54 protein-coding genes (2 of these 54 running past the window's edge) are annotated in these 55519 nt (G+C 61.2%); 22 read left to right on the top strand and 32 right to left on the bottom strand.

The genetic code is table 11. The features are described from left to right. Together puuR and puuD are read right to left on the bottom strand one after the other, a co-directional pair. A protein-coding gene (gene puuR, locus ACOWVD_RS06235) for an HTH-type transcriptional regulator PuuR (protein ID WP_033638246.1) crosses the window boundary here: on the bottom strand, nucleotides 1-247 show its 5' portion. The gene continues 311 nt to the left of window position 1, outside the view; the window shows 247 of its 558 coding nt (coding positions 1-247); it begins with the start codon at nucleotides 245-247; its stop codon lies beyond the left edge, outside the window. Beyond that, entirely contained in the window at nucleotides 244-1005 is a 762-nt protein-coding gene (gene puuD / locus ACOWVD_RS06230) for a gamma-glutamyl-gamma-aminobutyrate hydrolase (RefSeq protein WP_004941285.1), read from the bottom strand. Before puuD ends, puuR begins: the two co-directional genes overlap by 4 nt. A gap of 219 nt (nucleotides 1006-1224) precedes the next feature. Between puuD and ACOWVD_RS06225 the strand changes: the two genes are divergently transcribed. The 5 genes from ACOWVD_RS06225 to ACOWVD_RS06205 all read left to right on the top strand — a co-directional run bounded on the left by ACOWVD_RS06225 (nucleotide 1225) and on the right by ACOWVD_RS06205 (nucleotide 6897). Then, nucleotides 1225-2643, top strand: coding sequence for a glutamine synthetase family protein (locus tag ACOWVD_RS06225; protein WP_342134775.1), 1419 nt, complete (start codon nucleotides 1225-1227; stop codon nucleotides 2641-2643). Nucleotides 2644-2951: 308 nt separating this feature from the next. Then, nucleotides 2952-4322 (top strand): APC family permease, encoded by a 1371-nt coding sequence (locus ACOWVD_RS06220; RefSeq protein WP_004941289.1) that lies wholly within the window; start codon nucleotides 2952-2954, stop codon nucleotides 4320-4322. A 91-nt stretch (nucleotides 4323-4413) separates the two neighbouring features. Then, complete coding sequence (gene yddG / locus ACOWVD_RS06215; RefSeq protein WP_021505526.1) at nucleotides 4414-5307, top strand: aromatic amino acid DMT transporter YddG; 894 nt, start codon at nucleotides 4414-4416, stop codon at nucleotides 5305-5307. A 73-nt stretch (nucleotides 5308-5380) separates the two neighbouring features. Then, complete coding sequence (locus tag ACOWVD_RS06210) at nucleotides 5381-5653, top strand: hypothetical protein (RefSeq protein WP_004941292.1); 273 nt, start codon at nucleotides 5381-5383, stop codon at nucleotides 5651-5653. Between the two features lie 362 nt (nucleotides 5654-6015). Continuing rightward, entirely contained in the window at nucleotides 6016-6897 is an 882-nt protein-coding gene (locus ACOWVD_RS06205) for a nucleoside-specific channel-forming protein Tsx (RefSeq protein ID WP_004941293.1), read from the top strand. A gap of 55 nt (nucleotides 6898-6952) precedes the next feature. Here ACOWVD_RS06205 and ACOWVD_RS06200 read toward each other — a convergent pair whose 3' ends face one another. Further along, a complete protein-coding gene (locus ACOWVD_RS06200) occupies nucleotides 6953-7132 on the bottom strand; it encodes a hypothetical protein (RefSeq protein ID WP_031300509.1) in 180 nt (59 codons plus the stop codon). Between the two features lie 442 nt (nucleotides 7133-7574). Between ACOWVD_RS06200 and ACOWVD_RS06195 the strand changes: the two genes are divergently transcribed. Then, the gene (locus ACOWVD_RS06195) at nucleotides 7575-8087 is read left to right on the top strand and encodes an anti-virulence regulator CigR family protein (protein ID WP_048323073.1); all 513 of its coding nucleotides are present in this window, start codon (nucleotides 7575-7577) and stop codon (nucleotides 8085-8087) included. A 114-nt stretch (nucleotides 8088-8201) separates the two neighbouring features. Further along, complete coding sequence (locus ACOWVD_RS06190; protein ID WP_197763784.1) at nucleotides 8202-8732, top strand: chorismate mutase; 531 nt, start codon at nucleotides 8202-8204, stop codon at nucleotides 8730-8732. A gap of 3 nt (nucleotides 8733-8735) precedes the next feature. Here ACOWVD_RS06190 and ACOWVD_RS06185 read toward each other — a convergent pair whose 3' ends face one another. The 4 genes from ACOWVD_RS06185 to hutC all read right to left on the bottom strand — a co-directional run bounded on the left by ACOWVD_RS06185 (nucleotide 8736) and on the right by hutC (nucleotide 13445). Further along, entirely contained in the window at nucleotides 8736-10271 is a 1536-nt protein-coding gene (locus ACOWVD_RS06185) for a serine hydrolase domain-containing protein (RefSeq protein ID WP_421105503.1), read from the bottom strand. A 237-nt stretch (nucleotides 10272-10508) separates the two neighbouring features. Beyond that, nucleotides 10509-11312 carry an N-formylglutamate deformylase gene (gene hutG / locus ACOWVD_RS06180; protein ID WP_004941302.1) on the bottom strand — a complete coding sequence of 268 codons (804 nt, stop codon included), beginning with the start codon at nucleotides 11310-11312 and terminating at the stop codon, nucleotides 10509-10511. Continuing rightward, nucleotides 11309-12532 carry an imidazolonepropionase gene (gene hutI / locus ACOWVD_RS06175; protein ID WP_048323079.1) on the bottom strand — a complete coding sequence of 408 codons (1224 nt, stop codon included), beginning with the start codon at nucleotides 12530-12532 and terminating at the stop codon, nucleotides 11309-11311. The genes hutG and hutI overlap by 4 nt, the downstream gene beginning before the upstream one ends. A 157-nt stretch (nucleotides 12533-12689) precedes the next feature. Continuing rightward, nucleotides 12690-13445 carry a histidine utilization repressor gene (gene hutC / locus ACOWVD_RS06170; protein WP_015377644.1) on the bottom strand — a complete coding sequence of 252 codons (756 nt, stop codon included), beginning with the start codon at nucleotides 13443-13445 and terminating at the stop codon, nucleotides 12690-12692. A gap of 181 nt (nucleotides 13446-13626) precedes the next feature. Between hutC and ACOWVD_RS06165 the strand changes: the two genes are divergently transcribed. From ACOWVD_RS06165 to ACOWVD_RS06155, 3 genes are all read left to right on the top strand, one after another. Beyond that, on the top strand, nucleotides 13627-14997 hold the full coding sequence (locus ACOWVD_RS06165; protein ID WP_004941307.1) for a formimidoylglutamate deiminase: 1371 nt from the start codon (nucleotides 13627-13629) through the stop codon (nucleotides 14995-14997). Beyond that, nucleotides 14997-15560 carry a HutD family protein gene (locus ACOWVD_RS06160; protein WP_049239799.1) on the top strand — a complete coding sequence of 188 codons (564 nt, stop codon included), beginning with the start codon at nucleotides 14997-14999 and terminating at the stop codon, nucleotides 15558-15560. Before ACOWVD_RS06165 ends, ACOWVD_RS06160 begins: the two co-directional genes overlap by 1 nt. A gap of 69 nt (nucleotides 15561-15629) precedes the next feature. Next, a complete protein-coding gene (locus ACOWVD_RS06155; RefSeq protein WP_049239800.1) occupies nucleotides 15630-16631 on the top strand; it encodes a LacI family DNA-binding transcriptional regulator in 1002 nt (333 codons plus the stop codon). 41 nt (nucleotides 16632-16672) lie between these two features. Here ACOWVD_RS06155 and ACOWVD_RS06150 read toward each other — a convergent pair whose 3' ends face one another. The 3 genes from ACOWVD_RS06150 to ACOWVD_RS06140 all read right to left on the bottom strand — a co-directional run bounded on the left by ACOWVD_RS06150 (nucleotide 16673) and on the right by ACOWVD_RS06140 (nucleotide 20474). Then, nucleotides 16673-18115, bottom strand: coding sequence for a glycoside hydrolase family 32 protein (locus ACOWVD_RS06150; RefSeq protein ID WP_049239801.1), 1443 nt, complete (start codon nucleotides 18113-18115; stop codon nucleotides 16673-16675). Further along, the gene (locus tag ACOWVD_RS06145; protein WP_049239802.1) at nucleotides 18112-19371 is read right to left on the bottom strand and encodes an MFS transporter; all 1260 of its coding nucleotides are present in this window, start codon (nucleotides 19369-19371) and stop codon (nucleotides 18112-18114) included. The genes ACOWVD_RS06150 and ACOWVD_RS06145 overlap by 4 nt, the downstream gene beginning before the upstream one ends. 161 nt (nucleotides 19372-19532) lie before the next feature. Continuing rightward, nucleotides 19533-20474 carry a LysR family transcriptional regulator gene (locus tag ACOWVD_RS06140; protein ID WP_033645932.1) on the bottom strand — a complete coding sequence of 314 codons (942 nt, stop codon included), beginning with the start codon at nucleotides 20472-20474 and terminating at the stop codon, nucleotides 19533-19535. A gap of 107 nt (nucleotides 20475-20581) precedes the next feature. Here ACOWVD_RS06140 and ACOWVD_RS06135 point away from each other — a divergent pair, with 107 nt between their 5' ends. After that, a complete protein-coding gene (locus ACOWVD_RS06135; protein WP_421105502.1) occupies nucleotides 20582-21793 on the top strand; it encodes an MFS transporter in 1212 nt (403 codons plus the stop codon). Between the two features lie 28 nt (nucleotides 21794-21821). Here ACOWVD_RS06135 and ACOWVD_RS06130 read toward each other — a convergent pair whose 3' ends face one another. The 3 genes from ACOWVD_RS06130 to ACOWVD_RS06120 form a co-directional block, all read right to left on the bottom strand. Further along, nucleotides 21822-23126, bottom strand: a complete 1305-nt coding sequence (locus ACOWVD_RS06130) for an MFS transporter (RefSeq protein WP_049186031.1) — start codon at nucleotides 23124-23126, stop codon at nucleotides 21822-21824. 90 nt (nucleotides 23127-23216) lie between these two features. Next, a complete protein-coding gene (locus tag ACOWVD_RS06125; protein ID WP_049239804.1) occupies nucleotides 23217-23603 on the bottom strand; it encodes a GFA family protein in 387 nt (128 codons plus the stop codon). Between the two features lie 83 nt (nucleotides 23604-23686). Next, nucleotides 23687-24385, bottom strand: coding sequence for a DAPG hydrolase family protein (locus ACOWVD_RS06120; RefSeq protein WP_049239805.1), 699 nt, complete (start codon nucleotides 24383-24385; stop codon nucleotides 23687-23689). Nucleotides 24386-24478: 93 nt separating this feature from the next. Between ACOWVD_RS06120 and ACOWVD_RS06115 the strand changes: the two genes are divergently transcribed. The 3 genes from ACOWVD_RS06115 to ACOWVD_RS06105 all read left to right on the top strand — a co-directional run bounded on the left by ACOWVD_RS06115 (nucleotide 24479) and on the right by ACOWVD_RS06105 (nucleotide 27306). Next, nucleotides 24479-25144 carry a TetR/AcrR family transcriptional regulator gene (locus ACOWVD_RS06115; RefSeq protein WP_004941327.1) on the top strand — a complete coding sequence of 222 codons (666 nt, stop codon included), beginning with the start codon at nucleotides 24479-24481 and terminating at the stop codon, nucleotides 25142-25144. A 60-nt stretch (nucleotides 25145-25204) separates the two neighbouring features. Then, nucleotides 25205-26116: a LysR family transcriptional regulator gene (locus ACOWVD_RS06110; protein ID WP_004941330.1), complete on the top strand. Its 912-nt coding sequence runs from the start codon at nucleotides 25205-25207 to the stop codon at nucleotides 26114-26116. Nucleotides 26117-26283: 167 nt separating this feature from the next. Then, nucleotides 26284-27306: an alcohol dehydrogenase catalytic domain-containing protein gene (locus ACOWVD_RS06105; protein WP_152903389.1), complete on the top strand. Its 1023-nt coding sequence runs from the start codon at nucleotides 26284-26286 to the stop codon at nucleotides 27304-27306. 55 nt (nucleotides 27307-27361) lie between these two features. Here the strand turns inward: ACOWVD_RS06105 and pckA are convergent, their stop codons facing one another. Continuing rightward, on the bottom strand, nucleotides 27362-28981 hold the full coding sequence (gene pckA / locus ACOWVD_RS06100; RefSeq protein ID WP_421105501.1) for a phosphoenolpyruvate carboxykinase (ATP): 1620 nt from the start codon (nucleotides 28979-28981) through the stop codon (nucleotides 27362-27364). Between the two features lie 432 nt (nucleotides 28982-29413). Between pckA and ACOWVD_RS06095 the strand changes: the two genes are divergently transcribed. Both ACOWVD_RS06095 and ACOWVD_RS06090 read left to right on the top strand, forming a co-directional pair. Beyond that, nucleotides 29414-30757, top strand: coding sequence for a 2-hydroxycarboxylate transporter family protein (locus ACOWVD_RS06095; protein WP_015377657.1), 1344 nt, complete (start codon nucleotides 29414-29416; stop codon nucleotides 30755-30757). 333 nt (nucleotides 30758-31090) lie between these two features. After that, entirely contained in the window at nucleotides 31091-32509 is a 1419-nt protein-coding gene (locus ACOWVD_RS06090) for a serralysin family metalloprotease (RefSeq protein WP_049240010.1), read from the top strand. Between the two features lie 147 nt (nucleotides 32510-32656). On the opposite strand, the gene ACOWVD_RS06085 is transcribed toward ACOWVD_RS06090, so the two are convergent. Then, nucleotides 32657-32866 carry a hypothetical protein gene (locus tag ACOWVD_RS06085; protein ID WP_004931526.1) on the bottom strand — a complete coding sequence of 70 codons (210 nt, stop codon included), beginning with the start codon at nucleotides 32864-32866 and terminating at the stop codon, nucleotides 32657-32659. Between the two features lie 157 nt (nucleotides 32867-33023). Here ACOWVD_RS06085 and ACOWVD_RS06080 point away from each other — a divergent pair, with 157 nt between their 5' ends. Beyond that, complete coding sequence (locus tag ACOWVD_RS06080; protein WP_004931524.1) at nucleotides 33024-33176, top strand: hypothetical protein; 153 nt, start codon at nucleotides 33024-33026, stop codon at nucleotides 33174-33176. 36 nt (nucleotides 33177-33212) lie between these two features. On the opposite strand, the gene yniD is transcribed toward ACOWVD_RS06080, so the two are convergent. After that, entirely contained in the window at nucleotides 33213-33305 is a 93-nt protein-coding gene (yniD, locus tag ACOWVD_RS06075; protein ID WP_021505513.1) for a small membrane protein YniD, read from the bottom strand. Between the two features lie 339 nt (nucleotides 33306-33644). On the opposite strand from yniD, the gene ACOWVD_RS06070 reads away from it, so the two are divergent. Both ACOWVD_RS06070 and ACOWVD_RS06065 read left to right on the top strand, forming a co-directional pair. After that, nucleotides 33645-34037 (top strand): ASCH domain-containing protein, encoded by a 393-nt coding sequence (locus ACOWVD_RS06070; protein ID WP_044031382.1) that lies wholly within the window; start codon nucleotides 33645-33647, stop codon nucleotides 34035-34037. Between the two features lie 4 nt (nucleotides 34038-34041). Next, nucleotides 34042-34641 (top strand): C39 family peptidase, encoded by a 600-nt coding sequence (locus tag ACOWVD_RS06065; protein ID WP_421105500.1) that lies wholly within the window; start codon nucleotides 34042-34044, stop codon nucleotides 34639-34641. A 55-nt stretch (nucleotides 34642-34696) separates the two neighbouring features. Here the strand turns inward: ACOWVD_RS06065 and ACOWVD_RS06060 are convergent, their stop codons facing one another. The 10 genes from ACOWVD_RS06060 to yebS all read right to left on the bottom strand — a co-directional run bounded on the left by ACOWVD_RS06060 (nucleotide 34697) and on the right by yebS (nucleotide 46560). After that, the gene (locus tag ACOWVD_RS06060) at nucleotides 34697-34936 is read right to left on the bottom strand and encodes a DUF1480 family protein (RefSeq protein ID WP_004931517.1); all 240 of its coding nucleotides are present in this window, start codon (nucleotides 34934-34936) and stop codon (nucleotides 34697-34699) included. A gap of 135 nt (nucleotides 34937-35071) precedes the next feature. Beyond that, entirely contained in the window at nucleotides 35072-36004 is a 933-nt protein-coding gene (locus ACOWVD_RS06055; protein ID WP_049240009.1) for a Csu type fimbrial protein, read from the bottom strand. A gap of 19 nt (nucleotides 36005-36023) precedes the next feature. Then, nucleotides 36024-38444 (bottom strand): fimbria/pilus outer membrane usher protein, encoded by a 2421-nt coding sequence (locus ACOWVD_RS06050; protein ID WP_421105582.1) that lies wholly within the window; start codon nucleotides 38442-38444, stop codon nucleotides 36024-36026. A 67-nt stretch (nucleotides 38445-38511) separates the two neighbouring features. After that, nucleotides 38512-39276, bottom strand: a complete 765-nt coding sequence (locus ACOWVD_RS06045; protein WP_421105499.1) for a molecular chaperone — start codon at nucleotides 39274-39276, stop codon at nucleotides 38512-38514. A gap of 24 nt (nucleotides 39277-39300) precedes the next feature. Then, a complete protein-coding gene (locus tag ACOWVD_RS06040; RefSeq protein WP_049240008.1) occupies nucleotides 39301-39855 on the bottom strand; it encodes a Csu type fimbrial protein in 555 nt (184 codons plus the stop codon). Continuing rightward, nucleotides 39855-40358, bottom strand: a complete 504-nt coding sequence (locus ACOWVD_RS06035) for a Csu type fimbrial protein (protein WP_033633239.1) — start codon at nucleotides 40356-40358, stop codon at nucleotides 39855-39857. Before ACOWVD_RS06035 ends, ACOWVD_RS06040 begins: the two co-directional genes overlap by 1 nt. Nucleotides 40359-40360: 2 nt before the next feature. Then, nucleotides 40361-40900 carry a Csu type fimbrial protein gene (locus ACOWVD_RS06030; protein WP_015377665.1) on the bottom strand — a complete coding sequence of 180 codons (540 nt, stop codon included), beginning with the start codon at nucleotides 40898-40900 and terminating at the stop codon, nucleotides 40361-40363. A 274-nt stretch (nucleotides 40901-41174) separates the two neighbouring features. Then, nucleotides 41175-42611 carry a 16S rRNA (cytosine(1407)-C(5))-methyltransferase RsmF gene (gene rsmF / locus ACOWVD_RS06025; protein WP_197798817.1) on the bottom strand — a complete coding sequence of 479 codons (1437 nt, stop codon included), beginning with the start codon at nucleotides 42609-42611 and terminating at the stop codon, nucleotides 41175-41177. A gap of 102 nt (nucleotides 42612-42713) precedes the next feature. Next, nucleotides 42714-45344 (bottom strand): PqiB family protein, encoded by a 2631-nt coding sequence (locus ACOWVD_RS06020; RefSeq protein ID WP_015377667.1) that lies wholly within the window; start codon nucleotides 45342-45344, stop codon nucleotides 42714-42716. After that, nucleotides 45313-46560 (bottom strand): membrane integrity lipid transport subunit YebS, encoded by a 1248-nt coding sequence (gene yebS / locus ACOWVD_RS06015; RefSeq protein WP_031300492.1) that lies wholly within the window; start codon nucleotides 46558-46560, stop codon nucleotides 45313-45315. The genes ACOWVD_RS06020 and yebS overlap by 32 nt, the downstream gene beginning before the upstream one ends. A gap of 255 nt (nucleotides 46561-46815) precedes the next feature. Here yebS and ACOWVD_RS06010 point away from each other — a divergent pair, with 255 nt between their 5' ends. The 3 genes from ACOWVD_RS06010 to prc all read left to right on the top strand — a co-directional run bounded on the left by ACOWVD_RS06010 (nucleotide 46816) and on the right by prc (nucleotide 50188). Next, the gene (locus tag ACOWVD_RS06010; protein ID WP_049240006.1) at nucleotides 46816-47313 is read left to right on the top strand and encodes a GAF domain-containing protein; all 498 of its coding nucleotides are present in this window, start codon (nucleotides 46816-46818) and stop codon (nucleotides 47311-47313) included. Between the two features lie 96 nt (nucleotides 47314-47409). Further along, nucleotides 47410-48120 carry an RNA chaperone ProQ gene (gene proQ, locus ACOWVD_RS06005; RefSeq protein WP_049240005.1) on the top strand — a complete coding sequence of 237 codons (711 nt, stop codon included), beginning with the start codon at nucleotides 47410-47412 and terminating at the stop codon, nucleotides 48118-48120. Between the two features lie 19 nt (nucleotides 48121-48139). Further along, nucleotides 48140-50188 carry a carboxy terminal-processing peptidase gene (gene prc, locus ACOWVD_RS06000; RefSeq protein WP_342134785.1) on the top strand — a complete coding sequence of 683 codons (2049 nt, stop codon included), beginning with the start codon at nucleotides 48140-48142 and terminating at the stop codon, nucleotides 50186-50188. Between the two features lie 67 nt (nucleotides 50189-50255). Here the strand turns inward: prc and ACOWVD_RS05995 are convergent, their stop codons facing one another. The 6 genes in view from ACOWVD_RS05995 to ACOWVD_RS05970 are tightly spaced (at most 2 nt apart) and all read right to left on the bottom strand, a layout consistent with a single transcriptional unit that may run on beyond the window. Further along, nucleotides 50256-51101 (bottom strand): DMT family transporter, encoded by an 846-nt coding sequence (locus tag ACOWVD_RS05995; RefSeq protein WP_049240004.1) that lies wholly within the window; start codon nucleotides 51099-51101, stop codon nucleotides 50256-50258. After that, the gene (locus ACOWVD_RS05990) at nucleotides 51098-52405 is read right to left on the bottom strand and encodes an opine metallophore biosynthesis dehydrogenase (RefSeq protein ID WP_049240003.1); all 1308 of its coding nucleotides are present in this window, start codon (nucleotides 52403-52405) and stop codon (nucleotides 51098-51100) included. The genes ACOWVD_RS05995 and ACOWVD_RS05990 overlap by 4 nt, the downstream gene beginning before the upstream one ends. Continuing rightward, on the bottom strand, nucleotides 52398-53195 hold the full coding sequence (locus ACOWVD_RS05985; RefSeq protein WP_197763775.1) for a nicotianamine synthase family protein: 798 nt from the start codon (nucleotides 53193-53195) through the stop codon (nucleotides 52398-52400). Before ACOWVD_RS05985 ends, ACOWVD_RS05990 begins: the two co-directional genes overlap by 8 nt. After that, nucleotides 53183-53968, bottom strand: coding sequence for an ABC transporter ATP-binding protein (locus tag ACOWVD_RS05980; protein ID WP_049240001.1), 786 nt, complete (start codon nucleotides 53966-53968; stop codon nucleotides 53183-53185). Before ACOWVD_RS05980 ends, ACOWVD_RS05985 begins: the two co-directional genes overlap by 13 nt. After that, on the bottom strand, nucleotides 53965-55005 hold the full coding sequence (locus tag ACOWVD_RS05975; protein WP_053091189.1) for a FecCD family ABC transporter permease: 1041 nt from the start codon (nucleotides 55003-55005) through the stop codon (nucleotides 53965-53967). Before ACOWVD_RS05975 ends, ACOWVD_RS05980 begins: the two co-directional genes overlap by 4 nt. Nucleotides 55006-55007: 2 nt before the next feature. After that, on the bottom strand, nucleotides 55008-55519 hold the final stretch of the coding sequence (locus tag ACOWVD_RS05970; RefSeq protein ID WP_049239999.1) for an ABC transporter substrate-binding protein. It continues 580 nt past the right edge of the window; only the last 512 of its 1092 coding nucleotides appear in the window; its start codon lies beyond the right edge, outside the window; it ends in the stop codon at nucleotides 55008-55010.

Here is a 55519-nt window from a genome sequence, read left to right as displayed (position 1 = left end):
CACTGCCTATCACGATCTGCGGTTCTGCCGGTTTTTCCGGCTCGGCGAAAAACGCCGACAGCGACAGACCGTATACCGTCAGCAGCTTTTGCAGCGTGCTGATGGCCGGGCTGACCTTATCTTGCTCGATAGTACTGATGGCGCTGTGGGTTAACCCAGACAGTTCGGCGACCCGGCGCTGCGACAACCCCAATTGTTGACGGATCTGCGACAGACGTTTTCCCGGTGCCAAGCTGACGTCGCTCATGGGCGTTTTTCCTTTTGATAGTTCCGACAGGCGGTAATGAAACCATCAAACAACAGGCGCGACAGGGCGTACTCGTCGCTGTTCCACTCCGGGTGCCACTGCACGCCGAGCGCGAAGGGCTGATCGCGCACGCTGATCGCCTCCACCAGTCCGTCGGCGGCGTGCGCCTCGATGCGAACGCTCGCGCCCAGGGTTTTGGCGCCCTGGCCGTGCAGCGAGTTCACCCAGAATCTGTTGCAATCCGGTATCAGTTGCGAAAGCAGCCCCCCTTCCTGAACGATGACTTCATGGGCGGGGGCGTATTGCTGTTCCAGCGGCAGGTCGTGATCTTCACGATGCTCCAGCAGCTCGGGCAGTTCGTACAGGCGGCGATGCAGGGTGCCTTGGGTGGCGACCACCATCTCCTGCATGCCGCGGCAAATGGCGAAAAGGGGAATGCGCCTGTCGAACGCCTGGCGGAGCAGCGCCAGGCTCAACGCGTCTCGGCCAGGATCGGCGTCAGGCTCATCGCCGTTTTCACCATAAAGGTGCGGCTGCACATTACTGGGGCTGCCCGGCAGCAAAATGCCGTCGAGGCGCGGCAACAGTTCCGCCAGCATTTCCGGCTCCGCCAGCGCGTGCGGCAGGGCGATCGGCAAGCCGCCGGCGGTGATAACGGCATTCAGGTACTTTTCTTGCAAGGTCTGTGTGAGGTGCCCGTTTAACCTATACCTGCACATGACGACGCCGATGACTGGTCTGTTAAATATATTGTCCATGCTATCCCCTTGGTACGTTCGAAATTATGAACGATAAGCTTCTCCACCGCCGATTTCGTTCAATATTCTATAAATCTAGCAGTCGATCGGGCAATATTCAAACCAAAAGTAACACTTGCAAAACAAATTTGTTTCATCTACGTTTCATTTGTGGGCATTATATTGAACAACACGGTCAATAAACATCGACGACAGCAAAACACAAACGGCGGGTGAACCATGCAGACCAACATCGTAGAAGTGGAAAACTTTGTTCAGCACAGTGAAGAGAGACGAAGTAGCGCGTTCCAGCGCGAAGTGAAGAAGTACCTGGAACGTTATCCGTTAACCCAACATGTCGACGTACTGCTGACCGATCTGAACGGCAGCTTCCGCGGCAAACGCATCCCGGTCGGCGGCCTGAACAAACTGGAGAAGGGCTGTTATTTCCCTGCGTCGGTATTTGCGATGGATATTCTCGGCAACGTCGTAGAAGAGGCCGGGCTGGGGCAGGAGTTGGGCGAGCCGGATCACGTGTGCGTGCCGGTGCCGGGCACGCTGACGCCGTCGGCGGCGGACCCGCAATATATCGCGCAGGTGCTGCTCACCATGCTGGATGAAGATGGCACTCCCTTTGACGTTGAACCGCGCAATGTGCTGAACCGAGTGTGGCAGCGTTTGCGTCAGCGCGGGCTTTCCCCCGTGGTAGCGGTAGAGTTGGAGTTCTATCTCATCGATCGTCAACGTGATGCGGAGGGCTATCTGCAGCCGCCTTGCGCGCCGGGAACCCAGGAGCGCAACACCCAAAGCCAGGTGTACTCCGTCGATAACCTGAACCATTTCGCCGATGTGCTGAGCGAAATCGACGAGCTGGCCCGTTTGCAGGGCATTCCGGCGGACGGCGCGGTGGCGGAGGCGTCGCCGGGGCAGTTCGAAGTCAACCTGCACCATACCGATGATGTGCTGCAGGCCTGCGACCATGCGCTGGCGCTGAAACGGTTGGTGCGCATGGTGGCCGAGAACCACAACATGCAAGCCACCTTTATGGCCAAACCGTATGAAGAGCACGCCGGCAGCGGCATGCACGTGCACATCAGCATGCTGAATGCGCAAGGCGACAATGTGTTCGCCGACGACGACGGCGAAGATTCGGCGCTGCTGAAACAGGCGTTGGCGGGCATGATCGCCCTGATGCCGTCCTCGATGGCGCTGCTGGCGCCGAACGTCAACGCCTATCGCCGTTTCCAGCCCGGCATGTATGTGCCGACCCAGGCTTCCTGGGGGCATAACAACCGCACCGTGGCGCTGCGCATTCCCTGCGGCGATCGCGACAACCACCGCGTGGAGTATCGCGTGGCGGGCGCCGACGCCAACCCTTATCTGGTGATGGCGACCATTCTGGCCGGCATCGTCTACGGCCTGGAAACCGCATTGCCGCTGCCTGGGCCGGTGACCGGCAACGGGCTGGAGCAGGACGGGCTACCGTTCCCAATCCGCCAGAGCGACGCGCTGTACGAGTTTGAACATCAGCCGGTGCTCAATGCATTGCTGGGCGAACGCTTCAGCCATGTCTACCTGGCCTGCAAAACCGACGAGCTGGTGCAGTTCGAGCGTCTGATCACCGAAACCGAAATCGAGTGGATGCTGAAAAACGCCTGATCCCGCTCACCTAACGACTACCGCGCGCGTCCGGCGCATTTCATCGGCTCTCCTGTGGCCGGTGAGGCTGCGCGCTGCGGTAAAGAATTTCTTCTATCACGGCGTACAGGACGCCGACGAGGAAATAACCATGACTCAGTCATCCCCATGCGCAGGCGTTTGCCTGTGCCGCAGTGCCTACGGGCCGGTCGCCGGCCGCCCGACAGTGACCCCAAATCGTTTTTCCCGCCGCCTGAACAGCAGTTTCCCCGCGGCCTCTCTGAATGACGTTGCACGGTTGACAGCAGAGGACCAAAAGGGGAACTGCCATGACGATTAAAGCCATCGACAGCGGCCCGGCGGGCAAACCGCAGCTGCGCAAATCCCTCAAGCTGTGGCAAGTGGTGATGATGGGCCTGGCCTATCTGACCCCGATGACAGTGTTCGACACCTTCGGCATTGTCTCCGGCCTCACCGACGGCCATGTGCCGACCTCCTATTTGCTGGCGCTGGCCGGCGTGTTGTTCACCGCCATCAGCTACGGCAAACTGGTGCGCCAGTTTCCCACCGCCGGTTCCGCCTACACCTATGCGCAGAAGGCGATCAACCCGCACGTCGGTTTTCTGGTGGGGTGGTCGTCGCTGCTGGATTATCTGTTCCTGCCGATGATCAATACGCTGCTGGCGAAGATTTACCTGACCGCGTTGTTCCCGGAAGTGCCGCCCTGGGTGTGGGTGGTGGGCTTCGTCATCCTGATCACCGCCATCAACCTGAAAAGCGTCAATCTGGTGGCCAACTTCAATACCCTGTTCGTGCTGGCGCAGGTGGCGATCATTCTGGTATTTATCTACCTGGTGGTGCGCGGCCTGCACAACGGCGAGGGGATGGGCACGGTGTGGAGCCTGCGGCCGTTCCTCAGCGAGAATGCCCACCTGCTGCCGATCATTACCGGCGCGACTATCCTGTGCTTCTCGTTCCTCGGTTTTGACGCGGTCACCACGCTGTGCGAGGAGACGCCCGACGCCGCCAAGGTTATTCCGCGCGCCATCTTCCTGACTGCGCTGTACGGCGGGGTGATCTTTATTAGCGTTTCGTTCTTTATCCAGCTGTTTTTCCCGACCATTCAACGCTTTCACCAACCCGACGCCGCGTTGCCGGAGATCGCGCTGTACGTCGGCGGCAAGCTGTTCCAGTCGATCTTCCTGTGCGTGACCTTTATCAACACGTTGGCCTCCGGCCTGGCGTCGCACGCCAGCGTGTCGCGCCTGCTGTATGTGATGGGGCGTGACAACGTGTTCCCGGAGAAATTCTTCGGCTATATCCACCCCAAATGGCGCACGCCGGCGCTGAACGTACTGATGGTCGGGCTGGTGGCGTTGTCGGCGCTGTCGTTCGATCTGGTGACCGCTACGGCGCTGATCAACTTTGGCGCGCTGGTGGCCTTTACCTTCGTTAATCTGTCGGTGATCAGCCACTTCTTTATTCGCGAAGGGCGCAACAAAAGCTGGAAGGATCGCTTCAACTTCCTGTTCCTGCCGCTGGTGGGGGCGTTGACGGTGGGGGTGCTGTGGCTGAACCTGGAGAAGAGCTCGCTGACCATGGGGCTTATCTGGGCGACGCTGGGTTTCGGCTATTTGGCCTGGCTGACCAGACGTTTTCGTCAGCCGCCGCCGCAGTTGGAGCGGCAACCGCAGCAATAAATTCACAGGCGGGAGTTTCCCGCCTTTCTTTTTGGCGCGTGCGGCAGTAGAGTGAAAAAACTGATAAAAAATAACCTATTGGACCTGCCTTATGCCCGCTTTGCCCTTGCGTACCCGCGCCACGTTGCTCGGTTTGTTGGCCATCGTGCTGTGGAGCAGCGTCGTCGGCCTGATCCGCAGCGTCAGCGAAGGGCTGGGGCCGATCGGCGGCGCGGCGATGATCTACAGCGTCAGCGCGGTGTTTTTGCTGGTGGCGCTCGGCGTGCCGAAATGGCGCAGCTTTCCGCGGCCTTATCTCATCGTCGGCAGCCTGCTGTTCGTCAGTTACGAGATCTGCCTGTCGCTGTCGCTCGGCTACGCCAACACCCGCCTGCAGGCGATAGAAGTGGGCATGATCAACTACCTGTGGCCCTGTTTCACCGTGCTGATGGCGTTGGTGCTTAACGGCCAAAGAGCGAAATGGTGGCTGCTGCCGGGGCTGCTGCTGTCGCTGTTCGGCATCGGTTGGATCATGAGCGGCGAGGGCGGCTGGTCGCCGGCGCAGATGCTGGCCAACGTGCGCAGCAACCCGCTCAGCTACGCGCTGGCCTTCAGCGGTGCGGTGATCTGGGCGCTGTATTGCAACCTGACCAAGAAGATCGCCCAGGGCAGCAACGGCGTGGTGCTGTTCATCGTGCTGACCGCGCTGGCGCTGTGGCTGAAGTATGCCTTCAGCGCGGAAAGCGGCATGCAGTTCAGCCTCGGCGTGACCGTAACGCTGCTGTGCGCCGGGGTGGCGATGGGGGCGGGGTATGCCGCCTGGAACGTCGGCATCTTGCACGGCAACATGACGCTGCTGGCCACCGTCTCCTATTTTACCCCGGTGCTGTCGGCGGTGTTCGCCGCGTTGGTGTTGCACACCTCGCTGACCGTCAATTTCTGGCAGGGCGTGGCGATGGTCACTCTCGGTTCGCTGATCTGTTGGCGGGCAACTCGCGGAAATTAACGGAAATTATCCGCTGTCGTCGCAATGTTGAACTAGAATTTAACTAGCCATGTTGCCTGAAGGAACGACGACGATGAGAAGCGACATTCAATTTATTCAACAGCCTGAAATCGACGTGCATCACTATGAGCGCGGCGATACCGTTCGCCTGACCACGGCGAATTTGCGACATGAATATCAGCTCGACGTTTATATTTTGCGTCGCGACGACAAGTTGATTTACGGCTCGGTCGTCGCGGCGGCGCCCAAGACCGATATTCCGGTCGCCAGTTGGGAGGTGAAAAACGGCGAAGAGGTGGCGTTCCGCCAGGAAAACATCGCCAAAGCGGTGCCGGCGGTGAACTGATTTCATGCTCCGCACTTTCTCCTGATTCTGATGAAGGCCGACGCTGGCGCGTCGGCTTTTTCTTTTCCAGGGCGTGATCACGCCCTGATGTCATTTGGCTCAAAAACTGCGCTAAAAAACGCGGTGCATGACAAAAATCACAGCGAATGTGAATTTGCATGAAACATAATTTGACAAATGTGAACGCAATCGATTACCTATTCGCGAAATGCGTAACTGGATCACAGATTCTTACAGTCAGTGGTTTCTATAATGCGCGCGTCATCCGAGTTTCTGTGTGAAGACAACGCCAGGTGTCGGCAGACTCATTGTCATCTTTTCTAAACGGGCAGGAAATGGCCCTTTAAGCATGTGGTAATAAAATGAAAAAAATAGCTCTCGCAGCAGGTGTACTGCTCGCAGCGTCTTACAGTGCATCATCAATGGCTGATAGCAAAGACAGTCAATATGTCTCCGACTGGTGGCACCAGAGCGTCAACGTGGTGGGCAGCTACCACACCCGCTTCGGGCCGCAGCTGAATAACGACGTGTATCTCGAATACGAAGCCTTCGCCAAGAAAGACTGGTTCGATTTCTACGGTTACGTTGACGTGCCGAAATTCTTCGGCGTAGGCAATACCCCGGATCGCGGCATCTGGGACAAAGGCTCCCCACTGTTTATGGAGATTGAACCACGTTTCTCCATCGACAAACTGACCGGCACCGATCTGAGCTTCGGTCCGTTCAAAGAGTGGTACTTCGCCAACAACTACATCTATGATCTGGGCCACAACGCCGACGGCCGTCAAAACACCTGGTACATGGGTCTGGGCACCGATATCGACACCGGTCTGCCGATGAGCCTGTCGATGAACATCTATGCCAAATACCAGTGGGAAAACTACCAGGCCGCCAACGAGAACAGCTGGGACGGTTACCGCTTCAAGGTGAAATACTTCGTGCCGCTGACCCAGGTGTGGGGCGGCAACCTGAGCTACATCGGCTTCACCAACTTCGACTTCGGCTCCGATCTGGGCAAGGACAGCCATTGGGTTGACGGCACCGGCAAACAGGTGCGCACCAGCAACTCTATCGCCTCCAGCCATATTTTGGCGCTGAACTACGATCACTGGCACTATTCTTTCGTGGCGCGTTATTTCCATAACGGCGGTCAGTGGCAGGATGGCGCGGATATCGGCACCCCGCAGGGCCCGATCAAGTCTACCGGTTGGGGTTATTACCTCGTGGTCGGCTATAACTTCTGATTTTCCGTGCTATCAGAAACAGAAAACCCCGCCTGGCGGGGTTTTTTTTTCGTCATCACTGGGCTTGTTCAACCGGGAGATGCTTCACCGGCATAAACAGTCTGCCTTTGATCACGTGACATTCATTATTTATCCAACTAATGATTTGTTCACGGCTGACGCCTTCCGACTGCGCGTACTGATGAAGATCGCCGTTAAAGTGCCGAGTGATGTATTCCATGAGGGTCATTTGCACGTCTTTTGCTCCTGAACGCCCACCCGTTGCCAGCCTGGCCACCGCGGGAGGTTGAGGTTTCTCAGACAGCGAATGTAAATTATCGGCAACGAAATCTCAACATAAAGCACCAGATTGGGGCGACAGCGGCGGGAAAAAGAATCCCGCACGGAGAGGCGGGAAATGTTCGCTATTATCATTATGGATGATAAGAATAAGATTTGAGGTGCGACGAAAAAGAGCACGCTAACTCTTTTTTGTTACCTTCCCACGCTAGCGCAAGGCTTATTTTTCTTCAAGAAAAATCTGAGACAAGCATCGGCATTTTCGAGGCATTTTGCGTTAAAACAAGAGAGTGGCGCGAATGCCGTAAAACCGCACTGTCATCTCGGAGTTTTCCTTATACTTTGTCTGGAAAAGGCCAGCTATAGTCAACAGAGTCACCCATGCAGGAATACACAACATGAACAAACGTCGTACGACTCTCACGGTGTTGGCGCTGATTGCATCGCTGGGGTTGTCATCCGCCCCGGCCTTGGCCGACAAAGGCGGCAATGGTAACGGCAACGGAAACGGCCATGGCAACAGCGGCAATCACGGCAATAACGGTAACCATGGCAACAACGGTAACAACGGTAACAACGGCAATCACGGCAACAAAGGCAATAAAGATAAAGGCGGCTATAGGAACGACGATAATCTGGTATCAGTCAGCCTCTCGCGCGACCGCGCCCGTTCGCTGGCGCACAACTATGGCCTGACCGGCTACAGCTCGCTGCCACCGGGCATCGCCAAAAATCTGGCGCGCGGTAAACCGCTGCCGCCGGGCATCGCCAAAAAAGTGGTGCCTTACTCGATGCTGCGTGAGTTGCCGCAGTACCCGGGTTATGAGTGGCGTATCGCCGGCGACGATCTGGTGCTGGTCGCACTCAGCACCGCGATTGTGGCCTCCGTGATCAATGGCGTTTTCGACTAACGTTTGTCGAGCGTTATCGGGCCTCGCTGCGGCGGGGCCTTTTTATTTGCCAGCGCGGGGCGGACGTGGTGAACTTTGGGCCTTACGTTTTCACTGCATCATAAGGGAGGCGCCATGTTCAGGGCGTTATTGATAGCGTGTTGCCTGACCAGTTTTCCGGCGTTGGCGGGCGGCGGCGCCGCCATCGGCGAGCTGGTGAACCAACGGCTGTCGTTGATGAAAGACGTGGCCGGTTACAAGGCGCAGCAGCATTTGCCGATCGAAGATCTGGCGCAGGAGGCGAAGGTGTTGGCCCGCGCGCAGGCGGAGGCGGGGCGTTTGGGGCTGGAGCCGGCGTCGGTACGGCCTTTTATCGCCGCGCAGATGGACGCCGCCAAGGCGATTCAGTACCGCTATCGCGCCGACTGGTTGGCGAACCCGGGATCCGGCTGGGAGCCGCGCCCGTTGGCGCAGGTGCGCCCGCAGATCGCGCAACTGAGCAGCCAGATATTGCAACGGTTGGCGGAGCGGCTGCGTGCCGGCCCGCTCGGCGAGGCGGATCGGGCGGCGTTTATGGCGTCGGTGGATCAGGTGAATCTCAGCGACGCCGACAAACGGCGGCTGGCGGATGCGCTGCTGGCGGTCAAAACCGGCAGCGCACGCTGAGCGTCAGTCGCGGCCGACGGTGCTGCGGCGGAAGGTCAGCATCCGGCTGCGGTTGGCGATGAGATCCACGTTGTAACCGCGGAAATAGAGGCAAAAGCGTTTTAACCACGGGCCGTCCTGGCACTCCACCAGCATGCGGCCCTGGCCGAGCGGGCTGAGCGTGCCGGTCTGCGCCGCCGGGCCGACGCCGATATGCACCCGATTGCCGCGAATTTCAAAGGCGGTGCGATAGTGCGGGTGATACCACAGCCCCTGCACATGCTTCAGGCAGTCGCCGTTGGCCGTGACCGGCAGGAAACGGCGCGCCACATGCCCGACTTCGCCCTCGATCGCTTCACCGGTCCATTTCAATTTGATCGGCATATGGGCGGACAGCGACACCGCGTACCCATCCTCGCCCTGATACAGCGGCTCACCGCTGCCCAGATAGGCCAGATTGCCGTCTTTGACCTCCAGCCAGTGCGGCTCGGCCAGGGTGGCATAGAGGCCATCGGGGATCGCCGCGCTGCGCTGCGGCAACGGTTCGCCCAGCAGCGTCGCCATCACCTGCAGGGCCATGCCGAAGCTGTCGCAGTCTTCGCGGTTGGCCACCAGCGCGACGCCGGCCTGACGGTCGGGCGCCAGCAGGAAATAGGTTTTGTAACCGGCGTGGGAACCGCCGTGGCCGAGCAAGCGGCGGCGGCCCAGCGGGGTTTGCGCCAGACCCAGGCCATAGGCGCTGAGTTGGCCCTGATTAAGGCGGCGCGGTGCGCCGAGTTGCGCCAGCACGCCCTGGCCGGGGCTCTCGTCGGCCAGCAGCGTCTGCAACCAGCGGGTGAGGGCGTTGAGGCTGCCGGTCAGGCTGCCGGAGGCGGAAAGGTGCAGGCCGGCGCTGGCGTGTTGCCAGCCCTGCGGCGCACGCCAGTAACCCGGCACCAACCCCGGCACCACGTCGAACCAGCTTTCCGGCGCCCGCATCTGCACCTGCAGCGGCCGGGCGATGTGCTGTTGCACCAGTTGGTCGAAATCATACCCTTTGCTGCGCAGCGCGGCCTCCAGCAGCCGATAGCCGGTATTGCTGTAGGCGATCTCGCTGCCGGCTTCGTAGTTCAATTTCTCCAGACCCTCGACAAACTGCATCACCGGCTGCGCCTCGCTGACGGCGTGCAGCGAGATGCCCAGCAGGCCGAGCGTCTCGCGCACGTCGGGCAGGCCGCCGGTCATGTCCAGCGCCTGGCCGACGGTAACGTCCGCCAACGCGGGCTGTAGGGCGGGGAGCAGTTCACCCAGGCGTTGCTCCAGCCGAATGGCGCGCTCGGTGGCGTTCAGCGCCAGCGCGGCGAAGATATGCTTGGTCACTGAGGCATAACGCACCACGCTGTCGGCGGTGAAGGGGGTGTTCTGCGCCAGATCGGCCAGGCCGGCGCAGGCGGTGGCGCGGCGTTGTTGGGCGTCAAACAGGGTGATGGCGCCGCCGGGTTCGCCATGCCGTTGCCAGCCGGCCAGCAGTTGTTCGGCCAAAGCGCCGGCAGCGCGCCAGTTTAACGGTGTTACAGACATAGGGCCTCCAGAGAGTATTCGAAATGGGCCTGCTCGGCCACACGCCGCCCGGCGCTGAGCGCGGGCTTTTGGGCTGATTGTGGCGCAGTGCGTTTTTCGTCGGCCGCCGTTTTGTGCGCTGTTTGGACCAGCTAGCGGGGAATCACGCGAAACTTTGATATAGCGCGCAGATTGCTGCTGGCGTTGCGGTTAGAGGCAGGAGAAAAACAGGCGCCCGGCGGCGCCTGTAAAGGGGGATCAATTCAGTCTGGCGGCACCGTCCAACAGGCTTTCAATCATCTGCTTGAGCAGGCGCTGCAGCGAGGCGGCGCGCTGGGGCTCGAACGCAAAAGGATACTGTTCGGACATGTAGTTGACCTGCGCCAGTTCGAGCTGGATCGCATGCTGTTGCTGCTGCGGTTGACCATAGGCGCGGGTGATATAACCGCCCTTGAAGCGGCCATTCAGCACGTGGGTGTACTGCTGTTGCTGCTCGCAGCAGGCGACCAGCCGATCGCTCAGCGCCTGGGCGCAGCTTTCACCGCCGTTGGTGCCGAGATTGAGATCCGGCAGCTGGCCGTCGAACAGCCGCGGGATCACCGAGGCGATCGAGTGCGCGTCGAACAGCAGCGCATAGCCGTGGCGCGCTTTGAGGCGCGCCAGTTCGTTCTGCAGCTGCTGATGATAAGGTTGCCAAATTTGCTGCAGGTAGAGGGCGCGTTCTTCGTCCGTCGGCGCTTTGCCCGGCAGGAAGCTTGGGCGGCCGTCGAACAGCACGTCGGGATACAGGCCGGTGGTGGCGGTGGTGTACAGCGGCTTGTCGTCCGCCGGGCGGTTCAAATCGATGACGAAGCGCGAATAGTTGCCGACCAGTACGCTGGCGCCCATCGCCCGGGCGAAGTCGTACAGCTGCGGAATGTGCCAGTCGGTATCGGGCAGCGGGCGAGCGTCGTCGGTCAGCCCGGCTTCGACCGCCGGCGTCAGTTGTGTGCCGGCGTGCGGGATGCTGATCAGCAGCGGCAGGCTGCCGGTCTGGAAGCTAAAAGGATCGCGAATGGTCATTGACGTACTTCTCCTCGGAAAATCACCGTACAGGGCAGCTGGCCGCCCAACCAATAAGCCAGTTCCGCCGGCCGCGACAGCGGCCAGTGAACGAAGTCCGCCACCTTGCCGGTTTCCAGCGTGCCGTGGCTGTGTTGCAGCCCCAGCGCTTTGGCGGCGTGGGTGGTGACGCCCGCGAGCGCCTCTTCCGGCGTCAGGCGGAACAGCGTGCAGGCCATGTTGATCATCAGGCGCAGCGACAGTGCCGGCGACGTGCCGGGGTTGGCGTCGCTGGCGATCGCCATCGCCACGTGGTGTTTGCGGAACAGCGCTACCGGCGGGCATTGGGTTTCACGCAGCAGGTAGTAAGCGCCCGGCAGCAGCACCGCCACGGTGCCGGCGTCGCCCATGGCGCGGGCGTCTTGCTCGGTAGCGTATTCGAGATGGTCGGCGGAGAGCGCGTGATGGCGCGCCGCCAGCGTGCTGCCGCCGAGGGCGGAGAGCTGTTCGGCGTGCAGTTTGACCGGCAGACCGGCGGCTTCGGCGGCGGCGAAGACGCGCTCCACCTGCGCCGGTGAGAACGCCAGATGCTCGCAGAAGGCGTCGACCGCATCCGCCAGACCGGCGGCCGCCGCCTGCGGGATGATGGTGTCGCAGACCAGATTGATGTAGTCGTCGGCGCGGTTGGCGTATTCCGGCGGCAGCGCATGGGCCGCCAGACAGGTGGTTTTCACCTCGACCGGCAGCAGCTCGCCCAACTTGCGCGCCACCCGCAGCATTTTCAGTTCGCTCTCCGGGCTGAGGCCATAGCCGGATTTGATCTCCACGCAGGTGACGCCTTCCGCCAGCAGCGGCCGCAGGCGGAACAGCGCCTGCTCCAGCAGCAACGCTTCGTCGGCCTCGCGGGTGGCTTTCACGGTGGAGATGATGCCGCCACCTTGCGCGGCGATGTCGGCGTAGCTCACGCCGTTCAGCCGCTGTTCGAACTCGCCGCTGCGGTTGCCGCCGAACACCAGGTGCGTGTGGCAGTCAACAAAGCCGGGGGTGATGATGCCGCCGTCGAACTTCACCGTTTCGTCCGCGATAAGATCGGGCGGCAGCGCCGCATGTTCGCCAATCCAGACAATCTTGCCGTCGCGTACGGCGATCGCGCCGTCGGTCAGGGTGTGATATTTGCCGTCGCGCATGGTGACGATATCGGCGCCGTGCCACAGGCTGTCACAGTGGATCTCAGACGTCATTGCTTTCCTCCGCCGGAGCCGCAGCTCCCACATGGTTGTATATACAATTAAAAACAACCTAACGCATTCACCGGGATGTCACAAGAGGCGGGCGAGATTTTGTTATCAGGATGTGATCGACAGCGGAGATGCGGGCGCAGGGCGCGCCCGCCGGGGTTCAGACTTCGCTGGTGAAGCGGCCGAACAGCTGATAGCGGCTGCCGGGGTACAGCAACCGCGCCGAGGTCACCACGGTTTTGCCGGACCAGGTGCGGCGATGGATCAGCAGGCCGGGTTCGTGATCCTCCAGCTGCAGCAGCTCGCGCTCCCGCCGGGTGGGGATCACCGCTTCGACGATGTGTTCGCCGGCGGTCAGCGGCGCGGCCTGCGTCAGGTAGGTGTAAGGGGTGACGCGGTCGAAATCCTGCTTCAGGTAATCCGGCGCCACCAGCGGGTTGACGCAGCGGTCTTCCACCTGCACCGGCACGTCGTTTTCGTAATGCACGATCTGGGAGTAGAACAGCCGTTGGCCGGGCTGAATGCCCAGCGCCGTCGCTTCTTCCTCGCTGGCCGGGCGGGCCTTCAGCTCGAGGATTTTACTGCTGTGGCGATGACCGCGCGCGGCGATCTCATCGGCGATGTTGTGCACTTCCAGCAGTGCGGTATGCGCCTTGGCTTCGGCGACGAAGGTGCCGACGCCCTGCATGCGGATCAAAAAACCTTCGCTGGTCAGCTCGCGCAGCGCGCGGTTGATGGTCATGCGGCTGACGCCCAGTTCCGCCACCAGTTCACTTTCGGAGGGCACGCGCTGGTGCGGTTGCCAGTGCCCCGCACGGATTTGATTCACGATCGCCTGTTTGACCCGTTGGTAGATCGGGGCGGGGGCATCGCTCATTGCAGCCGCCAGTTGTAACACGGTCTGTTGTTCAGCCACGACGTTAACCTCGTCAAATAAAAAAATAATAACACCAGTTTACTGTTGATGTCGGCGTATGTATATGTATATACAACTAGTGGCCGTCGCGCCAGAAACTTGCCGGCGGCCGCCAAAAAATTCCTGAATGCGCGCCATCGCCGCGCCTCATTCACCGTTACATCAACCGTGGAATACTGCCATGCCTGCTTATTTTGCCCCACGCGCTTTGCTCCCTGAGGGCTGGGCGCATAACGTCCGGCTGGACGTCGATGCGCAAGGTTACCTGACTCAAGTTACCGCCGACGCTGAACCGCAAGGCTGCACCCGGCTGCACGGCGACGCGGTGCCGGGCATGCCGAACCTGCACTCCCACGCTTTCCAGCGCGCGATGGCGGGGCTGGCGGAAGTGGCGGGCAACCCGCAGGACAGTTTCTGGACCTGGCGCGATCTGATGTACCGCCTGGTGCAGCGCCTGACGCCGGAGCAGGTGGAGGTGGTCGCCCGTCAACTGTATATCGAAATGCTCAAGGGCGGATACACCCAGGTGGCCGAATTCCACTACCTGCATCACGACGCCGACGGCAAGCCTTACGCCGATCGCGGTGAGATGACCGGCCGGCTCAGCGAGGCGGCGCATCAGGCCGGCATCGGCATGACGATGCTGCCGGTGCTGTACAGCTACGCCGGTTTCGGCGCGCAGCCGGCCCAGCCGGGGCAGAAACGTTTTATCCAGGACACCGAAAGCTATCTGCATCAGCAGCAGGTGATTGCCCGCCAGCTGGCGGATCGCCCGTTGCAGAATCAGGGGCTGTGCTTCCACTCGCTGCGTGCGGTGGAGCTGGGGCAGATGCAGCAGATTTTGGCCGCGTCGGATCGCACCTTGCCGGTGCATATTCATATCGCCGAGCAGCAAAAAGAGGTGAACGATTGCCTGGCGTGGAGCGGGCAGCGCCCGGTGGCCTGGCTGTATGACCATCTGCCGGTGGATCAGCGCTGGTGTCTGGTGCACGCCACCCATCTGGATCGCGACGAGCTGGAAGCGCTGGCGCGCAGCCGCGCGGTGGCCGGCCTGTGTCTGACCACCGAAGCCAACCTCGGCGACGGTATTTTCCCCGGCGACGCGTACCTGCAGCAGCAGGGGCGCTGGGGCATCGGTTCCGACAGCCACGTTTCGCTCAACGTGGTGGAAGAGCTGCGCTGGTTTGAATACGGCCAGCGGCTGCGCGATCAGCGTCGCAATCGCCTGACGACGCCGGAACAGTCGGCGGTGGGCGATGTGCTGTACTCGCAGGCGCTGCAGGGCGGCGCGCAGGCATGCGGCGCGCCGATCGGTCGGCTGCAGAGCGGCTATCGCGCCGACTGGCTGGTGCTGGACGGCGACGATCCGTATCTGGCGGCGGCGCCGGACGCCTCGATCCTTAACCGCTGGCTGTTCGCCGGCGGCAAAGAGCAAATTCGCGACGTATTCGTCGGTGGCCGGCAGGTGATCGAGCAGGGACGGCACGCGCTGCAGCAGCAGAGCAGCGCCGAGTTCCTGCAGGTGCTGAAAACCTTTCAGCAGGAGGCGTAATGGGCCTGACCCGTTTTAACTTTGCCGCGCTGCCGGTCAGCCCGTGGCGCAACGGCGGTGGGGAAACCCGCGAAATCGTCAGCTGGCCGCCGGGTGCGCAGGATTTTGACTGGCGCGCCAGCATCGCCACCATCGCGCAGAACGGGCCGTTTTCCGCTTTTGCGGGCATCGATCGTTCGATCACCCTGCTGGAAGGCGACGGCGTGCGGCTGTTCAGCGCTGGGCATATCGACCATCAGTTGGCGCGCGTCGGGGAGCCGTTCGCGTTTTCCGGCGACGTGGCGCTGGAAGCGACGCTGCTGGGCGGCGCCAGTCAGGATTTCAACATCATGACGCGCCGCGGCCGGCAGGCGGCCGAGGTGCGGCGCAGCACGGCGCCCGTCATCCTGCTACCCAACCGGGCGGGCGTGCTGTATGTGCTGAGCGGGGTCTGGTCGCTGCCGGGGGGCGGCGAGCTGCGGGCGCGCGAAGGCGTCTGGTGGGCGGCGCAGGCGGTGAGCGGCGAGGTGAAGCCGCTGACGGCCGACGGCGCTATTCTGTGGGCGGACATCACAGCCTGCTAACGCGGAGTAGAGTCCTGCGCCTGGTTATGGGATTATTCACTTTTCCTCATTAATCATAAAGAAGGGCGCATGGCTTCGCTGAAAGACGTCGCAAAACTTGCCGGAGTCTCGTTGATGACGGTGTCCCGCGCCATCAATGAGCCCGGCAAGCTGCGGCCGGAAACCTATCGGCGCGTCAAACAGGCTATCGACCAATTGGACTATGTGCCGGATCTGTCGGCGCGGCGTATTCGTGGTGACGGAAATCGCGTACAGACGCTCGGCGTGCTGGCGCTGGACACCGCCACGACGCCGTTCTCGGTGGACATGATCCTGTCGATTGAAAAAACCGCGCGCGAGCACGGCTGGAACAGCTTCGTCGTCAATCTGTTTGCCGACGACAACGCCGAACAGACCGTCGATCTGCTGCTGGCGCATCGCCCGGACGGCGTGATCTTCACCACCATGGGGCTGCGTCAGGTGGATGTGCCGGCCAAACTGCTGGACAAAAGGCTGGTGCTGGCCAACTGCGTCAGCCCGGCGCATGCGATCGCCAGCTACATTCCTGATGACGAGCAAGGCCAGTATGACGCGATGCGCACGCTGATCGCCAAAGGCTATCGTTCGCCGCTGTGCATACATTTACCGGCGGATACGCTGGCGGCGGGGCTGCGCCGCCGCGGTCTGGAGCGCGCCTGGCGCGATGCAGGGCGCGATGTTGAACAGCTGCGGCAGTATCATCTCGATCTGAGCGGCGGCGATCAAGGCTATCGCGACTGCGTCGCGCTGCTGGCGCGGCATTTCTCTGCCGGCCGGCGCGATTGCGATGTCGTGGTATGCGGGAACGATCGGATAGCCTTTCTGGTTTATCAGGTATTGCTGGCGCAAGGATGGCGGATACCGCAACAGGTGGCGGTGCTGGGCTACGACAACATGGTTGGCATCGGCGAGCTGTTCCTGCCGGCGTTGACGACGGTGCAATTGCCGCACTACGAGCTGGGCCGCCTTGCGGCGCTGCATGTGATCGAGCAGCGGGAACAGCGTGATACGGTGAAAGTGCCTTGCCCGCTGTTGGAGCGTGGTTCGCTGTAACCGCACCGGGTGCGTCGCTGCGCGCCCGGTGCTCATTCCCACTACCCCCAGATGCTAGCCAGCCGCCATCCTGTGATGGGCTCGAACTCTGCCCGTCCGCCCTCGGCAAACAGGCTGAGGCGGCGATCCCCCTCCGTCGGATAAATGCGGCTGGTCAGGCAGGCCAATCCCTGATTAATGAAAATCTCCAGCGATGAACGGTCGATAAAGATCCGCAGCGACAGGATGTCACCCTCCGGCAGCGGCACGCTGCGGCAGGTGTTCAGGGCGGGGTTTTCATGAAAACGTTCCAGTACCAGTCGGTGCGCCTGATTATCGACGAACAGCCGCGCCGCACTCCCAATGGCCAGCCCGTAACGCTCGGCGTCGTTGTCGGCCGGTCGCAATGTCAGAGTGAGTTCCTGCACATCGTTCGCCAGCGGCAAATGCTGATTGGTCAGCGTCTGCGCCAAAAACGAGTGCGATTCTCGGCGCAGCGCCGCCAGTTCACGCGCCGGGTTCATGCGAACGCTGCCGTCGGCGGCCAGCGTCAGCTCACGCGGCAGGGTGAGGGCGCCGGCCCAACGGTGCGCTTTGCTGGGCATCGGTGATTCCCACATATCCATCCAGGCAAACAGCAGCCGACGGCCGTCGGCGGCGGTGAAGGTCTGCGGCGCATAGAAATCGTGGCCGGCATCCAGCTCGCAGAAGGGTTGGGTCACCCTGAAGTCGCTGTCAGGTCGCCAGTGGCCGAGCAGATAGCCGCTCTGGAAGCGATTGCGGTAGCGGTAGCCCTGTGCCGCCAGGCCCTGCGGCGAGAACAGCAGCAGGTGTTGTTCCCCCAGCGGGAAGAAATCCGGGCATTCCCACATATACCCTTGATGCGCCGTTTGCGCGCCGGCCAGCACCCGATCGAAGCGCCAGGCGCGCAGGTCTGCAGAACGGTACAGGCGTACCTGGCCCAGGCCGTTTTCTTTAGCGCCGACCACCAGCCACCATTCGCCGTTCTCGCGCCAGACTTTCGGATCGCGGAAATGCTGAACGCCGTCCGGCGGGGCCAGCACCGGCCCGTGCTTGACGAAGCGTATGCCATCTTCGCTGGTGGCCAGACATTGCACTTCCCGCACCTGGCTGTCGTCGCCGGGCTCGCCCAGCCACACGTGGCCGGTATAAATCAGCGTCAGCACGCCGTTGTTATCCACGGCGCAGCCGGAAAAGCAACCATCTTGGTCATAGGGCGCATCGGGTGCCAGGGCGATGGGCTGGTGCTGCCAGCGGATCAGATCGCGGCTGGTCGCGTGCCCCCAGTGCATGGGCCCCCAGTGTTCGCTGTAGGGGTGATGCTGGAAGAAGGCATGATAGACGCCGTCAATACATATCAGACCGTTGGGATCGTTGATCCAGCCGGCGGGCGGCGCGAGATGGAACTGCGGGTAGTAATCATCTCGGCGCTCTGCGCGCAGGGCCTCGACCGCATGGTCGGCTTGAGCTAAGGCAGTGTTCATTGGACAGACTCACTTGATTTAATGGCGGATGGAAAGGGCGCTGCCGTGGCGGAACGTTCGCCGCGCAGCAGGAAACAGGAAACAAGCGTCGTGGCGGCGACCGCGCAGCCCATCAGCAGATAGGTGTCGGCAAAGCCGATGCGGTCATAACCGTAGCCCGCCAGCGGCGACAGGAAGCTGGCCATCACCTGGGTGGTGAACTGAAACCCCACCAGGTACAGCGTGGAGGAGAGGCGGCTGTCGAAGCGGCTGGCGATGTATTTGAAGATAGCGATCAGCAGGATCGGCAGCTCTACGGCGTGCAGCAGTTTCATGGCGGAGATCATCAAGGCGCCGCTGACCAAGCCGGAGCCGAACATGCGCAGCGCCATCACGCTGCCCGCCAGCAACAGCCCCTGCTTGGCGCCGATGCGGTTCACCAACAGCGGAGCCAGAAACATACCGCCGGCTTCGAGGAAGACCTGCAGCGAGTTGAGAAAACCGTACATCTCGTTGCCCTGTTCGCGTGACGCGAACTGTGAGGCGAAGTAGACCGAAAATTGCTGATCGAAAACGTTGTATACGCTGATGCCGAGCACAAACACCACCAACGCCCAGAATCCCGGCATGCGCAGCAGCGCCAGCGCGTCCTGCAGCCGCAGGTTCTCCGGTTTGCCAAACGCCAGGCCGGCCATGGCGTTCGGCTTCAGCTCGCGCACCTGGCTGAGCAGCACCAGGAATACCACGGCGGCGGCGGAGGCCAGCCAGAAATTGATGTTCGGATCGATATTGAAGATAAAACCGGCCAGAAAGGTGGCGCTGGCCCAGCCGAGCGAGCCCCACATGCGGGCGCGGCCGAATTCGAAACCGCTGATGCGGCTGACGCGCTCGGTATAAGATTCCAGCGCGCCGATGCCGGCGAAGAAGGTGGCGCCGATGAACAACCCGCCGACCAACGCACCCAGAGGCAGGCTGCTCGCCAGCAGCGGGGCGTAAACGTAGATAAAGAACGGGCCGGTCAGCAGCAGCATCACGCCGAGAAACTGCAGCAGGTGCTTGCGCAGCCCAAGTTTGTCCTGAATAAAACCGTACAGCGGCTGTGCGCACAGCGCCACCAGCGAGATAGCGGAGAAGATCAGGCCGGTCTCGGCGCCTTTCAGGCCGATCTTCTGATTCAGCCAGAGTGAGATCAGTGAAAAGCTGGAAGACCAGGTGAAGAAAAAGAAGAACAGCAGGCCGCTGAGCAGCATGTAATATTTTTTCGTTTCGCGGTTCATGGATAAGGTCCCGGTGAGTGAAATCAGCTTTATTGTTAACGTTAACTCGCGAAGGGATGAAGCTGTCCGATATCACACATGCGATGTTAATCACAAAAGTTAACGTTAACATTATTGATTTGTGATGTTTCTCACGCAGAGACGCGGATTAACGAGCGTGGTTACTCATCCTGCGGGGGGACATGAAACGGCGGTGATTGGCTGGCGGCCGCAAAGCGGGCGATCAAGAAATCCAACAGCAGGCGCACGCGCGGCGGCTGATAGGGCGAGCGGCGAAACACGGCGTAGATCCCGGCTTCATGCGGGGTGAAGTCGGGAAGAATGACTTTCAGACGCCCGCTGCGGATATCGTCCGCCGCATCCCAGATGGTTTTACGCGCGATGCCGTGCCCCGCTAAAGCCCACTGGCGCGCCAGTGCGCCGTCATTGGTCTCCCAGGCGCTCTCCAGCGGCACCGTGTGGCTCCAGGCCTGGCCGTCCAGGGAGAAATGGAACGTATTCAGCGGGCCGGCTGCGGTCACCAGTACGATAAAACGATGGCCGGTGAGATCGGCCGGCGTGCGCGGCTCGCCATATTGCGCCAGATACGCCGGAGAGGCGCACAGCACGCGTCGGCTGGCGGCCAGGCGCCGCGCGATGAGCGTTTCTTCGCGCGGCGCGCCGAAACGAATGGCGATATCCAGATCGTCCTGCAGCAGGTTGGATAGGGAGTCCGACAGTGTCAGCGCGATCTGCAGCCGGGGGTGTTCGGCGCAAAATTCTTCAATCCACTGATTGAGAAGGTTGCGCCCGAAATCGGCGGAGGCCGAGAGGCGAAGTTTACCGCACACGCCGCTTTGGCTGGCCTGCAGAGCCGCCTCGCCGTCGGCAATCGCCTGCAACGCGAGGGTGCAGTGTTGCAGATAAATGCGCCCTTCTTCAGTGAGACGCAGGCGGCGAGTGGTGCGATCGAAGAGTTTACTGTGCAGCGCCGCTTCCAGCTTGAACAACCGCGCGCTGGCGGCGGCGGGGGAAAGGCCAAGTTTGCGGCCGGCGGCAGAAAGGCTGCCCGATGCCGCCGCTTCGGCAAATAAACGCATGTCGCCCAGTCTGTCCGTTGCCATTTTTATCAATCTGGATTTGAAAATAATTCAAATGGTAGGCCAATTATCAATCCGTATGCAAGGTGAGACGCTGATGACTCTGCAATTGACCATGGGAGTTGTTGGTAATGAATGTTCACTCTGTTTCCACCGATAGCGATAATGCGCATGGCGCGCTGCCGCCGCTGAAAGCATTGCTGGCGCTGACGATGAGCAGCTTCATCGCGACCGCTAATGAGACTGTGCCGGCCGGCATGCTGCCGCAGATAGCCCGAGGCATGAGCATCAGCGAGGCGTGGGCGGGGCAAATGGTGACGTTGTGCGCGCTGGGCGCCGGGGCGGCGGCGATCCCGCTGACGTTGGCGCTGGGCGGGTGGCCGCGTCGCCGACTGCTGCTGTTGGCGATCGGCATCTTTTTGATCTGCAACGCGGTGACGGCGTTGTCACCCTGTTTTGGCGTGACGCTGGGGGCGCGCTTTTTGGTCGGCATCGCTACCGGGGTGACGTGGAGTCTGCTCGCGGGTTACGCGCGCCGCCTGGCCATCGTCTCACTGCAAGGGCGGGCGATGGCGATCGCCATGCTGGGGATCCCGCTGGCGTTGGCGTTGGGCGTACCGATGAGCGCCTGGCTTGGCGAACTGTTGGATTGGCGCTGGATTTTTGCCGTGCTGGCGAGCTTGAGCGCGTTGCTGCTAGTGTGGATCCGGCTGACGCTGCCCGAATTTTACGGTCGCCGAACGCCAGGCAATGCGCGTTTGCGCGAGGTTTTCTGTCTTCCCGGCGTGCGGCCGATCCTTGCCGTATTGGCGTGTTGGATCCTGGCTCATTACACGCTGTATGCCTATCTTGCGCCCTATCTTGCCGCGCGCGGCCTGGCGGCCAGGGTGGATTTGGCGCTGTTGGCGTTCGGCATCGCCGCCGTTGCGGGCATTGCGCTGACCGGCTTATGGGTGGATCGCTGGCTGCGTGCGCTGGTGCTGTTCAGCCTGGCGGCCTTCGCGTTGGTGGCGCTGGCGTTTGGCGTGAACGGTTTGCCCGCCGGGGCGGTTTACGTTGGCATGGCGGCATGGGGATTGAGTTTCGGCGGTGCGCCAACGCTGTTGCAGACATCACTGGCGGATGCAGCGGGTGAGCATGCCGATCTCGCCCAGTCGCTGCTGGTCACTTTCTTTAATCTGGCTTTTGCCGTCAGCGGCGCGTTGGGCGGAATTCTGCTGGCAAACGTCGGCGCTAACGCCATACCGTGGATGGCTTTTGTCCTGTTGCTGGTGGGGTGGAGCATTGCCTGGAGCAGTGCAAAGCGCGGCTTCAGCGCCGAACGCCGCGCCGCGGCGCGCTGAGGGGGCGGTGTCGCCCCCTGTAGCGAGATTAACGTTCGTTCAGCGAACGCAGGTGATCGTCACGGCGCAGCGTCATCAGCGCAAACAGGCTGACCACCGACGTGGCGACCACGTAGTAGGCGGGAATATCGATATTGCCGGTCTGTTTGATGAGGCCGGTGATAATCAACCCGGCCGAGCCGGAAAACACCGCATTGGAAAGTGAGTAAGCCAGCCCCAAACCGGTATAACGCACCCGGGTCGGGAACATCTCCGCCAGCATCGCCGGGCCGGGACCGGCCAGTAGGCCGACTACGGCGCCGGCGATCAGCACCGCCAGCCCTTTGACCCACAGTGAACTCTGCGCATCCTGCAACAGGTGCAGCAGCGGAAAGGTGAACAGGATCACCGCCGCCACCGCCGTCAGCATCACCGTTTTTCGTCCCAGCCTGTCGCTGATGATGCCCGCCGGCAGAATGGTCAGGGCGAAACCGACGTTGGCCAGCACCGTCGCCACCAGCGCCTGTTGGAAGGTGGCGTGCAGCGAGGTTTGCAAATAGGAAGGCATCACCACCAGGAAGGTATAACCGGCGGCCGACCAACCCATCATGCGGCCGATGCCGATCAGAATGGTTTTCACCACGCCGCCCAGCTTCGCTTCCGGCGGTGGGGCGGCGTGTTCCGCACGTTGCTGCGCCTGGGTGAACGTGGGCGTTTCCTCGAGCTTGAGCCGCAGCCACAGCGCCACGGCGCCCATCGGCAGCGCCAGCAGGAAGGGAATACGCCAGCCCCAGTCATGCAGCTGCTGTGCGCTGAGCAGCGCGGCCAGCAGCGCCACCAGTCCGGCGCCGGCCAACAGGCCGAGCGCGACGGTCAGCGATTGCCAGGCGCCGAACAGCCCGCGCTTGCCCTTGGGAGCAAACTCGGTCATCAGCGATACCGCGCCGCCGAATTCGCCGCCGGCGAACAACCCCTGAAACATGCGCAGCAGCGTCAGCAGCAGTGGGGCGGCGACGCCGATCGAGGCGTAGGTCGGCATGACGCCGATCAGCGCGGTGGCCAGCGTCATCAGCAGCAGAACCGCAATCAGCGTCGGCCGGCGGCCGATGCGATCGCCGATGCGGCCGAAGATCACCGCGCCGATCGGTCGGCAGAAAAACGCCAGCGCAAAGGCGGCGTAGGTGAGGATCAGGCTGGTGATTTCATTTTCACCCTGCAGGGTGAAAAAATTGGCGGCGATAACGGTGGCCAGGAACCCGTATACGCCGAACTCATACCATTCGATAAAGTTGCCGACCGAGCCGGCCAGCAACGCCTGACGCGAGCGGCGCGCGTCGAGAGTCTGTTGATTCATCCCCGTTCCCATACTTTTGAATTATTGTTCATCTGTTCTAAATTTATACGACAAAACAATCAATTGATTTCAGCGGGAACTGTGAGGCGCTCAGCGCATGCCCTCGATGCGCCACCATCCGGGGCACACATCGGCGAAAGCGTGCGATACCGGGCTCAGCTCCGGCAGATCGGCGTGGTCGAAGCTGCCGGTGGCCAGCGCCACCGTCGGTTCGTCGTCTACCGCTCCCAGCGTGCTGCCGCAGCGCGGGCAAAAGGCGCGGCTGGAGTAGAGGGAGGAGCGGTACAGCGCGGGCATGCCGCCAGGGCCGTTCCACTCGACGGCCTGACGCGGGAATTCGACCCAACACAGCGTTGGCGCGCCGGAGTGGCGGCGGCAAAAATCGCAGGAACAGCTGTGCGGGTTGCCTGGCAGGCCGTGTGCCTGAAAGCGAATATGCCCGCACAGGCAGCCGCCGCTATAGCGTGGATTTTGCATGATTTCTCCGTCATCAGCGCGGGGGAAACGATGAAAATCACTATAGCCATATCGCGAAAAAATAACAGGCCTCCACAGGGCGATTACCAGAGCAACGGCGCCGGCTCACGGCCATTTTCGGCGTAGTACAGCGACGGCAGGAACTGCGCCAGATAGCTGAACTCGTTGTAGCAGTGGCGCATCAGGTTAAACCCGATGTCGTCCGCCAGTTCGTCGTGGGCGTTGGCGCAGGCTTTACCCAGCAGGAAGCGGCTGCGCAGCACGCATCCATAGGGCGTATCACGTACCAGATGCAGCATCTCGCCGTCACAGGGATCGCCGTTGTCATCCAACGCCACCTGATCGCCGAAGCCGACGCGCGCGCAAACGGCGGCGGAGATTGCCTGCGCGTCGCGCGCCTGGCGCAGCGGCTGCGGCGCGAAGAAGTCCTCGGCGGCGTGAAACTTGAGGCGCGCCGCAACCGGCGGCAGCTCCGCCAGCCATTCGACCGCTTCGATGCTGGCGCCGACGTAGCTTTCCCCTTTTTTCCAGTGGCGATCCCAGCCGCGATGTTCGACGTGATCGTGCGGGTGCCACCAGTTGATGTGCTGGGTGTTCTCGAAGAAGGTGAACCACCAGTCCAGCATGCGCCCTTTACAACCGTGCAGATCGGTTCGAACCGCTACGGTGAGCAGGCCGTCGGCGCTGCGGCTCAGCCCCATTTCCAGCCGCAGCGGCTCGGGCCTGAGCAACTCGTTGATATCGTTGACGCCCCAGGGCGCCAGCAGGGAAGGATGTGTCATAATGGGTTCCTGTTTTATTTTGGAAACGATATGCGTTTCCAAAATAAAGCTATGCCGTTATGCTGAGTCTGTCAACGCTTGTGAGGAACAATTATGGCGAACCTGAATGAAGAACCGCTGCGCGCTCGCGGCCGGCCTGCCACGCCGGAAACGGCGCTGCGCGCCGCGCTGACGCAGGCGACGCTGGCGCTGCTGCTCGACGGCGGATACGCCGCGGCAACGGTGGATGCGGTGGCGAAACGCGCCGGGGTAGCTAAAAAAACCCTGTATCGCTTTGCCGCCAATCGCGACGAACTGGTGGCGCAGGCGGTGAGCGGCTGGACCGAGGCGTTTCAGCCGGCCTTCGCCCAGGATGCCGGGGGGTGTGAGGCGGTGGCGCCGCTGTTGGAAAAAGGGCTGAAGGCGGTGGCGCAGCAGGTATTGAGTGCCGAAGCGGTGGGGATGTTTCGGCTGCTGCAAAGCGATTTCCCGGGGCGTGAGGCGCTGCTGGACAGCTACCAGCGCAACGGCATTCAGCGCGGGCGAGCGACGGTGGCGGATTGGCTGCGGCGCCAGCAGCAATACGGCTGGTTGCTTGCGCGCGACTGGGCGCAAACCAGCGATCTGCTGCTGGCGATGACCATCGCCGAACCGCTGCGCCAGATGACGTTGGGGCTGCTGCCGCCGGGCAGCGCGATCGACGAACGCATCGCGGCGGCGGTGGCGCTGGTGATGCCGGGGTTGCTGCGCGGCGAAAACGCGGATTGCGCCGCATTGTGAGCCGCATTCATCTGTGGCATGTTAATTGTTCAATTTATGTCACTATTTTGCGATGCCCCCATGAATGCTGCTTACCCGTTCAAACAGGGCGATCTGTTCGCCTTGACCGTTTTTCTGGCCGTCGCCACCCATCGCAGCTTTCACGCGGCGGCGGTGGAGCTGGAGGTGACGCCGTCGGCGGTCAGCCACTCGATAAAAAACCTGGAACAGCGGCTTGGGGTGAGGCTGTTCAACCGCACCACGCGCAGCGTGGCGCCGACCGAAGCGGGTGAGCGTTTGGCGGCGCAGCTGCGCCCGGCGCTGTCGTCTATTTCGCAGGCGCTGCACGAAGTGGATGAATGGCGCGCCACGCCGAGCGGCACCGTGCGCATCAACGCCAGCGAAGGGGCAGTCAGGCTGGTATTGCGTCCGTTGCTGGCTGATTTCCTGCGCGAGTACCCCCATATCCACCTGGATATCGTCTGCGACGGCAAGTTGAGCGATATCGTCGCCGAGGGGTTTGATGCCGGCATTCGGCTGGCGGAAGCCGTACCGCAGGACATGATCGCGATGCGCGTCAGCCCGCCCGTGCGTTTCGCCGCCATCGCCGCGCCCGGCTATTTCGCCGTCCATGGGCGCCCGGCGACGCCGCAGGATTTGCTGCGTCATAACTGCATCCGCTTTCGCTTCGACAGCGGCACGATTTACCGCTGGGAATTCGAACGTGATGGCGTGAGCGAGTCGATCGGCGTTACCGGCTCGCTGACGCTGACCGATCAGCCTCTGATGGTGGACGCCGCCATCGACGGTATCGGCATCGCTTTCGTTCCTGAACATTTGGCGCTGGAAGCGCTGCACGACGGGCGCCTTGAGCGCGCGCTGGACGCGTGGTGTCCGGCTTATCCGGGGCTGTGCCTCTATTACTCCGGCCATCGCCACGTGTCGGGCGCGCTGAAGGCGTTGATCGAGTATCTGCGCGCGGCGCAGTCCTGATGCGTTCGCGTTCTGCTTTTGGCTACGCCAATTAGTGAGCCGCCTTCATCTCCACAGTGAGGTTCGCCTGCATTGTTGCGGCGTGGAGCCTGCCTTACGCTCATGAGGAGACGCCGGGCAACCGCCGGGCGCCACCCTGCTGCGAGGAGTTGATGATGGATAAGAAGATGAAAGCGGTAGTTATGACCGGCGCCAACCGGCCCTGGGAAATCAGACAGGTGCCGATGCCCCGCACAGAGCCGGGCCAGGTTCTGGTCAAAGTGCACGCCTCGGGCATGTGTTATACCGACGTATGGGCGACGCAAGGATATGGCGGCGATATCTACCCGCAAACGCCCGGCCATGAAGTGGTGGGGGAAGTGGTTGAGGTAGGGGCCGGCGTGCATACGCGGCAGATTGGCGATCGCGTCGGCACCACCTGGGTGCAATCGGCCTGCGGCCGCTGCCCGTACTGCCGTGAGAATCGGCCGCTAACCGGGCAAACGGCGATGAACTGCCCGGCGCCGCGCACCACCGGTTTTGCCGCCCAGGGCGGCCACGCCGAGTATATCGCCATCGCCGCTGAAGGCACGGTGTTGCTGCCGGACGGGCTGTCTTACATCGACGCCGCGCCGATGATGTGTGCGGGGTATACCACCTGGAGCGGCCTGCGCGACGCGGCGCCGCTGCCGCATGAGACGGTGGCGGTGTTAGGCATTGGCGGGCTGGGGCACGTCGCGTTGCAACTGTCGAAAGCCTGCGGTTTCGATACCGTTGCCATCACCCACTCGCCGGACAAGCACGCGCTGGCGAAGCAACTGGGCGCCGATCGCATCGTCGCCTCCGGCCAGGCGCTGCGGGAGAACGGCGGCGCGGACATTCTGCTGGTGACCACCAATGACTTCGACTCCGCGCAGGAGGCGATGAGCGGCTTGCGGGTCGATGGCCGCGTGGTGCTGTGCGGGCTGGACTTCAGTAAACCGTTCGCGATCTCTTCCGAAGGTGTGCCGTTCCATATGATGCGTCAGCGGGTGATCGGATCGACCCACGGTGGGCAGCGCTACCTGAGTGAGGTGCTGAACCTGGCGGCGAAAGGCAAAGTGAAACCGATTGTCGAGACTTTCACGCTCGATCAAGCCAGGGAAGCTTATGAGCGGCTTGCCTCCGGCAACATGCGTTTTCGTGGGGTTTTCGTGCCGTCGGCGATGTGAGAAAGGGCCGACGGATCGGCCCTTGAGTGCAGGGGCGCTGCGGCGCCCCGACTTTTTACAGCTTCGGCCCGGCCTTCACCAACTTTTCGCCCGCCGGGGTGACGGTATATTTGGCGAAGTTGTCGATAAAGCGCTGCGCCAGATCCTGCGCCTTCTCCTGCCACAGCGATTCGTCGGCGTAGGTTTTGCGCGGATCGAGGATCGACGGATCGACGCCCGGCAGTGCGGTCGGCACGTTCAGCCCGAAGATCGGCAGCGTGAAGGTCTCGGCCTGCTCAATGTCGCCATTCAAGATGGCGTCGATGATGCCGCGCGTATCTTTGATCGAGATACGCTTGCCGCTGCCGTTCCAGCCGGTGTTCACCAGGTAAGCCTGGGCGCCGGCGGCCTCCATGCGTTTCACCAGCACTTCGGCGTACTGCGTCGGGTGCAGCGTCAGGAACGCGGCGCCGAAGCAGGCGGAGAAGGTCGGCGTCGGCGCGGTGATGCCGCGTTCGGTGCCGGCCAGCTTGGCGGTGAAGCCGGACAGGAAGTGGTATTGGGTCTGCTCCGGCGTCAGGCGCGATACCGGCGGCAGCACGCCGAAGGCGTCGGCGGTCAGGAAGATGATTTTGCGCGCGTGGCCGGCTTTGGACACCGGCTTGACGATGTTCTCGATGTGATAAATCGGGTAAGAGACGCGGGTGTTCTCGGTTTTGCTGGCGTCGTCGAAGTCGATGCTGCCGTCGGCCAGCACGGTGACGTTTTCGAGCAGCGCATCGCGGCGGATCGCCTGATAGATTTCCGGCTCCGCCTGCGGCGACAGCTTGATGGTTTTGGCGTAGCAGCCGCCTTCGAAGTTGAACACGCCGTCGTCATCCCAGCCGTGCTCGTCATCGCCGATCAGCTGACGCTTAGGATCGGTGGAGAGGGTGGTTTTGCCGGTGCCGGATAGGCCGAAGAATACCGCCACGTCACCTTGCTCGCCGACGTTGGCCGAGCAGTGCATCGACGCGATGCTCTGCAGCGGCAGCAGATAGTTCATGATCGAGAACAGGCCTTTCTTCATTTCGCCGCCATACCAGGTGCCGCCGATCAGCTGCATGCGCTCGGTCAGGTTGAAAGCGACGAAGTTTTCTGAGTGCAGCCCTTGCTGCTGCCAGTCCGGATTGGTGCATTTGGCGCCGTTCATCACCACGAAGTCCGGCTCGAAGTCAGCCAGCTCTTCGTCGCTCGGGCGGATAAACATGTTTTTCACGAAGTGCGCCTGCCAGGCCACCTCGGTGATGAAGCGCACTTTCAAACGCGTGTCGGCGTTGGCGCCGCAGAACGCGTCCACCACGAACAGACGCTTGCCGGAGAGCTGATTGCCCACCAGCGTCTTCAGATGCTGCCAGACTTCCGGCGAGAGCGGCTGGTTGTCGTTCTTGCCGGTGCCGTTGTCCGACCACCAGACGGTATCGCGCGTGGTGTCGTCGCGCACGATGTATTTGTCCTTCGGCGAACGGCCGGTAAATTCACCGGTCGCGACGTTGACCGCGCCCAGTTGGGTGAGGGTGCCGCGCTCCAGCGGCGGCAGGTTGGCGCGGGTCTCTTCGGCGAACAGCAATTCATAACTGGGGTTATAGACGATGTCGGCGGCCTGATGGATGCCGTAGCGAGCGAGGGTTTGTGGGGTAACAGCGCGTGAAGACATATTCTACTTCCTTATGAGTCATATTATGCCTCTTTCCCGTGCGGTGCCGCGCGCAGGATTGAGATTCGGATCAAGCTGACCGGATTCAGCTAATGCGTTTCCGGTTCTTTATTAATAAAACAGGGGGCTTTTTCGCCCTCCTATAGCATAGCAGCGAATTTAAGCCTGCTTACTTTAATTACAAAATGCTGACGATAATTAATTAAAACCAACCTTGGCGGAGGGTCACAATATTGAATTTCGCCGGCGTAATTTAGTTTTGCATTTTTATTTTTTATCATATTGTCAGGGCTGTCTACTGTTTTATTTCTTATTAGAAAAAGCGAAATCCACAATGGGATTTTTCGTAATCATTTGTTTTTGCTTGGCTATGGCAGAGTTTTTGCGCCAGGTGAATCTAACCGTACTGTACGCTTGTCAGCAGGGTGAATAATGAAACAGATAAATGCAGAACTGGCCTGTGATAAAAATACGGCATCGTCCGAATCCTCAGGGTTAATTAATCAACTTCGTCAAATGGATATCGGCGCGGTACCGATCGCCTTGTTTATCACGATTTGCGCGATCGTAGCGATTTCCGCCTACGCCAACTTCCTGCCGAAGAATATGATCGGCGGCCTGGCGGTGATAATGACGCTGGGCTTCGCGCTGGCGCAGTTGGGAAAAAGTATTCCCGTGCTGCGCGATATCGGCGGGCCGGCCATTCTGTGTTTGATGGTGCCGTCGGTGCTGGTCTATTTCAATGTCTTCCAGCCTAACGTCATGGGCACCGTCCATCTGCTGATGAAAGACGCCAACCTGCTCTATTTCGTCATCGCCAGTCTGGTGGTCGGCAGCATTCTCGGCATGAACCGGGTGATCCTGATCCAGGGGATGATTCGCATGTTCGTGCCGCTGGTGGTGGGCACGATCACGGCGGTGATCACCGGGCTGCTGGTGGGCAAGCTGTTCGGCTTTACCTTCTATCACACCTTCTTCTTTATCATCGTGCCGATCATCGGCGGCGGCATCGGCGAGGGGATTTTACCGCTGTCGCTGGCCTATTCGGCGATCCTGGGCTCGACGCCGGACGTCTATGTCGCGCAGCTGGCGCCGGCGGCGGTGCTGGGCAACATCTTCGCCATCGTGACCGCCGGGGTGCTGGCGCGCATCGGTATGCAGCGCAAGGCGCTGAGCGGCGACGGCATGCTGATCCGTTCGGCGCAGGAGAACGCGATGTTCGCCATCAAGGAGCAAGGCGGCAACGTCGATTTTCAACTGATGGGCGGCGGGCTGCTGGTGATCTGCGCCTTCTTTATCGTCGGCGGCCTGTTCGAACACATCGTGCATATTCCCGGCCCGGTGCTGATGATCCTGTTCGCGGTGCTGTGCAAGTACTGCCGGGTGATCCCGGCTTCGATGGAAACCGGCGCGCACAGTTTCTACAAGTTCGTCTCCACCGCGCTGGTGTGGCCGCTGATGATCGGTCTGGGCATGCTGTACGTGCCGCTGGAAAGCGTGGTGGCGGTGTTCTCGGTCGGTTATGTGGTGGTCTGCGGCTCGGTAGTGCTGTCGATGGGGCTGGTCAGTTTCCTGATTGCGCCTTACCTGAAGATGTTTCCGGTGGAAGCGGCGATTGTCACCTGTTGTCACAGTGGCCTGGGCGGCACCGGTGACGTGGCGATCCTGTCGGCGTCGAACCGCATGGGGCTGATGCCGTTCGCCCAAATCGCCACGCGCATCGGCGGCGCTTCCACGGTCATCGGCGCGACGCTGCTGCTTGGTTGGTTAGTCTGAGTCCAGAGTATCTTATGGATAACCGGGGTTGGATTGCCCTGGTTTTTTTATGCATTTTTTTTCGCTTATCGTGATAGTGCTGATTATTGCCTTGAAAATCATTCGTGTGGCGCAAATGCATAGCCGTACTTTATCTAAGAAAATTCTGTAATCGGTGAAAATGTGTCTATTCTTTTCTCTTAAGGGATTATCGTTCTCATTCAGAGTGCCGAGGGAAGGCGCCATCGCATTACCGATATCCCCGTATTGATTCAACACCGGGCCGCTGCCGTTCAGGCAATCCGCCAGTTGGGGCATCCCCCCGATTGAATTGACGAATATGGAGATAAGGTTATGTCATCAAGCAATGCTTCCGTTAAGGCCGAAGGCGTATTAGCCCTGCTGGGCGCTTATAAACCCGATGAAGACGACACCATTACCGTGCTTCATCCGTCGAAAACGTTCGAAAACGCCGGCCTGGAGCTGGTGCGCGGCGATCGCAGTTGGCACGACAAGGGCGTGACCGACACGCCGGTCTCTCTGACCTACAGCTTCTGGGAAAAGGCGCCGGGCAACATGTCGAGCATGGGCATCAGCGGCTTCAGCAGCTTTAACGCCGAACAGCGCGAGCAGGCTAAACTGTCGCTGCAGTCATGGTCAGACGTGGCTAACATCACCTTCACCGAAACCAGCAACACCGCCGCCGCCAACATCAAATTCGGCCTGTTCGACTACAGCTCGCGCGGCTCCTATGCCTTCGCGTATAACCCGGACACCTCGCCTTCGGTCGCCGGGCAGACCTGGTATAACGCCAAGAACCACACCTTCGTCAACAACCAGATCCATGAGAACGAGTACGGTCGCCAGACCTTCACCCATGAAATCGGCCATGCGTTGGGGCTGCAGCACCCGGGCGACTATAACGCCGCACCGGGCGTCAGCATCACCTACGCTAAAGACGCGACCTACTTTGAGGACAGCCGCGCGCACAGCCTGATGAGCTATTTCAGCGAAAGCAACACCGGGCAGGACTTTAAAGGCGCGTACTCTTCCGGGCCGTTGCTCAACGACATCACGGCGATCCAGCATTTCTACGGCGCCAACATGACCACCCGCACCGGCGATACGGTTTACGGTTTCAATTCCAACACCGATCGCGACTTCCTCACCGCCACCGGCGCGCAGGACAAAATAATCTTCACCGCCTGGGACGCCGGCGGCAACGACACCTTCGATTTCTCCGGCTTTGGCCAGAATCAGCGCATCAACCTGAATGAAAAGGCGTTCTCGGACGTCGGCGGCCTGAAAGGCAACGTGTCTATCGCTGCCGGCGTAACGATTGAAAACGCCATCGGCGGGGCGGGTAACGATGTGCTGGTGGGCAACGCCGCCGATAACGTGCTCAAGGGCGGCGCGGGCGATGACGTGCTGTACGGCGGTAAGGGGGCGGATCAGCTGTGGGGAGGCGCCGGCAAGGACACCTTCGTCTATTTCGCGGCGGAAGAGTCAACGGCGGCGGCGCCGGATTGGATCCGCGACTTCGTGCGTGGCGAGGACAAGATCGATCTGACGCTGTTCAACACCGGCAGCGCCGACGGCATCCGCTTCGTCGATCAGTTCAGCGGCAAGGCGGGCGAGGTGACGCTGAGCTACGATGCGCAAAATCACGTCAGTGACGTGGCGATCAACCTGGGCGGCGCCTTTGACGGCAGCGATTTCCTGGTGAAAGTGGTGGGACAGCCGCTGGATGCGGGTGATTTCGTGCTGGCCTGATGGAGGCAACAAAAATAGGGCACTTTGGGCAAAAACCCGACAATTCCTATTAATTACGTCATATTAGCGTGACATAGTAGCGCGCAGAAGGCCGGGCTTGCATACCTCGGGCTTCTGTCGGATCGCCAACCTTCTTCGGTTGGCGATTCATTTTCCGCCTTTCAGCATGTTGATGGCGGCGCCGAGCAGGATGCGCCGTTCGATATCGTTGCTGTCCGCCAGCTGCCGCGCCAGATGTTTTTCCAGCGTTTCCACCGACAGCGCTTCGCCGCGATGACGCAGCTGCATCACGCCGTCGCCGATCAGGCGTGCGACCTCATCCCATACGGGTTTAATCTCCTGTTCCGAGAACGTCATGGCTTACCTCGGTTGGTTGATTTTTGCCCAATGTAGCAGCTGAGCTGCGGCTTCGCTAGCCGCCGCCTAAAACAGGAAGCATAAAAAACAAGCCATCAGTATTTCTTCTGGTTTTTACGCTCAATACTTGCGGTGTCGAAAAGCAGGAGAAAACATCATGAACTGGGTCGAAACCTTGGCGGAGTACTACCGCCTAAGCCGCACGGGTGAAACGCAGCATTGGCTGTGTCGCCGCTGGTTGCTTCAGGGGGAGGCGCGTTTGGCCTATTTGCGGGAGTTGCTGGAGCCGACCGCGCCACGGCGGCGGTGAACAGGGCGCCGGCGTTGCCGGCGTCATTTCGCGGGATCAACCGAAGGCGATCGCCGCCCAACGCAACAGCAGCAGCGCCAGGCAGATCAGCAGCAGCACCACCACCATTTTACCGAGCTTGTTGCCCATGCGTTTTGTTGCCACGCTGCCCTCCCTTTTAGCTGAAATACCACCCGCCGGCGAGGAGGATGAGGAAAAGCGTCACTAACGCGACGCCGTTGAGTAAGTCGCTGAACGTATCGTCAGCATCGATGTCATTTTGCCGCATGTTACCGCCTGGCGGACGCCATTGGGTGAATAATGTTCACAGTATGCGCCCCGCAGCGCGACAGGCACAGCGAAGAACGGTAAAAACGCGTAAAGGTGGCGGTGGCGGAACGCGCAGTCGCGCCTGCGACGGATGCAGACGGCCGGCAATACGTTGTACTATCCTGTCTGCATTGAGGCATTTTTCCAAAAGGTATAATCATGGCGACGGCAATTCCACAGAAATACGAACACCTTGAGCGTTGGGCATTCGGCGATACCGAGCAGCAGGCCGATGAAGTGGTGCAATTGATCCTCAATGGCACCAAAACGGCCACCTGTTCCAACCTGGACGGCGAGGGGATCCCGCAGGCCGGCGATCTGTTCCTGGTGGTGGACGGCAAGGGGGAGCCGGTCTGCGCGGTCGAGCTGACCGCGGTGGAAATGAAAACTTACGATCAGGTCGATGAAGCGCACGCCTTTGCCGAAGGCGAGGGCGATCGCTCGCTGGCGCATTGGCGCAAAGAGCTGCAGCGCTTCTTCGAAGCGTACGATCTGTTCTCGCCGGACATGACGCTGGTGCTGATGAATTTCAAAGTCGTCGACAAATTCTAATCTTATGCGCGCCGTTCCGTACGAGTGCCAGTGGGCGAGCCCGGAGTTGGCCGCCGATCTGATAGCCGGCCGCGCGACGCTGGCGCAAGACGAAAATTGGGCGCGCAGCGGCGCCCGCGATCGGGCAGAGTACATCGAGTGGGCCAACCACGTGTGCGGCATGGCCTGCCTGAAAATGGTGCTGGGCCATCGCGACGGCGAAACGCCGCCGCTGTTGGAACTGGCGCGCCGCAGCCTGCCCTACGGCGCCTATGTGCGCGAGGATGAACGGATAAAGGGCCTGATTTACGCGCCGTTCGTCGAGTATGTGCGCGAGCAGTTCGCACTGCAAGCGGAGGTGAAGGTGGGGCTGGAAGCTGCCGACGTGCCGGCGCTGCTTAGCGAATGCCGCTACTTTATCGCTTCGGTGCATCCCGCCATTCGCCGGCCGGAGAGCACGCCGCCGCACAGGGGCGGGCATCTGGTGCTGATCACCGCCGCCGATGCGCAAAGCGTGACCTTCCACAACCCTTCGGGCGACAGCCCGGCGACGCGCGAGCGGGTATGCCTGCCGCTCAGCCGCTTCGCCCCTTTCTTTGCCGGCCGCGGCATCGCCATCGCATAAAAAAACGCGCTGTTTCCGATGAAAACAGCGCGTTGTCAGCCGTTTTGATGCACTATCATGCCAGCCGCATCACCCAGGCGTCCGCCTGCCGATCGTAGTGTTGCTTGTACAGCAGCGACTGTTTGCCGTCGAGGATCGCCGGGATGCTGGTGTGTTCATCCCAGCCGTCCAGCTGCATGCACAGATCCGGATCGGACTTGCAGGGAATGCTCAGGGTGCCGGCACGGTCGGCGCCGGCGTGAAGATGCGCGTCATCGACCTCGAAGCTGCCAATTTTTACGACGGTTTTGCTCATGGGAACTCCTTGCTCAATGGTGTGGTAGGAGGTTAGACCAGTTTGGTCATCGGTAAGAGCATAGCCAAATGAGCAAAAAATGCCACATAAAAATTACATTTTGGAAACAATTTCCACGCCGGCAAAACACAACGCCTAGTACTCCACCACAAAACTGAGCGTGTCTTGATAGCTGCCAACCGCCACTTCCGTCTGCGCCGCATTGACCGCCGCCTTATACGGGATGCTTTGCGCCAGCCCGGTGCCGGCGCCGCTCTGTTTGTTGGTGCTATCCCAAACGGTCGTCGTATTAGGCAAGTAAATCTGGTACTGCATGAAATTGCTGGTGCCGCTTTTCATGCGCCGCCAACCGGTGACCGGGTTATTGCCGTTGGTGAAATAGGTGTTGTATCCCTCGGTTTTGGTGCAGGTCAGGGTGATGCTCTGATTGACAGGATTGAACTGCCCAACCAACGCCATGCTGCCGAAATTGACGTTGGGCGCGGTGCCGATCAGGCAATCTTTGGTGATGGTGACGCTGACGCTGACCGTGCTGGGTTTATCGACGCCGTCCCACCAAACGCACAGGCCGAGCACGCCCAGACCGCAAATATGGTAATTCCAGATCAGGTTGATGCTGTCGGTATAGGTTCCTGCGCGCACGTTGGCGCCGGCGGTGGTTTTGATATACAGCGGAAAGTTGACGTTGGAGGAAATCAGGATCAGCGACAGCAGGTTGAGCGAGCTGTAGTCGATGGTTTGGCCGATGCTGTAAGGATATTGGTAGTTGGCGTCGGGGTAGATCAGGTAAGCGATTTTATCGCCTGAACCGTCGGTGTTGGCAACCGCCATATTGTTGGTGGTGGAGGCGATTTTGACCGTGACGGTGTTTTGCGACAGCAAACTGAGCCCGAGCCCGGTGCAGTTGAGGCCGGCAGTGCCCTGGGCGCTAATCTGCCCGTTGTAGACCACGAAAGAGCTGCTCCCCGGTAAGGTGACGGTGCCGTTGGTGGTGGCGCAGTCGGCGAATGCGCGCTGACAGAGCAGCAGCGAGAGGGTTAGCAATAAGGCTTTCAATCCCCGAAACATAGTGACTCTCCGTCGTTAATTAGCGGCAGACAACCGGGCCGACGCGCTGGATGCCCTCAGGCTTCGCCAGACTGAATTCCGCCTGACACGGCGGGCCGCCGTCGGCCGGGATCACGCTCAGGCGATTGTGTTGTTGCACCGGGTCGATATAGGTCATGCCATCCCAACCGACATAGCTTTGCTGATTGCCGCCAACCACCGCCACCTGGCTGCCGTTGGCCAGCGGTTTGCCTTGCTCGTCAACCAGTTCGACGTCGGCGGCGGAGATGGGGTGGATGGGGAACTCAACCAGAAAACCGCTGTGATCGCGAATGGCGACGGTTTTTTCCACCGTCGGCAGCGCAACGTCGGCGGGCAGGCTAAGCGGATCAATCTGGAATTTCGCATGGTAGTAAGAGGTGACGGTCGGCACCAGTAAATAGCCCTGGGCATCGGTCTTGCCGATCGGCTGGTTCTCATAGCTCACCGGAATGTCGGCGTATCCTTGCGTGGACACCAGCGCAAAGGCATCGTTGATGGTGTTGGTGGCGTATACGCCGCCGTTCATCGCCACCAGCGAACCGCTGATTTCGCCCCAGTGGTTGGTTTCATCGCGGGTGCCGTATACGCCCGCTCGGGCTTCGAGTCTGCGGGTTCGCCAGGTCAGATCCGCCTGGCGGTAATCGCCGCCGCTCGGGTTATTGGCGTAGGCCAGATTCCAGCCGAAACCGCCATCGGTCGGCGCGGCGCGGCTGTAGCTGACGCGTTCGCTCCAGCGGTTGTTGTTGTCGCGCGCGGCGCTGAGGCTGGCCGTGCCCCAGCTGTCAAACGGAATGGAGAGCTGCAGTTGGGCGCTGTAACCGCTGCTGCCGATTTCCCGGTTGAGGGAGGCGTACAGGCTGCTGTTGCGCCAAAGCGACACACTGTAGGACAGGTTCACCAGGCGGGTCCGTTGAGCGATGGCGTCGCGAACGTCAAAATAACCGGCGCCGAGGCTGCCTAGGCGGCCCAGGCTGACGCTGCCGGTCAACTGATCGGTGCGACGGCTCAGACGGTAGTCGCTTTTATACACGGAAATGTCGCCAAAATCGGCGCTGCGCAGGATGCGTTGCGCGTTGAGGCTGAAACGTGGGTTGCTGTAGGTGTAGCCAAAGCTGCTTTGATCGCCGTGGTTGCCGGTGTAGCGATAGACGGGCTGAGGATCTGGCTGCTGCGACGGCCTGCCGGTCAGCGGGTCATAATAGGCGGGGGATGGTATCGGCCGGCCGCCGTTAAACGCGTCGTCGCCGGCCTGGCTGACGCTGTAGGACGCGTTGAGAACCCCCCATTGTCCGACGCGAATGTCGGCGCCGCCGCCGCCGACCGCCAACTCGGCTGCGCCTTCGGCGCGCCCTTCCAGGGTTAACCAATCAGTGACGCCGTAACGTAAACTGGCGCTGCCTACCCATTGCCCGTAATCGGCAGAATTCAACCCGTAGTTGCGTCGCAGCAAGCCGGTGGAAATGCTGAAATCGCTCATGCCGGTCTGCAGCAGGTTGCTGGCCACGTAGAACGGTACCGTGGTGCTGACCTGGCGGCCGAGGGCGTCGGTGGTGACGACGGTGGCCTGACCCGCGCCGTTAATGTAGGGCACGCTGTTGAGGGTAAACGGGCCGGGATTAATGTTGGTGGTGCTGTTTTTATAGCTGTTGATGTATAAATCGACGCTGCTGGGCAATGCCGCCTGGCCGGAAAACTGCGGCAACGGGTAGGTGATAAGATCCGGGCGCACCGCGAAATTGCGCGCCAATTGCAAGCCGCCGATGCGCACGGCGCTGCTCCAGGGGAGCGAGCCGGTGGTAAGGTCACCGGCGATCACACTCAGCATCCGTTGATCATCGTTGAAACGCCAGTAGCTGTCGTACCGAATATAGCGGCCGCCATCGTCGTTTGGCCCGCCGTTAAACCCGCTGCGGTAGATGCCGGTGTTGGCGATGACGCCGAACCCGTCGAACAGGCGCTGTTCGCTCCACGCTGACAGGTAGCCCGGCCGGCCATTGCCGTTGCTTTGGCTGGCGTAGATGTCGTAGTTGAACAGCAAACCGAGGCTGCTTTGCGCCGGCAAGCGCTGCAACGGTGAACGGGCGCCGATGGTTTGCTGTGGCAACCAGTCGTTGGGCACGTTGATCAGCAACTGCTGGCTCTCGCCGCTGTAGCTGACATCCACCTTCTCCAGCCGATCGACGGCGATTTCTTTCGCCTGTTTATCCGCTACCGGCAGCCCGGCGTCGAGCAGTTGTTGGGGTGTCATGTAGTAATGGCCGCCGCGGTAGTTGACCGGCACGACGTTGCCGGTTTGGCGCCCGTTGACGACCGGCTCCAGATACAGCGTGGTGTCCGGCATGCTGACGGCGCTGGGCGGCGGCGGCAGATCGTCGCCGAGCGCAAACGGCAGCCAGCCGCCGGCCGCCATGCTCAGCATGGCAAACGCCAGCGGCTTAAGGCTGAAGCGCCGCGTCGATAGCCTCCCTGTCGGCTGCACCTGGGCCTCAATAAGACGGAATGGCTACGGGCTGTTTGTTGTCATTGACCGTGGCCATCAGCTTGCCGCTGCTGAAAGCGCCTGCGGGCGGCAAGGCGAAACGCATCTGTGAACCGGGCAGCACGTATCCCATCAGGCCGGGATTCAGGCTGCGGCCTTGCAGCGTCACTTTCGAGATACGGGCATGCACTGCGCCTTGGTTTCGCACCTCCAGCCAGCGTTCGCTGCTTTGCTGCTGTAGACGATAGCTGAGCTGGGGTTGGCTGGCGGTCGCGTAATCGCGCGGTTTTTCGCTGTCCTGTTTGGTCCAAATGCCTTTGCCGCTGACGAACAGCGGCACCGAGTAGCGCATCTGGAATTTCAGCCCCATCTCCGCGCCGCCGGGAGCGGCGCTCGACGCGGGTTCTTTCACCGGCACTTCATCGACCAAAATGCGGTAGGCGCGCTCCTGTCCCGCCGCCGGGGGCGACTGTTTGATCAGGCGTATCAGTTGGCGTTTGCCTGGCGCGATCGACGCTACCGGCGGGCTGGCGATCACGTCGCTTTGGTTGCTGTAATCGTCTTTGCCGGCGGTTTGCTGCCAACCCAGCACGCGAATTTGCATATAGACCGGTTTGCTGTCGCGATTTTCCAGCCACAGCGCGGTGGCCTGCTGTTGATCTTCAATCACCGGATCGATCGGCCAAATGAGAATGGAAGCCGCGGCCAGGGCGTGCTGTTGGCTTGCCAGGAGCAAGGCTGCCGTTAACGGCAGTCGGAAGGGTATGCGCATAACTCAATCCTTATTGCAAAAAACTTAATAAGTGACCGTCAACAAGACCGTATCGCTGTAAACGCCACTGGTGGGCAGGGTACTGGTCGAAAACAGACGGGCGTAAACTTTGATTTCTTGCGTGCTGCCAGTGGCGGCGACGGTCTGCGCCGCGCCGCCGTTGGCGCCATCTCCCCAAAGGGTGGCGTAGTTGCTGTCTTGATAAAGTTGATACAGCAGCGTTTCCGACGTGACGGCATTTTGTAATTTTCTGCCGCCGGCGATGGATCCGGTCACGTGATTGCCGACGCCGAGGGCCAGCGTAACGCTCAGCCCCGGGTTGCAGCGAAACAGCACCGAACCGGCACCGCTGCTGGAGACGATGCTGACTGCGTTGCTCAGCGAGGACAACTGGCCGAAGTTCAGGGTGCCGAAGGTGGTCACGTCACTGACGCCGCTGCCCAATACGCAGCCTTTTACCACGGTTGCATTGACGGTGAACGGCTGGCTTTTGGTCAAATCGTTGACGCCGGTATCGCTTTGGGCCGGGAAAAGCGGCAGGCAGAACAGCAAACCGCAAATGGAAGCGCGCATCGTCATTACCAATTGATCGTGACCTGTACCGTATCGGTGTAGCTGCCTGTCGGGGGTGTGGACTGCGCCGGGATCATGCCATAGACCGGCAGCCAGTTGTCCGTACCGTTGGCGGTTTGTGACACGCCCGTCAGATTATCCCAAATGGTGCTGTGGGCGGCGTTGGTGTACAGGTTGTAATTCACCCGTTGGCCTGCCGCGCTTTGCAGGTAGCGGGCAGCGGTATTGCCGCTTTGCCCGCCGCCAAGCAGAACGCTGTAGCTGGTGCCGTTGGTGCATTTCACCCGAATGGCGCCGGCGTTTTGCTGCCCGGCGACGCTGGTTGCGGTGCTGAGAAAATACAGCGTGCCGAAATTCAGCGTGCCGAAGCTGACGTTGCCACCTGAGCTGCTGCCGGCCTCACAGGCGCTGAGCAAGGTCGCGCTGACGCCGAGGGTCGCGGTTTTACTGTCGGCCTGCGCCAACAGGCTGCACGCCCATAATCCGCAGCAGCAAAGCGCGCGCCGCACCGTTACCAGGTGACCGTCATCGTGACGGTGTCGTTATAGGTGTCCGCCGCCGGGGTAGATCCGGCCGCCGGTACGCGGCCATAGACGATCAGCGGAACGGCGGCGCCGGTGCCGGTGCCGGTCCGCGCGTTGGCGCCGCTGCCCCAGGCGGTGGTGCGTGCGGCATCCTGGTACAGGTTATAACTGATGAATGCGCCTGCCGTGCTGGCCATGCGGCGTTGGGTGCCTGAAGTGACGTGGAGCCCGTTGTCCAGCGCCACCGTGTAGTCTGTGCCGGTGGTGCAGGTCAATGACAGCGTACCGGCCCCCCCTGCGCCGGTGGCGCTGGCGTCGATGATGTTGGCCAGTGAAGAGTAAGTGCCGAAGCTGATGGAGCCGAAGTCGTTGACGGAACCGCTGCTGTTGCCGCCTCCCACGACGCAACCGGCGCCGATGGTCAGCGTTACGCCTAACGTGCCTTGAATGGTGCCTGCTGCGTTAGCCGCGCCGTTGGCGCACAGCAGGGTTGCTACCGAGGTCAATGCCATCAGAGTTTTTTTCATCTTATATTCCTTGCCGTATGAGAGAAAGCCCGCAAAGACGCCACCCAGAGGTGGGTTGAACGTATTCATTTAGCTGCACTTTAATTAATAGAATAAGAATCGGGAATTGTCTTGATGAAAACGAGAAACTTTTTATTCTCATTCCCCGGCTGGCGGGGCTCGCAGGCGAGGTATACCGATAAAGTGAAATAATTAGAATAATAACGAACGGCGATAGGAATATTATTAGCGTTATTTTATCGCCGGGGAGTTTCATTCCCCGGCGCGGTATTGTTTAGAGGTGGAAATCCAGTGCGCCATCCCGCACCAGCTCGCGCGGCAGGTTATTCTTGATACGGCTGCCAATGCGTTTGGCGATGCCCAGAGGTTGCCGCTGATAGGTGACGATGCATTCATCGCCGGCCGGCGGCTGCTCCGGGTAGAGATCGCGGCCGTGATACCACTCCTGCGCCAGCGCGGCGTCCAGCTCGAAATGCGTTTTGCCGCCGGTGCCGGCCAGCGCGATCGCCGCCTCGTGCTGCCAGCGGAAACCTTTCGGGAAACGTTCCGCCAGCTTGAGGCCGATACGTGAGAAGCGCACTTTACCGAACAGCGGTTCCAGCTCGGCCGGGAACAGCCAGAGCTCCTTGTCGCGCTCCCACAGCCGGCTGTCATCGCCCCAGGTTAAGCCGGATGCGGCGGCGGCTTGGGCGACCAGCGCCGCCTCTTTGCCGGACAGCGGGCTGAACGGAAACTTACCGACTTTATAGGTCGGCTTCGCCAACGGCGCCACGGCGCGCTGTTTGCGCAGGCGGGCGACGAAAAAGCCTTCGCTGTCGTAAATCTGCGGGAAGACGTGCAGGAAGCCTTCGGCGGTCAGCGCCTTGTCGGCGCCGGGGAACAGCGCACCCAGCGGCTCGACGCTGACCGCATCGCCGTAGGTGTCCAGCAGCCAGCGCACCACCTGCTGGTTTTCCTGCGCATTGAGGGTGCAGGTGGAGTAAACCATCACGCCGCCCGGCGCCAACGCATGAAACGCGCTGTCGATCAGTTCGCGTTGGGTGGCGGCGATCTCGGCCACGCTCTGTGGCGACCAGTTGCTCATGGCATCCGGATCTTTGCGCACCACGCCTTCGCCGGAGCAGGGGGCATCGAGCAGAATGGCGTCGAAGCTCTCCGGCAGCGCGGCGCCGAACACCCGGCCGTCGAAGTGGGTCAGCGCGGCGTTCTTCACGCCGCAGCGGCTGATATTGGCGTGCAGCACTTTTACCCGGCTGGCGGAGTATTCGTTGGCGACGATGCCGCCCTGATTGCCCATCAACGCGGCGATTTGGGTGGTTTTGGAGCCAGGCGCCGCCGCCACGTCCAGCACCCGATTCGGCACTGCGCCGCCCGCGAACAGCGCGCTGACCGGCAGCATTGAACTGGCCTCCTGAATGTAGAACAGGCCGCTCAGGTGTTCGGCGGCGCTGCCCAGGCGCAGCTCTTCATCGTCGCGCTCGATCCAGAACCCTTCCGCGCACCAGGGGATGGGCTCCAGCCGCCAGTCGTAATCCTGCACCAGCGCCAGGAAGTCGGCGACGCTGATTTTCAGCGTGTTGACGCGCAGGCTGCGGCGCAGCGGGCGCTGGCAGGCGGCGATAAAATCGTCCATCGCCAACTCGGCGGGCATGATGGCGCGGGTGGCGTCAAGGAAAGCGGGGGGCAGAAAAACGGCGGTGGATTTGGCCACGGGGCGAACTCTCAGGGTGCAATAAAGACAAGGGCGAGAGTTTATCACAAAGCGGAAAAAAACAGGGCCCGACAATGCCGGGCCCTGAGGAAAATGCGAAATTTAATCGCGCGGAATGGCGGTGCCCCAGGTTTTCCAGTCCTTCGGCTCTTCCGGATTCAGCAGGAAGTGTTTGTTCGGCGTCGCTTTCGGCGCCAGCGGAATGGTCGGCGGGGTGGCGAAGGCGATGCCGCCGCGGATGAACTGCTGGAAGGTGCCGCTCTTGATCACGCCGCCGGTCAGGCCGAACTGCAGGTTGTACCCCGAAGCCAGCCAGAACACGCTGTTGTTGCGCACCAGATGCTGATACTTCTTGCTGATGCGCAGCGCGACATGCACCCGGTCTGACATGGCGCCAAGGTAGAAGCCGGTGATGGTGCCGACCTCCACGCCGCGGAACAACACCGGCGTGCCGATCTGCAGCGAGCCGGTTTCGGCGGCGTCGAGCACCACGCTCAGGCCGTCGAGATAGCGCGAGTCGGTGATGCTGGCCTGCTGCAGTTCGAAGGTGCGCAGCTCGCGGCCGCGCCCCGGCTCCACGTTGATATAAGGTTGAAGCAGGGTATCGAGATTGCTGACGCCGGCGGCGGAGATCTCCGGCGAGACGATCGAGAAGCGGCTGCCCAGACGCGCGAAGGTCTGCACGTATTCCGGATACAGCACCGCCTTGGCCAACACTTCGTTGCGCTCCGGGGCAAGCTGCAGCGACTCCACCTGGCCGACGTCGATGCCGAGGTAGCGCAGCGGCATGCCCGCCGACAGCTTGCTGGCGTCGTAGGTTTTCAACGTGATTTGGCTGCCCACCGCGCGAGCGGCGGTTTCGCTGGCGTACAGCACGCGGTTGGCGCCCTTGTTGAGCGTCACGCCCTGCAGGTTGTCGAAGCTGATGGCGCCTTTCAGCGCACGGTTAAGCGGCGAAGCCTGCACCGTCAGGCCGCTGCCGTTGAGCTGCACCTTGGCGCCGCCTTCGGCCCAGAAGATGCTTTCGCGCGTCAGCAGCTTGCGGTATTCCGGGCTGATGTAGACGTCCACCTCAAACTCGTTGGCCTTCGGCCGAACATTGACGATCTCGCCCACCTGGAATTTGCGATACAGCACTACCGAGCCGGCCTGCACGTCCGGCAGGCTGGTGGCGCTGAGGGTCAGGGTGGTAGCGGGGGCGTTGCCGACGATGCCTTCCTCGGCTTTTTCGCTGTTGGCGTACAGCGGGTATTGGCCGCCAGGTTCCCCCTTGCTGCCGGGAATAATGCGCACGCCGCCGTCTACCCACTCCTGGGCGCTGGCGCCAAGCACTTCCATGCCGTCGATGCCCAGCTTGACGTCGAGGCGGCTGTTGACCACGAATTTACTGTCTTTGTGCAGCAGGCCGCGGTACTGCGCGTCGATGGCGGCGGTGAATACCACGCCGCCGGCGGTCAGCGTGCGGCTCAGGATTTGGCCGACTTTCACGCCGTGCACCACCAGCGGCTGCCCGACGTCGATGCCGTAGCTTTGCGGCGCATTCAGCGTAACGGTCAGCACGCCAGGCTGTTGCAACAGCGTTTCGCTGCTGTCCAGCACGTTGAAGCGTTGCTGCGGCTCGCCTTCGCCCGGTACCAGCTCCAGCGTGGTGCCGGTCAGCAACTGGCTAAGCTTGGCGTCGTTGAGGCTGATGCGCGGGCTGCGCATCACGATGCGGGTGCCGCTGCGCATCAGATCGACCACCGAAGGATCGATGGTCAGTTCACCGACCACTTTGCTGTCCTGTTGCAACGTCAGCTTGGTCAGGGTGCCGACCTGCAGCCCCTGGTACATCAGCGGCGTGCGGTTTTCGCTCAGGCTGTTGCCGCTCGGCAGATCCAGCAGGATATTGACGCCGCGCTGGCTGTGGGCCAGATCAGGATACAGGGTATAGCTCTGATCGCCCTTGGCCTGCTGGCCATCGGCCGGAGAATCGAAGGCAATGGCACCGTTGACCAGCGCCGCCAGGCTCTCCATCTGCACCGTGGCACCGGACAGGCTGAAATCGCCCTTGAAGCCGGAAACGTTCCAGAAGCGGCTGTTGCTCTTCACCAGGTTGGCGAAGCGGCGGTCGATCAGCACGTCGATGGTCACGCCCTTGTTGCCTTCGCTGATGGTGTAGTCATACACCTTGCCGACCGGGATTTTACGGTAATAGACCAGCGAGCCGCTGTTGAGCGAGCCGAGATCGTCGGCGTGCAGGTGAATCATCAGCTCGCCGGTGTTCAGGCGGTACTTCGGTTGGGTATCGAGCGCGGTGAAGTGGGTTTGCTCCTTGCCGCTGCCGGGCATCATGCCGATATAGTTGCCGCCGACCAGCGCATCGAGCCCGGATACCCCGGCCAGCGAGGCCTTGGGCGTCACCAGCCAGAACTGGGTACCTTCGCGCAGCGAGTCTTCCAGATCGCTCTTGATGCTGGCTTCCACCACGATGCTGCGCAGATCTTTGCTCAGACTGATTTTTTGCACCGTGCCGACCTCCACGCCCTGGTAGCGCACCGGCGTGCGGCCGGCGACGATGCCCGCCGCCGATTGGAAATCGATGGTGACGGTGGTGCCGCGTTCCTGGACATTGTTATAGACCAGCCACCCGGCGATCAGCAGGGCGATGAACGGCAGTAACCAGAACGGTGAAATGCGGCGTTTGTTCTTGACTCGCGCTTCAGTCGGTGTAGTCGGCGTTTCCTGTTGCATGTGCATCCCAAATCAATCGGCTATCGAGCCACTCAACGGCAAGAATAGTCAAAATGACCGCCGAGCCAAAGTAAAACGCGGCCGGTCCCATAGTAAAAGATAACAGCTGGTCGCGGTTTACCAGCGACATCATCAAGGCGATAACGAACAGATCGAGCATCGACCAGCGGCCGATCCAGGTGACCAGACGTAGCAGACGAATGCGCGTCTTCAGGCTGTGCGAAGTTTTGAAGTGGATGCTCAGCAACAGCGTGATCAGCACAATCACCTTGGTAAAAGGCACCAGCACGCTGGCGATGAACACGATGGCGGCGATCGGCACGTTGCCGGAGGTGGCCAGTGAGACCACGCCGGAGAAGATGGTGTCTTCCATCCGCACGCCGTTGGCGTAAATGATGGAAATCGGCAGCAGGTTGGCCGGTATCAGCAGGATCATCGCCGCGATCAGCGCCGCCCAGGTTTTCTGCAGGCTGTAGGGCTGGCGGTGGCACATCGGCACATGGCAGCGCGGGCAGCGGCCGCGCGCGTCAGGGTAGCCGGTATAGTGGCAGGACAGGCAAATATGCAGCGCCGCCGGCGGGCCTTCCGGCTGTTCCTGCGGATAGTAACGCTCCCACAGCTGCTCCAGGTTAGCGTGGATCAGCGTCAGGATGCTGAGCACCGTGAGCGACAGGTAGGCGATCAGCGCGCTGCCCGCCTGGATGTCGGCGTAATCCTGCACCTTGATCGCCGCCACCGCCATGCCGATCAGATAAATGTCCAGCATCACCCACTCTTTGAGCCGCTCCAGCATCAGCAGCACCGGGCGCAGGTTCATGCCGAGCGCGTGGCCGAAGCGCAGGTACAGCAGCGACAGCGCCAGCGTCAGCGGGGCGCCGATGGTGCAAAACGCCACCATGCTGGCGGTGAGCGGATCGCCCTGGCGGCTCATCTGCCAGATGCCCTCCAGCAAACTGGCGTCGATGCGCGTGCCGAGCAGGCGGATGCTGATCAGCGGTTCGGTGAAGGCGAACGGCATCAGCAGCAGCATGGTGATCGCCATGGCGGTCAGACGCGTCATCGACCAGTCGCGGCCGTGCACCACCTTGGCGTTGCAGCGCGGGCAATAAGCGGCCTGATTGCCGCTGAGCGGCGGCAGCATGAACAGCAGATCGCACTCGCAGCAGCGTTGGTGGCGCGCTTTGGAAAGGGGGGCGGTGATCGCGTGTATTTTCATTTTTGACAAGTAGCTGCCCTTGAGCCCGCCGGAACTGTCAGCGTAGCTGAAAAATAAACCGGCCGCGTCACCGGCGATCGGGCGCCGGACGGTAAAACGAGGTAAACCGGGATTCTGAGCGGCAAACATACCCCGAGCGACGGGGTTTTGTGAAGCAACAGATGATTAACCTTGTGGCTATACGCATTTAATGCTTATTTTATAGGGCCTAAGCTTTGGGCTTCTGGCCATCTTCACTGTTTCAATGGTTATCACATGACAAAAGAACAATTCTACGCGGAATTAAAACGTGATCTGAGCGCGTTGCTCGGCGGGGAGACCAACTTTATCGCGGCGCTGTCCAACGCCAGCGCCTTGCTCAACGAGCGTCTGGATGACGTGAACTGGGTCGGTTTCTATCTGATGGATGGCGCTCAGCTGGTGCTGGGGCCGTTCCAGGGCAAGATCGCCTGCGTGCGCATCCCGGTGGGCAAGGGCGTGTGCGGCACGGCGGTGGCGGAAAATCGCGTGCAGCGCGTCGGCGACGTGCATGCGTTCCCGGGCCATATCGCCTGCGATGCGGCCAGCAACGCGGAAATCGTGCTGCCGCTGGCGGTTGGCGGCCGAGCGATCGGCGTTTTGGATATCGATAGCACGGTTTATCAACGCTTCGACGAACAGGACGAAGCGGGCCTGAAAGCAGTGGTGGCGGGGCTTTGTGAGCAACTGGAGCAGTGCGACAGTGCGAAATATGTGACTGTGGCGGCAAGTTGATCGACGGTTAACGTGGCAATTACCGATGGCGTCATTATAATGACGCCTGTTCATGCCTGTGGCTTGTTGGCAATACCGTTGTAATCAGGAAATTTCATGGAAAATCAACCTAAGTTGAACTCTAGTAAAGAAGTCATTGCTTTTCTTGCCGAGCGTTTTCCGCTCTGCTTTAGCGCCGAAGGCGAAGCTCGTCCGCTGAAAATCGGTATTTTTCAGGATTTGGTAGAGCGCGTGCAGGGGGAAGAGAATCTCAGCAAAACGCAATTGCGTTCTGCCCTGCGCCTGTACACCTCAAGCTGGCGTTATCTGTACGGCGTTAAAGTCGGCGCGCAGCGCGTCGATCTGGACGGCAATCCGTGCGGTGAACTGGAACAGCAGCATGTCGATCATGCCCGCCAGCAGCTTGAAGAAGCCAAAGCGCGCGTTCAGGCACAGCGTGCCGAACAAAACGCCAAAAAACGTGAAGCCGCCGGTGAATCCGCCGATACCGCTCCGCGCCGTCCGCGTCCAGCCGGTAAAAAACCCGCTGCGCGTCGCGAAGGCGGAGCCGCGCCGGAAAACCGCAAGCCGCGCCCACAAACTCGCCCACAGCCCGCTCGCCAACCTCGTGCAGCCAAAGAGGAAAGCCAGCCGCGTTATGCGCCAGTCACGGATATCTCTAAACTGCAAATTGGCCAGGAAATCAAAGTCAGAGCAGGCAAGAGCGCGATGGATGCTACCGTACTCGAAATCGCTAAAGATGGCGTACGTGTGCAGCTCTCTTCCGGTCTGGCGATGATTGTGCGCGCAGAACACTTGCAGTTCTGATACGGAGGCCAACCCAGGCATGAACAAATTCGTCAGATTAACAGCGATTGCAGGGCTGCTGTGGGCGGGTGTCAGTTACGGCGCGGAAACAGCCAACATCCGCATCGGCCAACTGCCCCAACTGCAACAGGAACCCCAGCACGCTACGGTGAGTGAGCGCGTTACCTCGCGCTTCACTCGCTCTCATTACCGCCAGTTCGCCCTTGACGCGGAGTTTTCAGGCAAGATCTTCGATCGCTACCTGAACATGCTGGACTACAACCATAACGTATTGCTGGCTGCCGACGTGGCGCAGTTCGCCGGCAAACGCAATCAGGTTGGCGAAGAGCTGAAAACCGGCAAGCTGGACACCTTCTACGCGCTGTTCAATCTGGCGCAGAAACGCCGTTTCGAGCGTTATACCTATGCGTTGTCGTTGCTGGACAAGCCGATGAACTTCACCGGCAACGGCACTATCGATCTCGACCGCAGCAAAGCGCCGTGGCCGAAAGACAAGGCCGAGCTGGATAGCCTGTGGGATGCGAAAGTCACCTATGACGAGCTGAACCTCAAGTTGACCGGCAAGACCGACAAAGAAATCCACGACACGCTGACCAAACGCTATCAGTTCGCCATCAAGCGCCTGACGCAAAGCAACAGCGAAGACGTCTTCCAACTGGCGATGAATGCCTTTGCGCATGAAATCGATCCGCATACCAACTATCTGTCTCCGCGCAATACCGAGCAGTTCAACACCGAGATGAGCCTGTCGCTGGAAGGCATCGGCGCGGTGCTGCAGATGGATGATGACTACACCCTGATCAACTCGATGGTGCCGGGCGGCCCGGCGGCGAAGAGCAAGGCGATCACCGTAGGCGATCGCATCGTCGGCGTCGGCCAGGCCGGCAAACCGATGGTGGACGTGATCGGCTGGCGTCTGGACGACGTGGTGTCGCTGATCAAAGGGCCGAAGGGCAGCAAGGTGCGCCTGGAGATCCTGCCGGCCGGCAAGGGCACCAAAACCCGCGTGGTCACCTTGACCCGCGAGCGCATCCGCCTGGAAGACCGCGCGGTGAAAATGACCATCAAGACCGTCGGCAAAGAGAAGGTGGCGGTGTTCGACATCCCTGGCTTCTACGTCGGCCTGACCGATGACGTGAAAGTGCAGCTGCAGAAGATGGCCAAGCAGAACGTCAAGAGCGTGATCATCGATCTGCGCACCAACGGCGGCGGCGCGCTGACTGAAGCGGTGTCGCTGTCCGGCCTGTTCATTCCGAGCGGCCCGGTGGTGCAGGTGCGCGACAACAACGGCAAAGTGCGTGAAGACGCCGACACCGACGGCGTGACCTACTACAAAGGCCCGCTGGTGGTGCTGGTCGATCGCTTCAGCGCCTCCGCCTCCGAGATCTTCGCGGCGGCGATGCAGGATTACGGCCGCGCGCTGATCGTCGGCGAACCGACCTTCGGTAAAGGCACCGTGCAGCAGTACCGTTCGTTGAACCGCATCTACGACCAGATGCTGCGCCCTGAGTGGCCGGCGCTCGGTTCGGTGCAGTACACCATTCAGAAGTTCTACCGCGTCAACGGCGGCAGCACCCAGCGCAAGGGCGTGACGCCGGATATTCTGATGCCGACCGGCGTCGATCCGGCGGAAACCGGCGAAGCGTTTGAAGACAACGCCATGCCGTGGGACAGCATCAATGCGGCGACCTACAGCAAGACCGGCGATCTGACGCCGTTCGAGCCGGAGCTGCTGAAAGATCACCAGCAGCGCATCGCGCAGAATCCAGAGTTCCAGTACATCGCGCAGGATATCGCGCATTACAAGGCGCTGAAGGATAAACGCAACATCGTGTCCCTCAATCTGGCGGTGCGCGAGAAAGAGAACCACGATGACGATGCGACCCGTCTGAAACGCATCAACGAGCGTCTGGAGCGCGCCGGCAAGAAGCCGCTGAAATCGCTCGACGATCTGCCGAAGGATTACCAGGAACCGGATCCGTACCTGGATGAAACCGTGCATATCGCGCTGGACCTGGCTCATCTGGAGAAGGATCAGCCCGCTCAGCAACCGACGCCGGCCAAATAAGGCGGCGGTTGGCAGAATGAAAAACGCACCCTCGGGTGCGTTTTTTTATGGCTGCGGTATGCGCGGTTCAGACGGTTTTCTTGCGGTGGCGCAGCCCGAGCCGGATGCAGGAAACCACCACCAACATACAGCCGACCAGCGACAGCAGCAGCGGGACTTCGTGCCAGAACAGCCAGCCCCAGGCGATATTGAACACGATGCCGATATAGCGCACCACCGAGACCACGATCAGGTTATCGGAAGAGAAGGCCTGGGTTAAGACGACCTGTCCCAGCAACGACACCAGCGCTATGGCGAGCAGAATGGCAAACTGGTATGCGTTGGGCCAGACGAATGACTGCCACATCAGCGGCAGCGAGATCAGCGTTGCGATGAACAGGAAGTAGAACACGATCTCGTAGTTGTGGTGGCGTTTGCTGAGTTTGTTGACCGACAGATAGGCGATCGAGGCGAACACCGCGCTCATCACGCCGACCAGCGACGCCAGGGTATAGGCCGAGAAGTGCCACGGCCGCACCAGCAGCACCGCGCCGATGATGACCATCGCCAGCCAAAACGCGGTATTGGCGTTGACCCGCTCACGCAGCACCAGCAAGGAGAGCAAAATGGAGAAAAACGGCGACAGGTAGGCCAGCATGCTGGCATCGGCCAGCGTGAGGTGGGCGATGCTGTAAAAATAACAGATCAGATACAGTCCGCCCATGGTGCCGCGCAATACCAGCAGCGGCCGGTCTTCACGGCTGAAGGCGACGCGGTGGCGATACATCAGCAGCAGAACCAGCACGCAGCCGATGCTGCTGCGAAAGAACACGATCTCTCCGGTGGGAATGACGTCGGCGATGGTTTTGACCAGCGCGTTCATGACGCTGAAAATCAGCGAGGCGAAAATGGCCAGCAGCGCACCCTGATTCATGCTTGCCTCCGCCACTGCCGGTAGGTGATATCCGCCTGCTCGCGGCAGGTATCGTCCAGCAACGAATGATGACAATGCTCGGTGCCGATCCGGGTGACGAAGCTGTGCAGCGCCTGCTGAAAGCGCGCCAACAGGCACTGGGCGGCGGGCATCTCGACGCCCAGCCGCTGCGCCAGCAAGACCATAACGCGCAGTTTGCGCACGTCCTCTTGCGGCACGCGCGGCAGTCGCCATAACCCCTGCGCATCCTGGAAGACGCGGGCGACCCTGACGGCGGAAAAATCATAGTAGCGGCCCTGCGCGTCCGGTTCGGAATAGGGATCGACCAGCAGCGCGGTATAGCGCGCAAACAGCGCGTAGCGTTGCTCCGCCGGCGCGAGCTGCGGGAATTGGTCAATCCAGCGGCGGCTTACCATACGAGGCGGCACCGGGTAATTGTCGTCATTCAAAAAGCGCAGCAGGTTGATGGCCTCGACGCCGAGCCGGTTGAGCAACTGCCGGTAATCCTGCGAGAGCGCCAGCATGTCGGCGATCGTCTCGGGGCAGATAGGGCCTTCGGGGTAGGTCTTATACAGGTACTGTATCGGCGCCTGCGGCTGAAAGATCGCCTGTAGCGTGGTATCGGCCAGCGCCAGCGGGGGATGAACATAGTTGGTGATGCTGAAGCGTTCGGCGGCCAGCAGGCTGTCGCAGCGCTGGGCATCGATGCCGTGACGCGCCAGCACCGCGCAAAGCCAATCGAGTTCGGCGCGGTCTGACGATGGGCTTTGGCCGGCCAGATAAATCCGCTGCTTGAATGCCTTGGTGTAAGCGCGGTAAGGCTGCGCGGCATCCTGGTATTTGGTATCGGCGTAGTAGCTCGACAGGCTGATGATCCCGACGTGGGATTGCCCGGCGTCCTGCAGCAGGCTTTGCACCATCAGGCCGGAACCGATGGAAGGAGAGAGCAGGATCAGTGAGCGCAGCTGGGGCAACGCCGCCCATGGCACCTGCCGCAGCACGTCATGATATTGATCGGCGGGGACGGCAAGGATCAGTCGGTGCCAGTCACCGCCGACCAGTGACAGGTCATCGCAGTAGCTGTCGATCGTCACTTGCGTATCGCCTTGGGTGCGCTGCGCCTTACCGGCGCCCGTCAGAGACAGGCTGGGCGCGTGAGCCAAATGATGCCGCAGGCGTTGTCCTTTCTCGCTGGGGCGGTTGTACAGGCCGATGCGCGCATTGGCCGCGGCCTTGATATCCGCCGCCAATTGGATAGCCGCCGGGCCGGCGCCCAGAATCAGGGTGGAAAAGGCATTATTCATGGCTGAGAGGCTCCAGAATCAACAGATCGTACAGCGGGGTGGCGAGCGGTTTACCGCTGATGCGCCACGGCGAACCGGCGGCCTGGTGATGGTAAGGGCAGTTAAAGAGAGACTTGAGGCCATTGCCATAGCGCACCAGCAATTTGCCGCGTTGCGGCAGCAAAGGCCGCAGCTCCCTCAGCAAGCCCTGCTTGTCGGCTACCAGAGAGGCGATGATGATGTGATCGACGTCATTGCGGGTCAGGCCGTGCAGCTTGTCGATGCAGGGCATCTGCCGCACCAGCCCCAGATGGCGCGTGAGGCGGCGGGCAAACCGCTGGGCCGCCGGATCGCAATCGTAGCAAATGACGGTGGCGGCAAGCCTGGCGACCAGCGCCAGCGCCGTGGTGGGCAAGGCGCCGCTGCCCACCAGCAACACCCGCTCGCCCGGTTGGATGCCGGCGGCGGCGATCTCCAACTGCAGGGCGCGATCGAAACTGTTCAGGTAGGCGTTAGTCTGTGCCGGTTGCCGACAGAGTGCAGAGACGCGATGCTTCTCGTAGTCGCACAATGCGGCATTGGCTGTTGCCCGCAGTTGGGCGATCTGCGCCGTTATCAAACGGTCGTTTTCCAGTTTTCGACGGTAGGCCTGCAGCTGTGGTTCGTCGTTAAAGGCTTGCAGGCGGCTGAAGCGGCGTTCCAGCAGGGAAAAATTACGCCGATCTTGCCGGGCGGAGCGGTGTAGCTGGTGAATTTCCTGTTGCAAACCGGCGAGTTGCGCCAGCATGTCCGCCTTGGTCAGGGTGTACATGGGGATTCTCCGTGTGCGTGTAACAGCTGTGTCGGCAGCAGATAGGGGTAGCCCTGCGGGCTGACGCCGTTTTCGATACCGACGCCAAATACGCGAGACATCATTGGGTGTCCCATCATCTGATGAGTCTCGCCGTGGCAAACGACGCGTCCGTGCTCGAGCAGCGTAAGTGAGTGGCAATAACGCAGCGCCAGCCCCAGATCGTGGATCACCAGCAGCGTGATGCAGCGATGACGCCGGCCGTAGTCGGCGATCTGATTGAGCACGCGCAGCTGGTGATGGATATCCAGCGCGCTGGTGGGTTCGTCGAGTAAAATGAGCTGCGGTTGAGAGACGAACGCCTGAGCCAGCATCACCAACTGTCGCTGGCCGCCGCTGAGACGGTTGAAGGGGCGATCGGCGAGCGCGGAAATGCCGCATTCCGCCAGCGCCTGTTCGACCGCATCGGCCTGGGCGGCGCTGACGCGCCATCCCAACTGCCGTACCTTGCCCAACAGCACCATGTCAAAAGCGGTCAGTGCCGAATCGCAGCGATTAAGCTGCGGTACATAGGCGATGCGGCTGGTTTTCGGATCGAGCGGGCGCTCGCGGTAGGCAATCTCGCCGCTGTACGGCAACATGCGATTAATCGCTTTCAGCAGCGTGGACTTGCCGGCGCCGTTGGGGCCGATGATGCCGCCGAGTTTTGCCTCCGGCCAGCTCAGGGATACGTCGGCCAATAGCGGGCGGCGATGCAGCGAGACGTCGACGCCGGTGAGGGTCAGTTGAGTCATGGGCGTTTAACCTGTCGGGTGACGAAGTAAAACAGCACCGGCACGCCGATCAGGGCGATGACGATGCCGATGGGCACCACGCCGTTCGGCATCACCAGCTTGGCGACGATCGACGCGCACAGCAGCAGCAGGCTGCCGCAGAGGGCGGAAATGCAGATCAGGTAACGCTGATCCTCCCCGACCAGAAAACGGGCGAAATGGGGGGCGATCAGCCCGACGAACCCGATGGTGCCGACAAAAGAGACCGAGGCGGCCGTCAGCAAAGTCGCCAGTAGAAAGGCCAGCTTGCGCAGCGCGCTGACGTTGATGCCCAGCCCCTGTGCCTGCTCTTCGCCGGCGGACAGCGCCGTAAGGCGCCAGGCCTGCCGCAGGCTGACGATCAGCGCGCAGAGCAACACGGCGCCGGTGATCGCCACCCCGTGCATATTCGCTTTGAGCAGGCTGCCGAACAGCCAAAAGACGATTTGCTGCATGGCCTCCGGCGCGGCCAGAAACAGCAGCAGCGATTGCAGCGACTGAAAGAAAAACAGCACGACGATGCCGCTCAACACCAATATTTGCGGCGTCATGCCCCGGCGTTGTCCCAGCAGATAGATAGGCACGCAGGCGAGCAACGCCATCAGCGAAGCCAGCAACGGCGTGCCCAGCGCCAGCGCGCCGCCCAGGCTGAAGCCGGTGATGATCGACAGCGCCGCGCCGAACCCCGCCGCAGCCGAGATCCCTAGCGTATAGGGGCTGGCGAGGGGGTTGGCCAGCACGGTCTGCATCAGCAGGCCGGCCAGCGCCAGGCTGGCGCCGACCACCAGGGCGGTGAGTGTCATCGGCAAGCGAATCGACCAGAAAACCACCTGATGCAGCTCGTTGCCTGGCGCAGGACCGGGCCAGAGCATTCGCACGATATCCGCGAGGCCAAGATGCGCGGCGCCGACGGTCAGATCGATGGCGGCCGCCGCCAACAGCGCGCCGAGCAGCGCCAGCGTCAATAGCCCGCGGCGCAGCCTGCGCCGTTGCAAAAAATCACGTCCTGTGCGGGCCACGACTACTCTCCTTGCCAGCGTTGCAAGAAGACGCCGTCCGCCTCAATCGGCAGATATTGGCGGTAGAACCGGGCCAGGTTGCGCGCGGGGTCTACGTCGGCAAATGCGGTGGGATAGAGGGCTTTCGCCAGATACTGGACAAAAATAAAGTCGTAAATCGTGCGCGCGCCGCCATGATAAAGCGCATAAAGCCGTTGGTTTTTTATAGCCGGCAGCTGCGGCCATCCCGCCCGCCGGGCATACTGCGTCAGGCGCGCCTGTATGGGGGCGGCCTGTGTGCCGTAGCCCATCGGCACGGCGTTCGGCATATTTTCCCAGTCGCCTCCGGCGAGAAAAATGACGTCGGGCCGTTTGGTCAGGACATAGTCGGCGCGCAACGGAGAGGGGCTGCCGACGACGCCGGCGGCGATATTGTCGGCGCCGGCCAACTGCAGCAGCGGCCCCCAGATCGAGGCGCCATAGCTGCTGCTGTATTCGCCGGGGCCCTTGTCTCCCAGTTCAATATAGGTGATCG

It is taken from the genome of Serratia sp. SA088 (assembly GCF_049065515.1).
Taxonomy (GTDB): Bacteria; Pseudomonadota; Gammaproteobacteria; order Enterobacterales; family Enterobacteriaceae; genus Serratia; species Serratia nematodiphila.
Note: the sequence above shows the minus strand (reverse complement) of the source record. Positions and strands in the feature narration are given on the sequence as shown.

Coding starts and splice junctions, on each gene's coding strand:
- puuD (WP_004941285.1), bottom strand. CDS start 1,005: ATGGACAATATATTTAACAGACCAGTCATCGGCGTCGTCATGTGCAGG.
- ACOWVD_RS06225 (WP_342134775.1), top strand. CDS start 1,225: ATGCAGACCAACATCGTAGAAGTGGAAAACTTTGTTCAGCACAGTGAA.
- ACOWVD_RS06220 (WP_004941289.1), top strand. CDS start 2,952: ATGACGATTAAAGCCATCGACAGCGGCCCGGCGGGCAAACCGCAGCTG.
- yddG (WP_021505526.1), top strand. CDS start 4,414: ATGCCCGCTTTGCCCTTGCGTACCCGCGCCACGTTGCTCGGTTTGTTG.
- ACOWVD_RS06210 (WP_004941292.1), top strand. CDS start 5,381: ATGAGAAGCGACATTCAATTTATTCAACAGCCTGAAATCGACGTGCAT.
- ACOWVD_RS06205 (WP_004941293.1), top strand. CDS start 6,016: ATGAAAAAAATAGCTCTCGCAGCAGGTGTACTGCTCGCAGCGTCTTAC.
- ACOWVD_RS06195 (WP_048323073.1), top strand. CDS start 7,575: ATGAACAAACGTCGTACGACTCTCACGGTGTTGGCGCTGATTGCATCG.
- ACOWVD_RS06190 (WP_197763784.1), top strand. CDS start 8,202: ATGTTCAGGGCGTTATTGATAGCGTGTTGCCTGACCAGTTTTCCGGCG.
- ACOWVD_RS06185 (WP_421105503.1), bottom strand. CDS start 10,271: ATGTCTGTAACACCGTTAAACTGGCGCGCTGCCGGCGCTTTGGCCGAA.
- hutG (WP_004941302.1), bottom strand. CDS start 11,312: ATGACCATTCGCGATCCTTTTAGCTTCCAGACCGGCAGCCTGCCGCTG.
- hutI (WP_048323079.1), bottom strand. CDS start 12,532: ATGACGTCTGAGATCCACTGTGACAGCCTGTGGCACGGCGCCGATATC.
- ACOWVD_RS06165 (WP_004941307.1), top strand. CDS start 13,627: ATGCCTGCTTATTTTGCCCCACGCGCTTTGCTCCCTGAGGGCTGGGCG.
- ACOWVD_RS06160 (WP_049239799.1), top strand. CDS start 14,997: ATGGGCCTGACCCGTTTTAACTTTGCCGCGCTGCCGGTCAGCCCGTGG.
- ACOWVD_RS06155 (WP_049239800.1), top strand. CDS start 15,630: ATGGCTTCGCTGAAAGACGTCGCAAAACTTGCCGGAGTCTCGTTGATG.
- ACOWVD_RS06150 (WP_049239801.1), bottom strand. CDS start 18,115: ATGAACACTGCCTTAGCTCAAGCCGACCATGCGGTCGAGGCCCTGCGC.
- ACOWVD_RS06145 (WP_049239802.1), bottom strand. CDS start 19,371: ATGAACCGCGAAACGAAAAAATATTACATGCTGCTCAGCGGCCTGCTG.
- ACOWVD_RS06140 (WP_033645932.1), bottom strand. CDS start 20,474: ATGGCAACGGACAGACTGGGCGACATGCGTTTATTTGCCGAAGCGGCG.
- ACOWVD_RS06135 (WP_421105502.1), top strand. CDS start 20,582: ATGAATGTTCACTCTGTTTCCACCGATAGCGATAATGCGCATGGCGCG.
- ACOWVD_RS06130 (WP_049186031.1), bottom strand. CDS start 23,126: ATGAATCAACAGACTCTCGACGCGCGCCGCTCGCGTCAGGCGTTGCTG.
- ACOWVD_RS06125 (WP_049239804.1), bottom strand. CDS start 23,603: ATGCAAAATCCACGCTATAGCGGCGGCTGCCTGTGCGGGCATATTCGC.
- ACOWVD_RS06120 (WP_049239805.1), bottom strand. CDS start 24,385: ATGACACATCCTTCCCTGCTGGCGCCCTGGGGCGTCAACGATATCAAC.
- ACOWVD_RS06115 (WP_004941327.1), top strand. CDS start 24,479: ATGGCGAACCTGAATGAAGAACCGCTGCGCGCTCGCGGCCGGCCTGCC.
- ACOWVD_RS06110 (WP_004941330.1), top strand. CDS start 25,205: ATGAATGCTGCTTACCCGTTCAAACAGGGCGATCTGTTCGCCTTGACC.
- ACOWVD_RS06105 (WP_152903389.1), top strand. CDS start 26,284: ATGAAAGCGGTAGTTATGACCGGCGCCAACCGGCCCTGGGAAATCAGA.
- pckA (WP_421105501.1), bottom strand. CDS start 28,981: ATGTCTTCACGCGCTGTTACCCCACAAACCCTCGCTCGCTACGGCATC.
- ACOWVD_RS06095 (WP_015377657.1), top strand. CDS start 29,414: ATGAAACAGATAAATGCAGAACTGGCCTGTGATAAAAATACGGCATCG.
- ACOWVD_RS06090 (WP_049240010.1), top strand. CDS start 31,091: ATGTCATCAAGCAATGCTTCCGTTAAGGCCGAAGGCGTATTAGCCCTG.
- ACOWVD_RS06085 (WP_004931526.1), bottom strand. CDS start 32,866: ATGACGTTCTCGGAACAGGAGATTAAACCCGTATGGGATGAGGTCGCA.
- ACOWVD_RS06080 (WP_004931524.1), top strand. CDS start 33,024: ATGAACTGGGTCGAAACCTTGGCGGAGTACTACCGCCTAAGCCGCACG.
- yniD (WP_021505513.1), bottom strand. CDS start 33,305: ATGGGCAACAAGCTCGGTAAAATGGTGGTGGTGCTGCTGCTGATCTGC.
- ACOWVD_RS06070 (WP_044031382.1), top strand. CDS start 33,645: ATGGCGACGGCAATTCCACAGAAATACGAACACCTTGAGCGTTGGGCA.
- ACOWVD_RS06065 (WP_421105500.1), top strand. CDS start 34,042: ATGCGCGCCGTTCCGTACGAGTGCCAGTGGGCGAGCCCGGAGTTGGCC.
- ACOWVD_RS06060 (WP_004931517.1), bottom strand. CDS start 34,936: ATGAGCAAAACCGTCGTAAAAATTGGCAGCTTCGAGGTCGATGACGCG.
- ACOWVD_RS06055 (WP_049240009.1), bottom strand. CDS start 36,004: ATGTTTCGGGGATTGAAAGCCTTATTGCTAACCCTCTCGCTGCTGCTC.
- ACOWVD_RS06050 (WP_421105582.1), bottom strand. CDS start 38,444: ATGCTGAGCATGGCGGCCGGCGGCTGGCTGCCGTTTGCGCTCGGCGAC.
- ACOWVD_RS06045 (WP_421105499.1), bottom strand. CDS start 39,276: ATGCGCATACCCTTCCGACTGCCGTTAACGGCAGCCTTGCTCCTGGCA.
- ACOWVD_RS06040 (WP_049240008.1), bottom strand. CDS start 39,855: ATGACGATGCGCGCTTCCATTTGCGGTTTGCTGTTCTGCCTGCCGCTT.
- ACOWVD_RS06030 (WP_015377665.1), bottom strand. CDS start 40,900: ATGAAAAAAACTCTGATGGCATTGACCTCGGTAGCAACCCTGCTGTGC.
- ACOWVD_RS06020 (WP_015377667.1), bottom strand. CDS start 45,344: ATGCAACAGGAAACGCCGACTACACCGACTGAAGCGCGAGTCAAGAAC.
- yebS (WP_031300492.1), bottom strand. CDS start 46,560: ATGAAAATACACGCGATCACCGCCCCCCTTTCCAAAGCGCGCCACCAA.
- ACOWVD_RS06010 (WP_049240006.1), top strand. CDS start 46,816: ATGACAAAAGAACAATTCTACGCGGAATTAAAACGTGATCTGAGCGCG.
- proQ (WP_049240005.1), top strand. CDS start 47,410: ATGGAAAATCAACCTAAGTTGAACTCTAGTAAAGAAGTCATTGCTTTT.
- prc (WP_342134785.1), top strand. CDS start 48,140: ATGAACAAATTCGTCAGATTAACAGCGATTGCAGGGCTGCTGTGGGCG.
- ACOWVD_RS05995 (WP_049240004.1), bottom strand. CDS start 51,101: ATGAATCAGGGTGCGCTGCTGGCCATTTTCGCCTCGCTGATTTTCAGC.
- ACOWVD_RS05990 (WP_049240003.1), bottom strand. CDS start 52,405: ATGAATAATGCCTTTTCCACCCTGATTCTGGGCGCCGGCCCGGCGGCT.
- ACOWVD_RS05985 (WP_197763775.1), bottom strand. CDS start 53,195: ATGTACACCCTGACCAAGGCGGACATGCTGGCGCAACTCGCCGGTTTG.
- ACOWVD_RS05980 (WP_049240001.1), bottom strand. CDS start 53,968: ATGACTCAACTGACCCTCACCGGCGTCGACGTCTCGCTGCATCGCCGC.